This is a genomic window from Pseudomonas sp. 910_21 (genome assembly GCF_052850735.1).
In genome coordinates this window covers 229,083-286,753 of the sequence record NZ_VXCY01000006.1, presented here as the reverse complement: position 1 = coordinate 286,753, position 57,671 = coordinate 229,083, and the positions used below count along the sequence as shown (strand labels likewise).

General features: G+C 63.6%; 43 protein-coding genes (2 of these 43 cut by a window edge). 28 read left to right on the top strand and 15 right to left on the bottom strand.

What is annotated here, in order from left to right:
• From FW796_RS20640 to feaR, 3 genes are all read left to right on the top strand, one after another.
• Positions 1–1,450, top strand: the 3' portion of a protein-coding gene (locus tag FW796_RS20640) for an APC family permease (protein ID WP_346632860.1). It extends 71 nt beyond the left edge of the window; the window shows 1,450 of its 1,521 coding nt (coding positions 72–1,521); its start codon lies off the left edge, out of view; the stop codon is at positions 1,448–1,450.
• The gene (locus FW796_RS20635; protein ID WP_446439921.1) at positions 1,416–2,009 is read left to right on the top strand and encodes a DUF3156 family protein; all 594 of its coding nucleotides are present in this window, start codon (positions 1,416–1,418) and stop codon (positions 2,007–2,009) included. Before FW796_RS20640 ends, FW796_RS20635 begins: the two co-directional genes overlap by 35 nt.
• Positions 2,010–2,158: 149 nt before the next feature.
• On the top strand, positions 2,159–3,097 hold the full coding sequence (gene feaR, locus FW796_RS20630) for a transcriptional regulator FeaR (RefSeq protein ID WP_446439920.1): 939 nt from the start codon (positions 2,159–2,161) through the stop codon (positions 3,095–3,097).
• A gap of 306 nt (positions 3,098–3,403) precedes the next feature.
• On the opposite strand, the gene FW796_RS20625 is transcribed toward feaR, so the two are convergent.
• Positions 3,404–4,180 carry a helix-turn-helix transcriptional regulator gene (locus FW796_RS20625; RefSeq protein ID WP_404939992.1) on the bottom strand — a complete coding sequence of 259 codons (777 nt, stop codon included), beginning with the start codon at positions 4,178–4,180 and terminating at the stop codon, positions 3,404–3,406.
• Between the two features lie 232 nt (positions 4,181–4,412).
• Between FW796_RS20625 and FW796_RS20620 the strand changes: the two genes are divergently transcribed.
• The 12 genes from FW796_RS20620 to FW796_RS20565 all read left to right on the top strand — a co-directional run bounded on the left by FW796_RS20620 (position 4,413) and on the right by FW796_RS20565 (position 24,373).
• Positions 4,413–5,777: an APC family permease gene (locus FW796_RS20620; protein ID WP_346632864.1), complete on the top strand. Its 1,365-nt coding sequence runs from the start codon at positions 4,413–4,415 to the stop codon at positions 5,775–5,777.
• 9 nt (positions 5,778–5,786) lie between these two features.
• Entirely contained in the window at positions 5,787–6,887 is a 1,101-nt protein-coding gene (locus FW796_RS20615) for a DmpA family aminopeptidase (RefSeq protein ID WP_404939798.1), read from the top strand.
• Positions 6,888–7,186: 299 nt separating this feature from the next.
• On the top strand, positions 7,187–8,635 hold the full coding sequence (locus FW796_RS20610; RefSeq protein WP_346632866.1) for a serralysin family metalloprotease: 1,449 nt from the start codon (positions 7,187–7,189) through the stop codon (positions 8,633–8,635).
• 93 nt (positions 8,636–8,728) lie between these two features.
• On the top strand, positions 8,729–9,115 hold the full coding sequence (locus FW796_RS20605; protein WP_446439919.1) for an AprI/Inh family metalloprotease inhibitor: 387 nt from the start codon (positions 8,729–8,731) through the stop codon (positions 9,113–9,115).
• 208 nt (positions 9,116–9,323) lie between these two features.
• Complete coding sequence (locus tag FW796_RS20600) at positions 9,324–11,117, top strand: type I secretion system permease/ATPase (protein WP_446439918.1); 1,794 nt, start codon at positions 9,324–9,326, stop codon at positions 11,115–11,117.
• Positions 11,118–11,131: 14 nt separating this feature from the next.
• Positions 11,132–12,448: an HlyD family type I secretion periplasmic adaptor subunit gene (locus FW796_RS20595; RefSeq protein WP_404939994.1), complete on the top strand. Its 1,317-nt coding sequence runs from the start codon at positions 11,132–11,134 to the stop codon at positions 12,446–12,448.
• A gap of 2 nt (positions 12,449–12,450) precedes the next feature.
• Positions 12,451–13,812, top strand: a complete 1,362-nt coding sequence (locus FW796_RS20590) for a TolC family outer membrane protein (protein WP_346632870.1) — start codon at positions 12,451–12,453, stop codon at positions 13,810–13,812.
• Between the two features lie 48 nt (positions 13,813–13,860).
• On the top strand, positions 13,861–15,546 hold the full coding sequence (locus FW796_RS20585) for a polyurethane esterase (RefSeq protein ID WP_346632871.1): 1,686 nt from the start codon (positions 13,861–13,863) through the stop codon (positions 15,544–15,546).
• A gap of 159 nt (positions 15,547–15,705) precedes the next feature.
• Positions 15,706–18,693, top strand: a complete 2,988-nt coding sequence (locus FW796_RS20580) for an autotransporter domain-containing protein (RefSeq protein ID WP_346632872.1) — start codon at positions 15,706–15,708, stop codon at positions 18,691–18,693.
• A 165-nt stretch (positions 18,694–18,858) separates the two neighbouring features.
• Positions 18,859–21,858 (top strand): autotransporter domain-containing protein, encoded by a 3,000-nt coding sequence (locus FW796_RS20575; RefSeq protein ID WP_446439975.1) that lies wholly within the window; start codon positions 18,859–18,861, stop codon positions 21,856–21,858.
• Between the two features lie 110 nt (positions 21,859–21,968).
• Entirely contained in the window at positions 21,969–23,822 is a 1,854-nt protein-coding gene (locus tag FW796_RS20570; protein ID WP_346632873.1) for a polyurethane esterase, read from the top strand.
• A gap of 170 nt (positions 23,823–23,992) precedes the next feature.
• Positions 23,993–24,373, top strand: coding sequence for a hypothetical protein (locus FW796_RS20565; protein WP_404939802.1), 381 nt, complete (start codon positions 23,993–23,995; stop codon positions 24,371–24,373).
• A gap of 14 nt (positions 24,374–24,387) precedes the next feature.
• On the opposite strand, the gene FW796_RS20560 is transcribed toward FW796_RS20565, so the two are convergent.
• Positions 24,388–24,612 carry a YgdI/YgdR family lipoprotein gene (locus FW796_RS20560; RefSeq protein WP_346632875.1) on the bottom strand — a complete coding sequence of 75 codons (225 nt, stop codon included), beginning with the start codon at positions 24,610–24,612 and terminating at the stop codon, positions 24,388–24,390.
• 205 nt (positions 24,613–24,817) lie between these two features.
• Between FW796_RS20560 and FW796_RS20555 the strand changes: the two genes are divergently transcribed.
• Together FW796_RS20555 and FW796_RS20550 are read left to right on the top strand one after the other, a co-directional pair.
• Entirely contained in the window at positions 24,818–26,470 is a 1,653-nt protein-coding gene (locus tag FW796_RS20555; protein WP_446439917.1) for a VRR-NUC domain-containing protein, read from the top strand.
• A complete protein-coding gene (locus tag FW796_RS20550; RefSeq protein ID WP_446439916.1) occupies positions 26,467–28,761 on the top strand; it encodes an ATP-dependent DNA helicase in 2,295 nt (764 codons plus the stop codon). The genes FW796_RS20555 and FW796_RS20550 overlap by 4 nt, the downstream gene beginning before the upstream one ends.
• Positions 28,762–28,812: 51 nt before the next feature.
• On the opposite strand, the gene FW796_RS20545 is transcribed toward FW796_RS20550, so the two are convergent.
• The 6 genes from FW796_RS20545 to FW796_RS20520 form a co-directional block, all read right to left on the bottom strand.
• Positions 28,813–29,226, bottom strand: coding sequence for a TIGR03067 domain-containing protein (locus tag FW796_RS20545; RefSeq protein WP_446439915.1), 414 nt, complete (start codon positions 29,224–29,226; stop codon positions 28,813–28,815).
• Between the two features lie 26 nt (positions 29,227–29,252).
• Positions 29,253–29,900 (bottom strand): response regulator, encoded by a 648-nt coding sequence (locus FW796_RS20540; RefSeq protein WP_346632879.1) that lies wholly within the window; start codon positions 29,898–29,900, stop codon positions 29,253–29,255.
• A gap of 74 nt (positions 29,901–29,974) precedes the next feature.
• Positions 29,975–33,211 carry a response regulator gene (locus tag FW796_RS20535; RefSeq protein ID WP_446439914.1) on the bottom strand — a complete coding sequence of 1,079 codons (3,237 nt, stop codon included), beginning with the start codon at positions 33,209–33,211 and terminating at the stop codon, positions 29,975–29,977.
• Positions 33,212–33,320: 109 nt separating this feature from the next.
• Positions 33,321–34,511 (bottom strand): EAL domain-containing response regulator, encoded by a 1,191-nt coding sequence (locus tag FW796_RS20530; protein ID WP_346632881.1) that lies wholly within the window; start codon positions 34,509–34,511, stop codon positions 33,321–33,323.
• Positions 34,498–37,332, bottom strand: coding sequence for an ATP-binding protein (locus FW796_RS20525; protein ID WP_346632882.1), 2,835 nt, complete (start codon positions 37,330–37,332; stop codon positions 34,498–34,500). The genes FW796_RS20530 and FW796_RS20525 overlap by 14 nt, the downstream gene beginning before the upstream one ends.
• A 198-nt stretch (positions 37,333–37,530) precedes the next feature.
• Complete coding sequence (locus tag FW796_RS20520; RefSeq protein ID WP_446439913.1) at positions 37,531–38,352, bottom strand: aldo/keto reductase; 822 nt, start codon at positions 38,350–38,352, stop codon at positions 37,531–37,533.
• 243 nt (positions 38,353–38,595) lie between these two features.
• On the opposite strand from FW796_RS20520, the gene FW796_RS20515 reads away from it, so the two are divergent.
• The 5 genes from FW796_RS20515 to FW796_RS20495 are packed head-to-tail and all read left to right on the top strand — an operon-like array spanning position 38,596 to position 42,373.
• Complete coding sequence (locus FW796_RS20515; RefSeq protein ID WP_102865121.1) at positions 38,596–38,811, top strand: TOBE domain-containing protein; 216 nt, start codon at positions 38,596–38,598, stop codon at positions 38,809–38,811.
• A gap of 42 nt (positions 38,812–38,853) precedes the next feature.
• The gene (locus FW796_RS20510) at positions 38,854–39,891 is read left to right on the top strand and encodes an isopenicillin N synthase family dioxygenase (protein WP_346632884.1); all 1,038 of its coding nucleotides are present in this window, start codon (positions 38,854–38,856) and stop codon (positions 39,889–39,891) included.
• Between the two features lie 30 nt (positions 39,892–39,921).
• Complete coding sequence (locus FW796_RS20505; protein ID WP_346632885.1) at positions 39,922–40,731, top strand: MetQ/NlpA family ABC transporter substrate-binding protein; 810 nt, start codon at positions 39,922–39,924, stop codon at positions 40,729–40,731.
• Positions 40,728–41,705, top strand: a complete 978-nt coding sequence (locus tag FW796_RS20500) for a methionine ABC transporter ATP-binding protein (protein ID WP_346632886.1) — start codon at positions 40,728–40,730, stop codon at positions 41,703–41,705. The genes FW796_RS20505 and FW796_RS20500 overlap by 4 nt, the downstream gene beginning before the upstream one ends.
• Positions 41,702–42,373, top strand: coding sequence for a methionine ABC transporter permease (locus FW796_RS20495; protein WP_346632887.1), 672 nt, complete (start codon positions 41,702–41,704; stop codon positions 42,371–42,373). Before FW796_RS20500 ends, FW796_RS20495 begins: the two co-directional genes overlap by 4 nt.
• A 4-nt stretch (positions 42,374–42,377) precedes the next feature.
• On the opposite strand, the gene FW796_RS20490 is transcribed toward FW796_RS20495, so the two are convergent.
• Positions 42,378–43,304, bottom strand: coding sequence for a LysR family transcriptional regulator (locus FW796_RS20490; RefSeq protein WP_346632888.1), 927 nt, complete (start codon positions 43,302–43,304; stop codon positions 42,378–42,380).
• An 87-nt stretch (positions 43,305–43,391) separates the two neighbouring features.
• On the opposite strand from FW796_RS20490, the gene FW796_RS20485 reads away from it, so the two are divergent.
• Entirely contained in the window at positions 43,392–44,918 is a 1,527-nt protein-coding gene (locus tag FW796_RS20485; RefSeq protein ID WP_404939813.1) for an MFS transporter, read from the top strand.
• Between the two features lie 8 nt (positions 44,919–44,926).
• On the opposite strand, the gene FW796_RS20480 is transcribed toward FW796_RS20485, so the two are convergent.
• On the bottom strand, positions 44,927–45,838 hold the full coding sequence (locus FW796_RS20480; protein WP_346632890.1) for an AraC family transcriptional regulator: 912 nt from the start codon (positions 45,836–45,838) through the stop codon (positions 44,927–44,929).
• Between the two features lie 104 nt (positions 45,839–45,942).
• Between FW796_RS20480 and FW796_RS20475 the strand changes: the two genes are divergently transcribed.
• Genes FW796_RS20475 through FW796_RS20455 form a run of 5 tightly spaced genes read left to right on the top strand, consistent with a single transcriptional unit; the run spans position 45,943 to position 50,383 of the window.
• The gene (locus FW796_RS20475) at positions 45,943–46,503 is read left to right on the top strand and encodes a carboxymuconolactone decarboxylase family protein (protein WP_346632891.1); all 561 of its coding nucleotides are present in this window, start codon (positions 45,943–45,945) and stop codon (positions 46,501–46,503) included.
• Between the two features lie 47 nt (positions 46,504–46,550).
• Entirely contained in the window at positions 46,551–47,618 is a 1,068-nt protein-coding gene (locus FW796_RS20470; protein ID WP_404939815.1) for an acyl-CoA dehydrogenase family protein, read from the top strand.
• On the top strand, positions 47,615–48,454 hold the full coding sequence (locus FW796_RS20465) for an ABC transporter ATP-binding protein (protein WP_446439912.1): 840 nt from the start codon (positions 47,615–47,617) through the stop codon (positions 48,452–48,454). The genes FW796_RS20470 and FW796_RS20465 overlap by 4 nt, the downstream gene beginning before the upstream one ends.
• Positions 48,420–49,619, top strand: a complete 1,200-nt coding sequence (locus tag FW796_RS20460) for an ABC transporter substrate-binding protein (RefSeq protein ID WP_346632894.1) — start codon at positions 48,420–48,422, stop codon at positions 49,617–49,619. The genes FW796_RS20465 and FW796_RS20460 overlap by 35 nt, the downstream gene beginning before the upstream one ends.
• Positions 49,619–50,383 (top strand): ABC transporter permease, encoded by a 765-nt coding sequence (locus FW796_RS20455; protein ID WP_446439911.1) that lies wholly within the window; start codon positions 49,619–49,621, stop codon positions 50,381–50,383. Before FW796_RS20460 ends, FW796_RS20455 begins: the two co-directional genes overlap by 1 nt.
• A 150-nt stretch (positions 50,384–50,533) precedes the next feature.
• On the opposite strand, the gene FW796_RS20450 is transcribed toward FW796_RS20455, so the two are convergent.
• The 5 genes from FW796_RS20450 to FW796_RS20430 all read right to left on the bottom strand — a co-directional run.
• The gene (locus FW796_RS20450; RefSeq protein WP_346632896.1) at positions 50,534–51,328 is read right to left on the bottom strand and encodes an ABC transporter ATP-binding protein; all 795 of its coding nucleotides are present in this window, start codon (positions 51,326–51,328) and stop codon (positions 50,534–50,536) included.
• 10 nt (positions 51,329–51,338) lie between these two features.
• On the bottom strand, positions 51,339–52,100 hold the full coding sequence (locus FW796_RS20445; RefSeq protein WP_446439910.1) for an ABC transporter permease: 762 nt from the start codon (positions 52,098–52,100) through the stop codon (positions 51,339–51,341).
• A 10-nt stretch (positions 52,101–52,110) separates the two neighbouring features.
• Positions 52,111–52,878 carry an ABC transporter permease gene (locus FW796_RS20440; protein ID WP_404939819.1) on the bottom strand — a complete coding sequence of 256 codons (768 nt, stop codon included), beginning with the start codon at positions 52,876–52,878 and terminating at the stop codon, positions 52,111–52,113.
• Between the two features lie 426 nt (positions 52,879–53,304).
• Entirely contained in the window at positions 53,305–55,776 is a 2,472-nt protein-coding gene (locus tag FW796_RS20435; protein WP_346632899.1) for a TonB-dependent receptor plug domain-containing protein, read from the bottom strand.
• Positions 55,777–56,118: 342 nt separating this feature from the next.
• Positions 56,119–57,671, bottom strand: partial view of a TonB-dependent receptor gene (locus tag FW796_RS20430; protein ID WP_446439909.1) — the 3' portion only. 718 nt of this gene lie beyond the right edge of the window; the window shows 1,553 of its 2,271 coding nt (coding positions 719–2,271); the start codon falls outside the window, past its right edge — the gene reads right to left on this strand; its stop codon occupies positions 56,119–56,121.

Sequence of the window (57,671 nt, the reverse complement as noted above, 5' to 3'; positions counted from 1 at the left end):
TGCCGTGGGCCTGATCATGGCCAGCCCGGTGATCCTTACTGCCACCACCGGATTCGGTATCGGTGGTGGAGCATTCGCCGCAGCGATGGTGATCGCCCTGCTGATGATGCTGGCGCAATCCACCACGTTCGCCGAAGCGGCTTGCCTGCTGCCCACCAATGGCTCGGTCTATGACTACCTGGCCTGTGGCCTGGGCCGTTTCTTCGCCATCACCGGCACCTTGTCCGCCTACCTGATCGTGCATGTGTTTGCCGGGACGGCGGAAACCATTCTCAGCGGCGTCATGGCCCTGGTGAATTTCGAATCCCTCAATACCCTGCTGGAACAGAGCGGCAGCGCCTGGCTGGTAGGTGTCGGGCTGGTGCTGTTTTTCGGCCTGCTCAACGCGGTGGGCATCACCGCTTTCAGTCGCGCCGAGGTGATCCTGACCTTCGGCATGTGGACCACCCTGATCATCTTTGGCGTGCTCGGGGTCATCAAGGCCCCGGCCGTGGCGCTCGATGGCTGGTTCGGTGCTTCCATGGTGGGGACCGACCTGTCGACCATCCTGTCCTTGGTGGGCATGGCCATGTTCATGTTCGTCGGCTGCGAGTTCGTCACCCCCCTGACCCCGGATGTGCGCAAGGCTGCCAGAACCATTCCCCGCGCCATGGCCCTCGGCCTGGTAGGCGTCGCGGTCTGTATGTTCATCTATGGCGCGGCCATGAAGCGTCAGGTGGAAAACATCGCCCTGAGTGAGGACGGCAGCGTGCATTTGCTGGATACGCCCATGGCCATCCCGCATTTCGCCGAGCAGATCATGGGGCCGTTTGGCCGCATCTGGCTGGGGATTGGCCTGCTGTTCGCCGGTGCCGCGACCATCAATACGCTGATGGCCGGCCTGCCGCGGATTCTCTATGGCATGGCCCTGGACGGTGCATTGCCCAAGGTCTTCACCTACCTGCACCCACGCTTCAAGACTCCGCTGTTGTGCATCGCCGTGGCGGTCCTGATTCCCTGTCTGCACGCCTGGTGGCTGGGTGGCAGCACCGACAGCATCATGCACCTGGTGCTGGCGGCGGTCTGTGCCTGGAGCACCGCTTACCTGCTGGTCACCTTGTCGGTGGTGATGTTGCGCATTCGCCGGCCGGATTTGCCGCGGGCTTATAAATCGCCATGGTTTCCGTTGCCGCAGATCCTGTCTTCGGTGGGGATTCTCCTGGGCATGTGGTTCATCACCCCCCCTGGGATGAATCCACGGGATATCTATGTGCCCTTCGGCAGCATGTTGGGCCTGACCGCTATCTACGCCCTTGTCTGGACCTTGCTGGTACAGAAGGTCAATCCGTTTCGTCCGGTGCCGGTGGAGGAGGTGCTGGAACAGGCGCTGAACCTTGCACCGGAAGATGTCCCAAGCCCTCGGGAGGCCCTGTCTGATGAATCTTTCAAGCTGGCGACAAAACCTCTTTGAATTTTGGCACCGGGCACCCTCGGGCTATCGCCCGGGGGTCACCCTGGGTCAGGTGCGACGGGATCTGGCGGGCCTCGATTTCACCCCTCGCGCTGTTGGGCGTGGTGTTTTCCATTGCCCGAAAAGCGCTCTGGAGTTCGAAGTACGGGAGCGCCCCCAGGCGCAGTTCCTGATGCATCTCGTGGTCTGTGAGTGGCGTCTGCGGGTGCCCAGTGAGCCTCCCGGACAGGCGCGGATCGGCCTGCGCCATACCGGGACAATTCGTCGACAGGGCGTCGCCGCGCGATTGCTTGCGGGAGAGGCAGGGCAATGGGCGCCCCTGCTGCAGAGGTTGTGCAGTGATCAACCACTGCTGGAACGGCTGCTGCCACTGGACTTCAAGCACCTTGAGCTGTGGCGGGATGAACAGGGCTGGCAAGTGCGCCTTGAACACTTTGGCGCCAGCGAGGTGGTCAATCGTTTACCGGGGTTCAGACGCTATATCCGCTTGAGTGCTGAACAGCGGGTGGCGTTATTGGGCAGCTTCACTGAGTTGTACAAGCTTCTACGAGAATTCTGACCGACATAACCGTAAGCACTGGCATACACCCTGCTTAAGCCATAACAGACTATCCATGCTGTCAGGCTCCTTGCCTGACAAATAGATAACATGTTAATGATATCGCCATAACAACAACGGCGGTCTGAACCGGCTTATGGAGGTGCACAGTGCTTGCTTCGCATAGTTTCAGTTCCTGGGTAGGTGCCCTGCAGGGTGTCTGTGGTCGATTCGACGCCCGTCCGGCGCGCAATCCCGCCTTGTTTATCGGAGAAGTGGGTTTACAGGATTATGCCGGGCTGGAGGTGGCGCAGATCCGCACCAATGCCGGGCTGATCTCCCGTCAGAGCACCAAGGTCGACCATGAGGACGATCGCCATTGTTTCCTGATCATCCAGCGCAGTGGCCACGCTCGCCTGAGCCAGGATGGCGAGAGTATTGAGCTGGCCCCCGGCGACATGGCGTTGCTGGATTCGGCCGGCGCTTGTGAAATCGTGCCCCACGGCCTGATCGAGCACGCCTCGTTCCACCTGTGCCGAGAAGAGGTGTACCGGCATCTGCCGGCCCAGCAGCGCAAGTTCGGCAAGTTGTCGCAAAACTGCGCCAGTGGCCGCTTGATGCGTTTGCTGGTGGAGCAGATCTGCGCCGGCGATCTGCAGGGGTGTGCAGCGCAGCAGGAGGGGCAGGCTCTGCAGGAGGCCCTGATCGCCTTGCTTGAGCCAACCCTGCGTCAGACGGCCAGTACCCTGGATGGCTTTGACGATAACCTGCATGGCCAATGCCTGCGTGATCAGGCTCGGCAACTGATCAATCAATCCCTCAATGAGCCGGGCCTGACCCCGGTATCCCTGGCCGGGCAGTTGAACATTTCGGTGCGCCAGTTGTACCGGCTGTTTGAGGAACAGGGAGATAGCGTGTGTCGTTTCATCCAGCGCTCCCGGCTCAAGCGCAGCGCGGCGGACCTGAGCAACCCGCACCTGCGCAACGAATCCATTACCGACATCGCTTTCAAGTGGGGGTTTACCGATTCGGCGCATTTCAGCCGGACCTTCAAGAAGCATTTCGAACAATCGCCCCGTGACTTCCGCGCCCGCTCCCTGAACGCGTAGGCGCTGGAGTATCGCATCGCCCGACACTTCCGCTGGCGTTGTAGGCGCCGGCTCGCCGGCGAAGAGGTTCCTGAATTTTGTATTGCCCTCAAGGATGCCTTCGCTGGCCGTGTAGGAGCCGGCTTGCCGGCGAAGAGGTCCTTGAGTTTTGCATTGCCCTTGAGGACGCCTTCGCTGGCAAGCCAGCTCCTACGGTAGGCAGGCAGGCATGCGGGCAGGTAGGTAGGTAGGTAGGCGGTCAGGTCAGCAGGCAGGTGAGAGCGCAGTAACGCGAGAAGACCGGCAACAGCAGCTTGAGCGGGGGCTTCAGGGATTGTCCAGGTCATGCCCCAGGGATTGGATGAACAACGAAAACAATTCGGGCTGGCTGGAGATATCCAGCTTGGCGTAGAGGTGCCGGCGGTGCACCTTGATGGTGTCCGGCGAGATCTTCAAACGCTCGGCCATGGCTTTGGAAGAAAAACCCCGGAGGATCAGCCGGGCAATCTCCAGCTCTCGGTCCGACAGCACCGCGCTGCCGAAATGGCTCAGGGCATCGCGAATCTGGCTGGCCATTTCCTCTGCAACCGGGGCCTGGGGACGTATCTGGCTGTGCTGCCAATGCTGTTGCATCAGTGGCAGCACCCAGGCCGCAAAGGTCGTGAGCTGGCCTATTTCTTCACGATTGAAGACCCGTTGGTTGCCCAGTGACAGGGACAGGGTGCCGGTATCGGGTAGTTGCAGGATGAATTGCACTTCATCTTCCAGGACGTTGTCGTGGAAGTAGCTGAGAAAGTACTCGCTCTGGCGGAAGTGGTCCGGGGCCACTTCTTCCAGACGGTACAGGCCGCTGGGGTAGCCCTCGCGACAGGCCTGGAAGAACGGGTCCAGCAGGTACAGGCCATTGAGGTAGGTGAGCATCGACGCCGGCTTGCTGCTGGGCTCCGCGTCATATTCTTCAAGGGCTCGGGGCGGGCCATCCACCGGGTAGAAGATCGCCAGGGCATTGTCGAACGGCGTGGCCTGGTGCAACAGCAGGATCAGCTGTTTCCAGAATCGCGGGTTGCCGATCAGCGTAAGGGTGCGACCCAGGCCGGCATGCATGCCGACTTCCCAGAACAGATTACTCAAAGTCCTTGCTCCCCTGATGCGCCGTAAGTGCCGTAGAACGGTGTCGTCGATTTGCCCATTGCCGTCAAGGGGAGTACTCCAATAGGGGAATTGGTCGCAGCCATGTGACTGCCTAGAGTAGCTCCCAGCAAGTGCGTCCCAGAGCGCACCCGCCCGATGGATTTCGTTTCTGCCTCAGACCAACAATAAACACGAGGATAACGATATGAGCTCTCCCTCCGCGCCCGACGGCGCGCTGAAACCAACCCTGAGTGTGTTCGATGTGGTGGCTATCACTGTCTCCGGTGTGACCCCCGCCAGTTCCGTGTTCGTGATCGCGCCCTTTGCCATCCACCAGGCCGGCAGCGGGGTGTTCCTGGCGTTCGTCATGGCCGGGTTGCTGGCATTGATGTTTGCCTTTTGCTACGCCGAGCTGGGTCGGGCCCATAACAGTGCCGGCGGTGAGTACGTCTACGCCAAGCGCGTGTTTGGTGGCATGGCCGGTTATGCCACCTTCCTCACGGTGCTGGTGATGCTGCTGTTCATCCCTCCGGTGCTGGCCACTGGCGCCGCCACCTATTTGAACAACGCCCTGGGTACGCACTTCGACTCTCAGACCGTAGCCTTGGTGATAGTGGTCTGCAGCTATCTGCTGGGCATTCTCAACATCAAGCTCAACGCCTGGATCACCGGTACTTGCCTGTTGCTGGAGGTAGCGGCGTTGCTGGTGATTGTCTGGCTGGGCTTTGGCAATGCCACGCAACCGGTGAGCATTCTCCTGCAGCCGCAGATCGTCGATCACGGTGCGCTGCAGATGGCGCCCTGGGCCCTGGTGATCGGTGCGGTGGGCATCGGCCTGTTTTCCTACAACGGCTACGGGCCGGCGGTGCTGCTGGCCGAAGACATGAAGTGCAAGGGGCGCGGCGTGCACAAGGCGGTGCTCTGGTCCCTGGTGCTGGTGGTGATCATCGAACTGGTGCCGCTCACCGCGCTGCTGATCGGCGCCCCGTCCCTGAGCGCGATGCTGGCCAGCCCAGATCCCATCGGCTACCTACTCACCAGCCATGGCAATGAAACCCTCGCCAGGGTCGTCAGTGGCGGGATCTTCCTGTCGGTGTTCAACGCCATTGTCGCCATCGTCATCCAGATCGGTCGCGTTGTGTTCAGCAGCGGCCGCGACGCCCTGTGGACGCCCACCGTCAACCGCCTGTTCACGCGGATCCATCCACGCTGGGACTCGCCATGGCTGGCTACGTTGTTCCTGGCGATTCCTTCGGCAGTACTCAGTTTTAGCTCGAATCTGGCGGACCTCACGTCCTTCAGCGTGTTGCTGATCATGCTGGTGTATCTGATCGTTGCCCTCAGCGCGCTGATGAGCCGGGTGCTGCTGCGCGACCGCGAGCATCCCTATCGCATGCCCCTGTGGCCTTTGCCGGCACTGCTGGCGGTGGTCGGCGCGGGGTATCTGCTGATCAATCTGTTCCTCGAGGCTTCCCTGCGGGACATCATGGTGATTATCGGGCTGCTGGCGCTGTCGGTGATTCTCTATGGCACCAATGGCCGGTACAGCCCGGCGTTCCAGAAATTGTAAGGAGTGGTTATGCGAGCACGTCAATTGGGCATCAGCCTGGGGCTGGGGTCACCAGGCCCGTTCAATGCGATCACCGACGTACCTGGGGTACGGGTGGGGCACAGCACCCTGAAAACCACCGTGGGCGGCAAGCAGGTGCGCACCGGGGTCACTCTGGTCCAGCCCCGGGCCGGGCATGCACGGCAGCAGCCCTGTTTCGCTGGTTGTCATGTACTCAACGGCAATGGCGATGCCACGGGGCTGGAGTGGATTCGCGAGGCGGGCACCCTGACCACGCCGCTGGCGATTACCAATACCCACAGTGTCGGCGTGGTGCGCGACACCCTGATCGCCCTGGAGCGCGAGGCTCTGGCGGACCCCGCCGTTTACTGGTGCATGCCGGTGGTAATGGAAACCTACGACGGCCTGCTGAACGACATCTGGGGTCAGCATGTGGGAGCGCAACAGGTGCGCGAGGCCATGGCCTGCGCCGAATCCGGGCCGGTAGCCGAAGGCGCGGTGGGAGGCGGCACCGGGATGATCTGCCACGAGTTCAAGGGTGGGATCGGCACCGCATCCCGAAGGCTGGCGGCAGAGCAGGGCGGCTACACCGTCGGCGCCCTGGTCCAGGCCAACCACGGCAAGCGTGAAGAACTGCGGGTGGACGGTTACCCGGTGGGGCGTCGTCTGGGTGGGATTGCCTCACCTTTTGCCGAGCGCGGCACCCCGGGCATGGGCTCGATCGTGGTGATCCTGGCCACCGATGCGCCGTTGCTGCCCCATCAATGCCAGCGCCTGGCCCAGCGTGCCTCCATCGGCATTGCCCGCACGGGCGGCGGCACCGAAGATTCCAGTGGCGATATCTTCCTGGCCTTTGCCACGGGAAACCGGGACTTGCCCGCTGCGGATTATGGGCGCAAGGACCTGGCGTTCACCGCACCTCTGGCGATGCTCAACAACGATCACATCTCGCCACTGTTCAGCGCAGCGGCCGAGGCCGTTGAGGAAGCCATCATCAACGCCCTGTTGGCAGCCGAGCCGATGACCAGTGCCGACGGGGTGCAAGTACCGGCGCTGACCCCGCAAGTATTGAGGGACGCATTGGAACTAACTGGTTGGAACATGAAATAACTAACTAAAAAGTGCGACCCAGTTGGCATAACTGTCTATATGGATATTTAATAATTAAATTGTAGATTGTCGGACAATGCCTGCCGTTAATCGGCTGGAAAAGAATCTTTTGACTGCGCAGTCATTGTTTGCGGGAGTTTGTCGGAACAGTGGAATTTGACGTCAAAAAATGAGTGGACGCCTGATTTCAAATTGTGTCAGCTTTCTTTCGCCTGCTTAGGGCGAGTGATAGGACGATCTCGCCAGGGATTGTCGCTATCTGACAAAAACTGTTCCATTGATTACAAGGAAGTGTGTTTATGTCGAAAGTAACAGAGAGTGCTATTGCATCTGCCGAACAGCAACTCGTGCCACTGGCCGCAGCAAGTTCGGCGTATAACCAGATCAATAGCTTTAGCCACCAATACGACCGTGGCGGCAATCTCACGGTCAATGGCAAACCTTCGTTCTCGGTCGATCAGGCCGCCACGCAATTGCTGCGTGACGGCGCTGCCTATAAGGACCTGAACGGTAACGGCAAGATCGATCTGACCTATACCTTCCTGACCTCGGCCTCCTCGAGCACCCTGTACAAGCATGGTATCTCCGGGTTCAGCCAGTTCAGTGCCCAGCAGAAGGCCCAAGCAGTGCTGGCCATGCAATCCTGGGCCGATGTGGCCAACGTCGTGTTTACCGAGAAAGCCTCGGGTGGCGACGCCCACATGACCTTTGGCAACTACAGCGGTGGCCAGGACGGTGCGGCGGCCTTCGCCTACCTGCCGGGCACCGGTGCCGGTTATGACGGCACCTCCTGGTACCTGACCAACAGCAGCTACACCCAGAACAAGAACCCTGACCTGAACAACTATGGCCGTCAGACCCTGACCCATGAGATCGGTCACACCCTTGGCCTGGCTCACCCTGGCGACTACAACGCCGGCGAAGGCAATCCAACCTACAAGGACGCCACCTACGGGCAGGACACCCGCGGTTACAGCGTCATGAGCTACTGGAGTGAAAGCAATACCGGCCAGAACTTCAGCAAGGGCGGGGTCGAGGCCTATTCGTCCGGTCCGCTGATGGACGATATTGCGGCCATCCAGAAGCTCTACGGGGCCAACTACGGCACCCGTGCCGGTGATACCACCTACGGCTTCAACTCCAATACCGGGCGCGATTTCTACAGCGCCAGTTCGTCTGCGGACAAGCTGGTGTTCTCGGTATGGGACGGTGGCGGCAACGATACCCTGGACTTCTCCGGGTTTACCCAAAACCAGAAGATCAACCTCAATGAAGCCTCATTCTCCGACGTTGGCGGCATGGTGGGTAACGTTTCCATCGCCCAGGGCGTAACCGTGGAGAACGCCATCGGCGGTTCGGGCAACGACCTGCTGATCGGCAACAACGCTGCCAACGAGCTCAAGGGCGGTGCCGGCAACGACATCATCTACGGTGGCGGTGGCGCCGATAAGCTCTGGGGCGGTTCGGGCTCGGACACCTTCGTGTTCGGTGCCAGCTCGGACTCCAAGCCGGGTGCGGCCGACCAGATCATGGATTTTGTCAGCGGCCTGGACAAGATCGATCTGACCGGTATCACCAAGGGGGCGGGCCTGCATTTCGTCAACGCCTTCACCGGTGCGGCGGGTGACGCCATCCTCACCACCTCCGGGGGCGTCAGCACCTTGTCCGTGGACTTCTCCGGGCACGGCGTGGCGGACTTCCTGGTCAGCACCGTTGGCCAGGCAGCCGTCAGCGACATCGTGGCCTGAGTGAAGTAGGCGGAGGGCGGCGCCGATGCGCTGCCTTCCGTTCTTGCATTGGCCTCGGGGCTGAGCGAGTCTACCGGGCGGACGGAGCACCCTATGACCCTACACACCTTGAGTTGCAAGGCGGCCACCTGGCTGCTGGCGACGCTGACGATCTTTTATGGAGCACTCACTATGGCAAGCAGCCTGCGCTTGGCGGACCCCTCGGAACTGGTTGGACACTGGCAACTGCAGCAAGCGGCGGAGCCTGCCAAGGGCTGCACCCTGGACCTTCTGCAGAACGCTGCTCTGGGCGATGGCGCCGAGTGCCTGTCGAAATGGATAGGTGAGGCCGCGGTGGGCTGGTTTCCGGAGCCCGATGGCATTGCCATCACTGGGCGCGAAGGGTCGAAAGTGATCTTTTTCAGCCGCCAGAAAGACGGGCTCTATGAGGCGCGCCTGAAAAGTGACGGCCTGATTGTTTTGCAGCGTGCCGCTAATTAAAGGCTAAGAATGTTCGTCTGATAATGGGCGGCCATTACATTGCCATTCTCTTGATCGGCAGGAACATGTTCGGGCTGCTGTTGAATACAGCTGTCCGAATTGTCCGTGTCCGCAGGCTTTATTAACTAAGAGAGGCATCTGTTAGTTATGCACTATATTGGTTCTTCGCTATCGCGCGTGGATTAACGGCTCGGGGAATTTGTTAAAAATGGTGAAGAACACTCATCCTGCTCCACTGTTCAAGGCACTGGGCGAATATAAGGGCATCCTGATCAGTGTCGGCTGTTTCACCGCGTTGATTAATGTGCTGATGCTGGTGCCCTCCATCTATATGTTGCAAGTCTACGATCGGGTGCTGTCTTCGCAGAATGAGACCACTCTGGTGATGCTGTCCCTGATGGTCGTGGGCTTTTTCCTGTTTATCGGGCTGCTGGAAGTGGTGCGCAGCTTTATCGTCATCCGCATCGGCAGCCAGCTGGAGCGCCGCTTCAACCTGCGGGTCTACCAGGCGGCCTTCGAGCGCAACCTGTCCCGTGGCGAAGGCCATGCCGGCCAGTCACTGGGCGATCTGACCCATATCCGCCAGTTCCTTACCGGGCCGGCGCTGTTCGCCTTCTTCGACGCCCCCTGGTTTCCCATCTACCTGCTGGTGATCTATGCCTTCAACGTCTGGCTCGGAGTGTTCGCCACAGTGGGCGCGGTGTTGCTGATTGCCTTGGCGTATCTGAACGAAGCCATGACCAAGAAGCCCCTGGCCGAAGCCAGCGGTTTTTCGCAGCGGTCCACCCAACTGGCTACCAGTCATTTGCACAATGCCGAGACGATCCAGGCGATGGGCATGCTCGGGGCCTTGCGCAAGCGCTGGTTCGCGGTGCACTCGCGCTTTCTCGGCTTGCAGAATGAGGCCAGCGACACAGGTTCGGTGATCAGTTCCCTGAGCAAGACCCTGCGCCTGTGCCTGCAGTCCCTGGTGCTGGGCCTGGGTGCATTGCTGGTGATCAAGGGCGACATGACCGCGGGGATGATGATCGCCGGGTCGATCCTCATGGGCCGGGTCCTGAGTCCCATCGACCAGTTGATCGCGGTATGGAAGCAATGGAGTTCGGCCAAGCTGGCCTATGGTCGGCTGGACGCGCTACTGCGGGAGTTCCCGCCCAGTGACAGCGCCATGTCGTTGCCGGCGCCCAAGGGCCAGGTGAGTTTCGAGCAGGTCAGCGCCGGTCCTCCTGGGCGCCGGGCGGCGACCCTGCAGCAGGTGACCTTCAGCATCAATGCCGGTGAAGTGCTCGGGGTACTGGGGGCCTCCGGTTCCGGCAAGTCGACCCTGGCTCGGGTTCTGGTGGGCGTCTGGCCGACCCTGGCCGGTACAGTGCGCCTGGACGGCGCCGACATTCATCGCTGGAATCGCGACGAGCTCGGCCCTTATATCGGCTACTTGCCCCAGGACATCGAGCTCTTCACCGGCAGCATCGCCGAGAACATTGCGCGCTTTCGCCAGGCCGACCCGGAGCAGGTGGTTCAGGCCGCGCAGCTGGCCGGGGTGCACGAGTTAATCCTGCGCCTGCCCCAGGGCTACGACACCGTGCTTGGCGATGACGGCAGCGGCCTGTCCGGTGGCCAGAAACAACGGGTGGCCCTGGCCCGGGCCTTGTATGGCAATCCCAGCCTGGTGGTGCTCGACGAACCCAACTCCAACCTCGACACCGTGGGCGAGAGTGCCTTGGCGGCAGCCATTGCCCAGCTCAAGGCCCGGGGCACCAGCGTGGTCCTGGTGACCCATCGCTCGTCGGTGCTGGCCCTGGCCGACAAGCTGCTGGTGCTCAATGAAGGTCGCCTGCAGGCCTTTGGCCCCAGCCAGGAAGTGCTCAAGGCGTTGGCCGGTACCCAGCAGCCCCAGCAACCCCAACCCCAGGAACCGGCCAGACCCGCCGCTGCGGCCGCTCCCGGTGGTTTGAGCATGAGTCGCCAGTATCAGGCTCCGACACGGAATAAAGGCGCATGAGCAAGGACAGCAACATGATGATCGAAGAGGGTTACGCGCCGGAACGGGTCGAGCGTGATGCGGGCTTTTTTGCCCGCATGGGCTGGATTCTGGCCCTGGTGGGCGCCGGCAGTTTTTTCGTCTGGGCAGCCCTGGCTCCCCTGGATCAGGGAATTCCCGTGCAAGGCACGGTGGTGGTGTCCGGCAAGCGCAAGGCGGTGCAGTCCATGAGTAGCGGGGTGGTCAGCCGGATTCTGGTGCGTGAAGGTGAAAGTGTGAAGCAGGGCCAGCCGCTGTTCCGCCTGGATCAGACCCAGGTGGCGGCGGACGTGCAGTCGCTGCAGGCCCAGTACCGCATGGCCATGGCCAGCCTGGCGCGCTGGCGCAGTGAACGCGACAACCTCAAACAGGTGGACTTCCCGCCGCAGCTGAGCAGCAGCGACGATCCACGTCTGGCCCTGGTGCTGGAGGGCCAGCGCCAACTGTTCAGCAGCCGCCGTGAGGCGTTCTTCCGTGAGCAGGCGGGCATCCGCGCCAATATCGAAGGCGCCACCGCGCAACTGGCCGGCATGCGTCGGGCCCGCACCGACCTGGGCAACCAGGCCGAGTCCCTGCGTCAGCAGTTGAGCAACCTGCAACCTCTGGCGGACAACGGCTACATCCCGCGCAACCGCTTGTTGGAATACCAGCGCCAGTTGTCCCAGGTGCAACAGGAACTGGCGCAGAACACCGGTGAAAGCGGGCGGGTCGAGCAGGGCATTCTCGAGTCCCGGCTCAAGCTGCAACAGCACAGCGAGGAGTACCAGAAAGAGGTCCGCAGCCAATTGGCCGAAGCCCAGCTCAAGACCCAGACCCTGGAGCAGCAACTGACCTCCGCCGGTTTCGACTTGCAGCACAGCGAAATCATCGCCACTGCCGACGGCATCGCGGTCAACCTTGGGGTGCACACCGAAGGCGCCGTGGTGCGCCAGGGTGAAACCCTGCTGGAGATCGTGCCCCAGGGCACGCACCTGGAAGTGGAAGGGCGGTTGCCGGTAAACCTGGTGGACAAGGTCGGCACCCATCTGCCGGTGGACATTCTGTTCACCGCCTTCAACCAGAGTCGTACCCCACGGGTGCCTGGGGAAGTCAGTCTGATTTCCGCCGACCAGATGGTCGACGAGAAGACCGGTATGCCGTACTACGTGCTGCGCAGCAGCGTCAGCGACCAGGCCATGGAAAAGCTCAACGGCCTGGTGATCAAGCCCGGGATGCCGGCGGAAATGTTCGTGCGCACAGGTGAACGTTCACTGCTCAATTACCTGTTCAAGCCTCTGCTCGACCGGGCCGGCTCTGCATTGACCGAAGAATAAGGATGTCGCGTTGTATGAGTAAGCTTTCCATTCTCGCGGCGGCCCTGGCGCTGTTCGCCTGCCAGACGGCCCAGGCCATGGGTCCGTTCCAGATCTACGAGCAGGCCCTGCGCAACGATCCGGTGTTTCTCGGCGCCATCAAGGAGCGCGACGCCGGCCTGGAAAATCGGGCAATAGGCCGTGCCGGGCTGTTGCCCAAGGTGGGCTACAGCTACAACAAGGGCCATAACAACTCCAAGGTCAGCTACCTGGACACCGTGCGCGGCACCGTCACCGAAAAACGCAACTACGACAGCTACGGCTCGTCCCTGACCCTGCAGCAGCCGCTGATCGACTACGAGGCCTATGCCAACTATCGCAAGGGTGTGGCCCAGGCGCTGTTCGCCGACGAGAACTTTCGCGGCAAGAGCCAGGAGTTGCTGGTGCGGGTGCTGAGCTATTACACCAAGGCGCTGTTCGCCCAGGACCAGATCGACATTGCCCAGGCGAAGAAAAAGGCCTTCGAGCAACAGTTCCAGCAAAACCAGCACATGTTCCAGCAGGGCGAGGGCACCCGCACCGATATCCTCGAAGCCGAATCGCGCTACGAGCTGGCCACCGCCGAGGAGATCGAAGCCCGGGACGAACAGGACGCCGCCCTGCGTGAACTGGGGGCACTGATCGGCGAACCCGCTATCGATGTCCGTGACCTGGACCCCTTGCAGGAGAACTTCCAGTCGTTCTCCCTGACGCCTGCCAACTACGACACCTGGCACGAGATGGCCCTGAGCAACAACCCGGTGCTGGCCTCCCAGCGCCAGCGGGTCGAAGTGGCTCGCTACGAGGTCGAGCGCAACCGCGCCGGGCACCTGCCCAAGCTCAGCGCCTACGCCACCCTGCGCCAGAACGAGTCGGAAAGCGGCAATACCTATAACCAGCGCTATGACACCAACACCATCGGCATCGAAGTCAGCGTGCCGCTGTACGCCGGTGGCGGTGTCTCGGCGTCGACCCGCCAGGCCAGTCGCTCCATGGAGCAGGCCGAGTACGAGCTGGACGGCAAGACCCGCGAGACCCTGATTGAACTCCGCCGGCAATTCAGTGCCTGTCTATCGGGGGTGAACAAGTTGCGGGCCTACCAGAAAGCCCTGACCTCGGCCGAGGCCCTGGTGATTTCGACCAAGCAGAGCATTCTTGGCGGCGAGCGCGTCAACCTCGATGCCCTCAATGCCGAGCAACAGCTCTACACTACCCGGCGTGACCTGGCCCAGGCCCGCTACGACTACCTGATGGCGTGGACCAAGTTGCATTACTACGCAGGAACCTTGCGAGAAGAAGATCTGGCCAGAGTCGATGAAGCCTTTGGCCAGCGCACAGTGCGTTAGGCTGCCCGAGACCGGACCTGACGACACTGAAATAACAAGGAGAAAGGAATGAGCATCTTCGACTACAAAAACGCCCTTGGCAGTGCCGGCAAAGCCCAGTACAGCGATGCCATCACGCTGGCCCTGTATGCCTCGTCGCCCACCGGTGAAGCCCTGCCGGGCACCTCATGGCGGCCGATCAACGCCTCCCAACTGGGCTACCAGGGCAATATCAGCGCCCAGGGCACCATTTCCGGCGAACAGTCTTCGGTCAGCGACGCTCAGGTGGAGATCCTGGGCAAGTACGACGCCGCCGGTCAATTGCTGTCCATCGGCATCAGCTTCCGCGGCACCGAGAGCCTGGCAGATGTCGTGAATGACTTGCAGGCGGCCTTTGTCCCGGGCTTTGCCGACAACTACAGCCGCTTGGCCTTCGACAATCTACTGGGCAAGGTTGCCGCCTTCGCGGCTGCCCAGGGCTTGAGCGGCAGTGATGTGCTGGTCACCGGGCACAGTCTCGGCGGTTTAGCGGTCAACAGCCTGGCGGCCATGAGCGCAGAGCATTGGGGCGGCTTCTTCAAGGACGCCAGCTATTTGGCCTTTGCCTCGCCGACCCAGAGCGCCGACAACCAGCAGGTGTTGAATATCGGTTATGAAAACGACCCGGTGTTCCGCGCGCTGGACGGCACCCATTTCAACGCCTCGTCCCTGGGCACCCATGACCGGCCACAGGAGTCGGCCACCAACAACATCGTCAGCTTTACCGATCACTATTCGTCGTTGTTCGGCAAGCTGGTGCCCCAGAGCATCCTCAACCCCTGGTCCTGGTCGGCCCATAGCGCGGTGGACTACGCCGGTGGGCTCAACCGCCTGATCAATTCGGATTTCTATGACCTGACCAGCCGCGATTCGACGGTGGTGATTTCCAACCTGTCCGAGGGCAAGCGCGACAAGGTCTGGGTCAAGGACCTCAATCTTTACGCCGACAAGCACAGCGGCAGCACCTTTATCATCGGTACCCAGAGCAACGACCTGCTGCACGGCGGCAAGGGCAACGATTACCTCGATGGCGGTGCCGGTGATGATCGTTTCCGCGACGACGGCGGCTACAACATCATCCATGGCGGTTCGGGTCACAACGTTCTGGAGTTGCAGCAGCCGCTGAAGAACTTCTCCATTGCCAATGACGGCGACGGCACCTTGTACATCCGCGATGCCTACGGCGGCATCAGCATGACCCGGGACGTTGGCGCCCTGGTCAGCCACGAGGCCGGGAGCTGGTGGCAACTGTTCGGCAAGGACGTCAGCTACAACGTCACCGCCGACGGCCTGCAAAACGGCAACCAGTGGACCGCCTACAACCACTCCCTCAATGGCGATGCCTATGGCAATGCCCTGGTGGCCAGCGTCAATGGCGATTGGCTGTTCGGCCATGGCGGCGACGACCTGCTGAGCAGCGACAAGGCCAACGTGACCTTCGTCGGCGGTGCCGGCAACGACGTCATGCACTCCAGCGGAGGCGGCAGCAACACGTTCCTGTTCAGCGGCAACTTCGGCCTCGACCTGATCCACGGCTACCAGAGCAGCGACAAGCTGGTGTTCATGGGCGTGCCCGGCATCGATGCCCATTACGACTACAGCCAGCACCTGTCCCAGAGCGGCAATGACACCTTGCTCAAGGTGGGCGACTACTCGGTGACCCTGGTAGGAATCGGCATGGAGGGGGTCAACGGTTCAGGCATCGTGTTTGCCTGATTCACCCTCGGCCGGGGGCGCGCAGGATTCGCTCCCCCGGGCTTTGCGGACGTTGAACTCAAGGAGGCAGTCGGGGTGGCTCCCCTGAAGTAGCCGGCAACAAGCTGATCCGTCCCGGATGGACGATCGAACAACAACAAAAAACGAGAAGTCATCAACATGGATGTGAGATGTCATCAGCTCAAGAGGCTGGCGGGCACTGTGTGCCTGGCGTTTGCCGCAAGCCTGCCGTTGGCGGCCCTGGGCGCCTACCGGGAAGCCGGCCGTTCGGGCGACGCTGCCAGTTGGCATTCCGCCGAATACCTGCAGGACTGGGGCCTGGCGCGCATGCAGGCGAGCCAGGCCTACGCCGCCGGTATCAGCGGCGCCGGGGTGCGGATCGGTGCCCTGGATTCGGGGTTCGATGCCAGCCATCCCGAGGCCAGCCCCGATCGCTACCACCCGGTCACTGCCGACGGCCATTACCTGGATGGCAGCCTGTTCAGCGTTTCCGGGGTGCTCAACAGCGCTAACGACAGCCATGGCACCCATGTCACTGGCACCCTGGGCGCCGCGCGTGATGGCAGCGGTATGCACGGCGTGGCGTTCAATGCCCAGGTGTACGTAGGCAACACCGACCATAACGACAGCTTCCTCTTTGGCCCGGGCCCCGATCCCCGCTACTTCAAGGCGGTGTACGGCGCGCTGGCGGACGCTGGTGTGCGGGCCATCAACAACAGTTGGGGCAGCCAGCCCAAGGATGTCAGCTACCAGACCCTGGGCGATCTGCATGCCGCCTATGCCCAGCATTTCCAGCAGGACACCTGGCTCGATGCGGCTGCCGAGGTCTCCCGGCATGGCGTGATCAATGTGTTCAGCGCCGGCAACAGTGGCTATGCCAATGCCAGCGTACGGGCCGCGTTGCCGTACTTTCAGCCGGATCTGGAAGGTCACTGGCTGGCGGTGTCGGGGTTGGACAAGAACAACCAGCAGAAATACAACCAGTGCGGGATCGCCAAGTACTGGTGCCTGGCGACGCCGGGGGCTGCCATCACCAGCACTGTGCCCGGCGGCTATGCCACCTACAACGGCACCTCGATGGCCGCCCCCCATGCCACCGGCGCCCTGGCCCTGGTCATGGAGCGCTACCCCTACCTGGACAACCAGCAGGCCCTGCAGGTGCTGTTGACCACCGCGCGCCAGCTCGACGGCGCCTTGACCCAGGGCCCCAACAATCAGGTGGGCTGGGGCGTGCCAGACCTGGGCCGGGCCATGCACGGGCCGGGGCAACTGCTCGGAGAATTCAACGTCAACCTCGGTGCCGGACAGGGTGATCGCTGGCGCAACGGCATCTCCGATCAGGCCCTGGCCCAGCGGCAGGTGGAGGACCGCGCCGAGCACTTGGCGTGGCAGCAAACCTTGAAGGATCGGGGCTGGGAACAAGGCTTGGGGACGGGGGCCAGCCAGCAGGATCGGACCGACTACGCCCTGGACCAGGCCCGTGATGCGGCGGCCGGGCAGCGGGTGTACCAGGGCAGCCTGATCAAGTCCGGGGCCGGCTGGCTGGTGCTCGATGGCGACAGCAGCTATCGCGGTCCGACCCGGGTTGACGGTGGCTTGCTGGCGGTCAACGGCCACTTGCAGTCGACGGTCACGGTCAATGCCGGAGGCACCCTGGGTGGTTCCGGGCAAGTGGCCGGGCTGACCGCCAACGCCGGCGCGATTGTGGCCCCGGGCAACTCCATTGGCACTTTGCACGTGGCCGGCAATCTGGACTTTCAGCCCGGCTCCCGCTACGTGGTGGAGCTGTCGCCCGAGGCCAGTGACCGGATTGTCGCCACGGGCCAGGCCAGCCTCAGTGGCGCCCAGCTGAGCCTGGTGCCACAGCGCCCAGGCAACCTGTTCGGCGCCGGGCCGGTGCCGAGCCTGATCGGCCGTCAGTTCGACATCCTGCAAGCGGCGGGCGGGGTGCTTGGGCACTTTGCCGAGGGCGCGGCCGTTTCGCCGTTCCTGGGCAGTGTTCTCGATTACTCGGCCAGTGCCGTGCAACTGGCCGTGGTGCGCAGTACGACGACCTTCGCCAGTGTCGGCGCCACACCCAACCAGCGCGCCAGCGGTGCTGCGCTGGAGCGTCTGGGGCCAGGCCATCCGCTCTATGAAAGCCTGCTGCTGTTGCCTTCGGCAGCCCAGGCTCGGGGCGCACTGGAGCAACTGTCCGGGGAGGTCTATCCGGCCCTGGGCGCGATGCTGATCAACCAGGGCTCGGTGCTGCGCGAGGCCTTCGGGGAACGCATGCAACGCGCCGGGCAGGATGTCGCGGCAGCTGAAGATCAATCGGCCAGTCTGTGGCTCAAGGGCCTGGGAGCCTGGGGGCGCAACGCCGGCGGCCAGGACCACTCGGCCTACACCAGCTCCCTGGGCGGCGTGCTGCTGGGGATCGAGCGCGATCTCGGCTCGCCGCAGACCCGGGTGGGCCTGGCGGGAGGCTACAGCGACAGTTCATTGCACATGGGCACCGGCAGCCGCGACAAGGCCCAGGTCGACAGCTATCACCTGGGCGCCTATGTCCGGCATGACCTGGACGCCCTGCGCCTGAGCCTGGGCGTCAGCCAGAGCTGGCATCGCGCCCAGGTGCGGCGCGAGTTGGCCTATGGCGAGGTGTCCGCCCGGGACAAAGCCCGGGTGGCGGCCCGCAGCCAGCAGCTGTTGGCCGAGGCGGCTTACACCGTGCCCCTGCAACCGCTGGTGCTGGAGCCTTTCGTCAACCTGGCCTACCAGCACCTGGACCGCGATGCCTTCCATGAGCAAGGCGACGCGGCGGCTTTGCACGCAGATGCTGACCAGCGCGATGCCTGGCTTGGCACCCTCGGGCTGCGAGGGCGCCGGCAGTTGCAACTGAGCGCCCGCCAGACCCTGGAGCTGTCGGCGAGCCTGGGCTGGCAGCGGCGCCTGAGTGGCAGGCAGTCCCGCGAACACCTGGCCTTTGCCGGCACTGACAGCGAGTTTCGGGTGAGCAGCACGCCGGCGTTGCGCGATGCCGCCCTGGTGGGGGCTGGAGTGCGCCTGGCGCTGGCCCGGGACCTGGACCTGAGCCTGGAATACCAGGGCCAGTGGGCCAGTCGCGAGCAACACAATGGCGTCGGACTCAACCTCGAATGGCGTTTCTGAGGCGTCATTCGGGCGGGCGGCGGGCATGGAGCCCGCCAAGGCAATTTCGCAACACAACTAAGGAAGGTCGTAGTGAAGCAAGTCAAACGCAAGGATGGCGCTGTGCTTGGGCAGGACCGGGGCTGGTTGCCCCTCGCTCCGGCATTGTTGGGCTGGGTGGCGCTGATGGGCACGGCCCAGGCGGCGCCTTATGTGGAGAACGGCCGTCGGGGCGATGCCGCCAGCTGGCGCAGCACCGAGTTCAAGGCCGATTGGGGCCTGGGGGCGATTCATGCCGACAGCGCCTATGCCGCCGGCTACAGCGGCAAGGGCGTCAAGCTGGGGATCTTCGACCAGCCGGTGTATGCCCAACATCCGGAGTTCGCCAGCCCGGGCAAGGTGGTGACCCTGGTCACCAGCGGTACTCGTCAATACACCGATCCCTATATCCCGGTGAAGGCCGGCGATACCTTCGTCTATGACGGCCGCCCTTCGGTGGGCTCGGACGGCAAGCTGGGGTCCCATGGCACCCACGTCGGCGGGATAGCCGCCGGCAACCGCGATGGCGGAGCGATGCACGGGGTGGCCTTCGATGCCCAGATCATCAGCGCCGACAACGGCGATCCCGGCCCGGAGGACGGCATCATCCTCGGTAACGATGGTGCGGTGTACAAGGCCGGCTGGGACGGCCTGGTGGCCAGTGGTGCGCGGATCATCAACAACAGCTGGGGCATCGGCATCACCGATCGCTTCAGCAAGGGCGGGCGCGATCCGGCGTTCCCGCACTTCACCCTGGACGATGCCCGGGCGCAGTTCGCGCAGATCCAGCCATTGCTGGGCAGCTTGCCGGGCGGTGCCTACGACGGGGCGATCGCCGCGGCCCGCAGCGGGGTGCTGACGATTTTCGCCGCCGGCAACGATTACAACCTGAACAACCCCGACGCTATTGCCGGGCTGGCCTACTTCGTTCCGCAGATTGCCCCCAACTGGCTGACCGTGGCGGCGTTGCAGCAGAACCCCGACACCGGCAGCGCCGATCCCTATGTCATCAGTACCTTTTCTTCCCGCTGCGGTTACACCGCGAGCTTTTGCGTGTCGGCCCCCGGCACCCGGATCTACAGCTCGGTGATCGGCGGCACCAGCCTGGAGAACATGACCCTGGGCTACGCCAACAAGAACGGCACGTCCATGGCTGCGCCCCATGCGGCTGGCGCCGCGGCGGTACTGATGGAGCGTTTCCCCTACATGAGCGCGGCACAGGTCGCCAGCGTCCTGCGCACCACGGCCACCGACCTGGGCGCTCCGGGCATCGATGCCTTGTACGGCTGGGGGATGATCGATCTGGGCAAAGGGATTCGCGGGCCCGGGATGCTGGTGACCGAAGCGGATATCCCTGAGGAGTTCCGCATCCAGGGCGGCTACGGTTCGACCCAGTTCGTCGCCGACCTGCCGGGTTATGGCGCGCTGCTGGATGCCGGCAAGCCGACCCAGCGGCGCTGCAATGACATCAGCTGTGTGCTGGATATCTGGAGCAATGACATCAGTGGCCACGGTGGCCTGACCAAGCAGGGCGTCGGCACCCTGGTGCTCAGCGGCGCCAACACCTACGCCGGGCCGACCCTGGTCAATCAGGGGCGGCTGGCGGTCAACGGCTCGCTGCTGTCGGCGGTGACGGTGAACGCCGGCGGCATCCTTGGCGGCACAGGCCGCGTGGGCGCACTGACCGCCAACGCGGGCGCGATTGTGGCCCCGGGCAACTCCATCGGCACCTTGCATGTCAGCTCCGATGTGAACTTCCTCCCGGGTTCGACCTACGCGGTGGAGGTGTCCCCCAGCGGCAGTGACCGGATTGTCAGCGATGGCCAGGCAACCCTCGGTGGGGCCAGCCTGGCCCTGGAACTGGAAAACCCCGGGCTGTCCCTCAATGCACAACGGGTCCCGAGCCTGGTGGGGCGGCAGCTGGATATCCTGCAGGCCGCCAATGGCGTGCAGGGCAGCTTCGGCCCGGTGCTGTCCAACTCGCTGTTTCTGGGGGGCAACCTCGGTTACAGCGCCGGCGGTGTACAGCTGGCGGTGGCGCGCAATGCCACGTCGTTCAGCAGCATCGGCCTGACCGCCAACCAGCGCTCGGTGGCCGGCGCCGCAGAGCAACTGGGGGTGGGCAACCCGGTGTATGAAAGCCTGCTGCTGGCCGCCAGCGCGGTCAGTGCTCAAGAGGCCTTCGAGCAACTGTCCGGGGAGATTCATCCGGCCGTGGGCAGCCAGTTGCTCAACGACAACCGCTACCTGCGTGAAGCGATGGGGGAGCGGGTACGCCAGCAGGGCGGGGTCGCAATCCCGAGCGTCGAGGGCGGCGAGCAGGGGGTGTGGCTCAAGACCCTGGGCGCCTGGGGCAAGGCCGACGCCGGCCAGGATCGAGCGGGCTATACCAGCTCCATCGGCGGCCTGCTGGCCGGTGTCGACGGGCAAGTGGACCCCAGTACTCGTCTGGGCGTGTTCACCGGCTACAGCGACAGCTCGCTGAGCATGGGCGATGGCCGGCATTCTTCGGCCAGCATCGACAGCTACCACCTGGGTGCCTACGCCGGACGGGAGCTTGCACAACTGCGCCTGAGCCTGGGCGGTTCCTACAGCTGGCACCGGATCGCGACCCGGCGCGAGCTGCAATATGACGAGGTTGCCGATCGCCAGAAGAGCAAGCGTGACGCCCGCAGCATGCAGCTGTTCGGCGAGGCGGCGTGGCACCTGGATCTGCAGCCCATGGCCCTGGAACCCTTTGCCAGCCTGGCTTATGTGCATGTGGACAGCGACCGTTTCAAGGAACATGGCGGCGCCACGGCACTCAAGGGCGATAGCGACAATCGCGAGGCCTGGCTCTCGACCCTGGGCATGCGTGCCGGCAAGCAGTTGCAACTGTCTTCCGGGCAGACTGTGGACCTGTCCGCTACCCTCGGCTGGCAGCACAATCTGAGCGCCACCGGGGCCGATCAGCATCTGGCGTTTGCCGAGGGTGGACAAAGCTACAAGGTGCAGAGCCTGTCACTGGACCGCGATGCGGCGGTCGTCGGTGCGCGGGCGGGCATTGCCCTGGGTCGACAGGCCCGGGTCAATCTGGATTACAACGGGTTGCTGGGCAGTCGGGACCGGAACCATGGGGTCGGCTTGACCCTGGACTGGACTTTCTAAGACCCAGGCAACGGATGTGCAAGGTGTTGTACAGGTCCTCCGGTCCCGGAAACGGGGCCTGCGAGGGCCTGAGCTTTCTCTGACAATTCCAACAATAGAGAGGCAATACCATGGGTGTCTTTGACTACAAGAACTTCACCGCAGCCGACTCCAAAGCGCTGTTTTCCGATGCGCTGGCGATCACGCTGTATTCCTATCACAACCTCGACAACGGCTTTGCCGTGGGGTACCAGCACAACGGCTTCGGCCTTGGCCTGCCGGCGACACTGATCACCGCGCTGATCGGCAGCAGCGATTCCCAGGGGGTCATCCCCGGCATTCCCTGGAACCCGGATTCGGAACAGGCCGCCAAGGACGCGTTGCACCAGGCCGGGTGGTCCACCCTCAGTGCCCAGCAACTGGGCTACAGCGGCAAGGTGGATGCCCGGGGCACATTCTTCGGCGAGAAGGACGGCTACGGCACGGCCCAGGTGGAGATCCTCGGCAAGTACGATGCCCAGGGCCATTTGAGTTCCATCGGTATCGCCTTTCGCGGCACCAGCGGTCCCCGGGAGTCGGTGATCGGCGACACCATCGGCGATGTCATCAGTGACCTGCTGGCCGCCCTGGGACCCAAGGACTATGCGAAGAACTATGCCGCTGAAGCCTTCGGCAAGCTGTTCGGGGATGTGGCGGCCTTTGCCCAGGCCAACGGTCTGTCGGGCAAGGACATCCTGGTCAGTGGTCACAGCCTGGGCGGGCTGGGGGTCAACAGCCTGGCGGACCTGAGTGCCGATCGCTGGTCCGGGTTCTACAAGGATGCCAACTACATCGCCTATGCCTCGCCGACCCAGAGCACCAGCGACAAGGTGTTGAACATCGGTTATGAAAACGACCCGGTGTTCCGTGCCCTGGACGGTTACAGCTTCAACCTGTCGTCCCTGGGGGTGCACGACGCCCATCAGGACTCGGCCACCAACAACATCGTCAACTTCAACGACCATTACGCCTCGAGCCTGTGGAACGTGCTGCCGTTCTCGATCCTCAACATCCCCACCTGGATCTCTCACCTGCCCACCGGCTACGGCGATGGGCTGACCCGGGTGCTGCAATCGCAGTTCTATGACTTCACCAGCAAGGACTCGACCATTGTCGTCGCCAACCTGTCGGACCCGGCCCGGGGCAGCACCTGGGTCCAGGATCTGAACCGCAACGCCGAAACCCACAAGGGCAGCACCTTCATCATCGGCAGCGACGGTAACGACCTGATCCAGGGCGGTGGAGGCAACGATTATCTGGAAGGCCGCGACGGCAACGACACCTTCCGTGATGACGGCGGCTACAACATCATCCTCGGCGGCAAGGGCAGCAATACCCTGGACCTGCAGCACTCGGTGAAGGACTACAGCTTCGTCAGCGACGGCGCTGGGACCCTGTACGTGCGCGACGCCAGCGGCGGGATCAGCATGACCCGCGACATCGGCGCCATTCAAAGCAAGGAGCCGGGGTTTCTCTGGGGTCTGTTCAAGGATGACGTGTTCCATCAGGTCACTGACCAGGGGCTGAAGGTGGGCGGCCAGCTGACCCAGTACGCGTCTGCGGTCAAGGGCGACGGCGGTGACAATCTGCTCAAGGCCCATGCCGCCGGCGATTGGCTGTTCGGCCTGGACGGCAACGATCACCTGATCGGCGGCAAGGGCAACGACGTCTTCGTCGGCGGCGCCGGCAATGATCTGCTGGAGTCGGGTGGGGGCAATGACACCTTCCTGTTCACCGGCCATTTCGGCCAGGACCGCATCCTCGGTTACCAGAGCGGCGACAAGCTGGTGTTCATGGGGGTGAGCGGCGTGCTGCCGGGCCAGGACTATCGGGCCCACGCCAGCAGCAGCGGCAATGACACCGTCCTGACCTTCGGCCACGACTCGGTGACCCTGGTGGGCGTCAGCCTCGCGCACCTCAACGGCTCGGGCATCACCATCGCCTGATGGACCTGCAGCGCGGGGCTTGCAACGGGCTCCGCGCTGACTTGGCAAGAAAAATCGTGACCTGTCGGTCGGTTGGCGACTCAAATACCTGTAAAACCCAAGCCTGGTCATGCGTTACCCAAGGTATTGAGCAGTAATCGATTCAAGGAAAAGGCAGGAGAGTTTTGACAGTGAGTAATAGCAAGAGGTGTGCGAGCGGTCTGGTGCTGGCCCTGTGGGCGTTCATGGCATCGGCCGAGGAGCTGCCTCACAGCTCGATTTTGAAACGTTACGGGGTGACCCCGGATCAATTGCCGGCAGGCCTGCCGGCGCCACCCGAAAAGCAGGAACCGGCCCCCAGCCGCTTCAATCTGCAGCCGGAGCAGCCCTTTGCCAATCTGCGTCTGGGGGATGGCAAGGCGCCGGAGAGTACGGGCAACATCAGTATCGATAACGCCGAAGCTCGGGAGCGGCAGCGCTGCCAGCAAGTGCGTGACGAGCTGTCAAAGCGCGGCAAGGCGCTGGGGATTTTCTGCGAGCCGGGGCAGGGCCCCTTTCCCTGGTCGCACTGAGTCACACGGCTGAGTCATTTTTCCTGGCGGACGGTGGCCACATCGTCCGCCTTGACCCGGATGGTCTTGCCGGAAATATCCTGGAATTCGTAGAAGCCATCAGCGGTCTTGGTCTTGGGCTGGTCCCGGGTCAGGTACTGAGTACCGTTCTGCAAGGTCACCACGGTGGGTGAGGCGCAGCCGGCCAGGGCCAGGGCGGCGACACCGGCCAGGAGCAATCCCAGGTTCTTCACGTTCATACAGACCTCTCATCGGTAGGGGGCATCCGTGTTGCGTCGGACACTATAAGCATGGCCCCTTGGTGTAGCGAAGACGACGAAAGTTCGCCAGGGCAGCGGAAAAATCTTCTTCCCGCCATTTATCCAATAGTGTTTGCCAGACCGGGGCGTCGGCTGTTATCTGTACGCATAACCAGTGTCAGTCCAGCCGTGGCGTCTTCGTTCAGTGACTTCCAATCCCCTCGAAAATCCCCTTTATTACCTGCATAACTTCCAGCAAGTCCTGAACTGGCTGGAGCAGCGCTACGCCGATGTGCTGTGTGACGAGGAGCAGCGTTTCATCGCGGATTTTGCCCAGTTGCCCCAGCCATCCCAGGCTTTGCTGGTGCGCATGGTGATGCGCAAGGGACGACATTTTCGCCTGGGCAAATTGAATTACCCGGAGATCGGCGACTGCACCCGGGCCCTGGCGCCGTTGCTGGAATTGGGCTGGGTCGACGAGCAGGCGCCATTGGCCCTGGACGAGTTGTTCGGCCTGTTGCAAAAGGCCGAGATCCTGCAGTGCTTTCGCGACCAGGGGCTGGCGGCCAAGGCCAAGAAGAACCAGTGGCTGGAGACCTTGCAAGCGCTGTATCCGCATCCCCAGGCCTTCGGCCAATGGTGCCCGGCACTGGCAGACCGGCTGCTGAGCCTGACGGTCATGCCGTTGTGCGATCGCCTGCGCCTGATGTTCTTCGGCAACCTCTATCAGGACTGGTCGGAATTCGTGCTGGCGGACCTGGGGATCTACAGCTACGAAAAGGTCGAGATCAGTGCCGACGCCCGGGGCTTGCGCAGTCGTGACGATGTGAACGGCTTCATCTATCTGCACCAGTGCCAGGAAGCCTTCGAGGCCGGGGAGGAGGTGGGCGCCGTACTCGCGCAGATTGGCGCGTTGAGCACCGCCAACCCCTGGCTGGAGAAACGCCGCGGCAAGCTGTTGTTCCAGCTGGGGCAGCATTGCGAGCGGTTGACGGACTGGTGTCAGGCCCGGGAGATCTACCAGCAATGTGCCTACCCGGGTGCTCGCCTGCGGTTGATCCGGGTGCTGGAGCTCAGTGCCGAGTACCCGGCGGCCCTGGCGTTGGCCGAGCAGGCTGCGGCGGCGCCCCAGAGCGCGGCCGAGGCCCAGCAGTTGCTGCGGGTCATGCCCCGGCTGCGGCGCAAACTGGGTGGCCCGCCGGCGCCTCGGGCGGTCAGCCGCGAAGTGGCGCGACTGGATCTGTGCCTGCCCCGTGACGCCGACGGACTGGCGGTGGAGCTGCATGTCCAGGCTCATCTGCAGCAACCCCAGGCACCCGTGCACTACGTGGAAAACACACTGATCAATTCGCTGTTCGGGCTGCTGTGCTGGCCGGCGATCTTCGCCCCTTTGCCGGGGGCCTTCTTCCACCCGTTCCAGCGCGGGCCGGTGGATCTGCTGAGCGAAGACTTCCATGAGCGGCGCAGCGATCTGTTCCAGGCCTGCCTGGAGGAGCTGAACGATGGTCGCTACCGGGACAGCATCCGCCAGCGGTTTGTCGACAAGTGGGGCCTGCAGTCGCCCTTCGTGTTCTGGGGGGCCTTGACCGAGGAATTGCTGGAGCAGGCCCTCGACTGCCTGCCGGCCGAGCACCTGAAACACTGGTTTGAGCGCCTGCTGCTGGATATCAAGGCCAACCGGGCCGGGATGCCGGACCTGATCCAGTTCTGGCCCGAAGCAAGGACCTACCGGATGATCGAGGTCAAGGGCCCGGGGGACCGGCTGCAGGACAACCAGCTGCGCTGGCTGGATTTCTGCCAGGAGCACCGGATGCCGGTGGCGGTGTGCTATGTGCAATGGCAGGACCTGTCAACGTGAGCTACCGCATTGCGGTGCGCGCCTTGTGCGAGTTCAGCGCCAAGAGTGGTGACCTGGATCTGCGTTTCACCCCATCGCCTACCGCCCTGGAGGGGATAGTCGGGCACCGCACCGTGGCTTCCCGGCGCAATCCCGGCTACCAGAGCGAAGTTGCTCTGGAGGGCCAATACGGCGAGCTGCTGGTCAAGGGCCGGGCGGACGGTTATGACCCGGCGCAGAATCTCCTGGAGGAGATCAAGACCTACCGGGGCGACCTGACCCGCATGCCCGACAATCACCGGCAATTGCACTGGGCCCAGGCCAAGGTCTATGGCTGGCTGTTGTGCCAGAGCCTGCAGCTGCCGAGTGTCCGTGTCTCGCTGGTGTATTTCGACATCCTCAGCGAGCAGGAAACCGCCCTGGTGGAGGAGCACAGTGCTGAGGCACTGCAGGGCTTCTTCAATCGCCAGTGCGCGGTGTTCCTGGAGTGGGCGCAGCAGGAAATGCGTCACCGAACGGCCCGCGACCAGGCCACCGGGGGCCTGGTTTTTCCCCATGGCGAGTTTCGCCTTGGCCAGCGACATCTGGCGGAATCGGTGTACAAGGCGGTCAGTACCGGCCGTTGCCTGCTGGCCCAGGCGCCCACCGGTATCGGCAAGACCCTGGGCACGATCTTTCCCATGCTCAAGGCCATGGCCCCGCAGCAATTGGACAAGCTGTTGTTTCTCACTGCCAAGACCCCGGGGCGGCAGTTGGCGCTGGATGCAGCCCGGGTGCTGTTCGCCAGCCAGTCCCAGCTGCCGTTGCGGGTCCTGGAACTGGTGGCCCGGGACAAGGCTTGCGAGCACCTGGACAAGGCCTGCCACGGCGAGTCCTGCCCGCTGGCCAAGGGTTTCTACCAGCGCCTGCCCGCAGCGCGCCAGGCGGCCAGCCAGGTGCCGATGCTGGATCGCCAGGCGCTGCGCGAGGTAGCCCTGGAGCATCAGGTCTGTCCTTACTACCTGAGTCAGGAGATGGCCCGCTGGAGCGATCTGGTGGTGGCCGACTACAACTATTACTTCGATTTCAGCGCCTTGCTGTTCGGCCTGGCCCAGGCCAATCAATGGCAAGTGGCGGTGCTGGTGGACGAGGCCCATAACCTGGTGGAGCGCGGGCGTGGCATGTACAGCGCCAGCCTGGATCAACAACAGCTGGCCAGCGTGCGCAGCACTGCGCCTCAGGCGCTGAAAAGCGCATTGCAACGGCTCAACCGCGAGTGGAACGCCTTGCACAAGGAACAGCTTGCGCCTTACCAGGCCTATGAGCAGTTGCCGACGGCCCTGCTCAGGGCGCTGGCCTTGTGCGTCGCCGCCCTGGGGGACTACTTCAACGAGCAGCCCCTGGGCCTGGACAGTGGTTTGCAGGGGCTGTATTTCGAGCTGTTGCAATTTGCCCGGGTGGCGGAGCTGTTTGACCAACAGCAGTTCATCTTCGATATCAATAAGCGCTCCCTGAGTGCCAAGCGCAGCCTGTCGCGGCTGAGCCTGCGCAATGTGGTGCCGGCGCCGCTGCTCGGGCCTCGACTGGCGGCGGCCCGCAGCACGGTGCTGTTTTCCGCGACTCTCAACCCGCAGCATTACTACCGCGACCTGCTGGGATTGCCGCAGACCACGGTGTGGCTGGATGTGGAGTCGCCGTTTGCCGCCGCGCAACTGGACGTGCATATCGTCAGCCGCATCTCCACCCGCTATGTGCATCGACAGGCGTCCCTGGCGCCCATCGTCGAGCTGCTGGCCCGCCAGTTCGCTACGCGGCCGGGCAACTACCTGGCGTTCTTTAGCAGCTTCGATTATCTGCAGCAGGTGGCCGAGCTTTTGGCCCGCGAGCAGCCGCAGATTCCCCTGTGGCTGCAGTCCAGGGGCATGGATGAAGCGTCGCGCCTGAGCTTTCTCCAGCAGTTTCGTGCAGAGGGGCAGGGCATCGGGTTCGCTGTGCTCGGCGGGGCTTTCGGCGAAGGCATCGACTTGCCCGGCTCAAAACTCATCGGCGCCTTTGTCGCCACCCTCGGACTGCCTCAGCTCAACCCGTTGAACGAGCAGATGAAGCAGCGCATGGCCAGGCTGTTCGGCTCCGGATACGACTACACCTACCTCTATCCCGGACTGCAGAAAGTGGTGCAGGCGGCAGGGCGGGTGATTCGCAGCCAGGCCGATCGAGGGGTGTTGATGTTGATCGACGATCGCTTTGCCGAGCCCAGGGTGCGGCAGTTGTTGCCGAGCTGGTGGGCGGTGGATGCCCAAGGGAAGGTGCCGGCAGGGGAGATTTCGAGGTGATGGCAGGGACTGTGCGGCTTGCCCCCGGCGTCTGTTCGCCGGGGGCGAGGGTCACTGGCCTTGGCGGACCCGGACGAAGCGCCGCAGGGTCTGGCCCGGCCCGGTGCTGAAGCGGGTCGGCCGGGGTTGGCCTTCATCGGCGGCGATGAACACGAAGTCGTCCTCAGTCAACTCATAGCTGGCGGGCAGGGGCTTGCCCGCATCCGCGCCGATGGAGTCGATCCAGGTGATCGACTTGGGGGTGGTGCTGCTGTCGAGGGTGAAGCTGCCGGCCAGCAGCACTTCACCCGTCACCGTCAGCACGCGAAACCTATCACCTTCGATCAGGGTCAGGGCCCCGGGCGCACTGTGTTCGTCAGGCGGATTCAGTACGCCGCTGTCCTCCATCCCGGTTTGCTCCCAGGCTCCCTGCAGGCGTTGAAGTTCCAGCGAGTCGTTGCTCCTGGTGGATGACAAAGTATCCATTGTCGATCAATTCCTTGTGGGGGCGTTCAGTTGAAGATGTTGCGGCCAATGCAGTAGGTCAGCAGGTCCTGGTCGCTCTGTACTTCCAGCTTGCGCATGGCGGAGATCTTCTGGGCGCTGATGGTTTTGGAGCTGCGGTTCTGGCTGCGGGCGATGTCGCTGACACTTTTGCCGGAAACGAACAAACGGAGGATTTCGAACTCCTTGGGCGACAGGGTGGAGATGCGCTCATCGATCGCCACATTGGACTCCATCACCGAGTTGGAAGCAGGTTCCAGGCTGCGGTAGATGCCTTTTTGCGCGATGGCCTTGAGGGCGGTCTGGATCTCTTCGTGCAGCTGGCTTTTCTGGATCACCCCGACCACACCCAACTCATGCAAACGGGTGAGGATCAGTTGGTTGGAAATCATGGTGAGGATCAGAATCTGCAGGTGCGGAAAGTTGCGCTTGAGGTATTCCACCAGCTTCAGGCCATCACCGTAGGGCGAGTCTCCGGGCATGTTGTAGTCGGTGATGACGATGTCCACCGGCTGGGATTCCAATTGCTGGATCAGACCTTTGGAACACACCGCTTCACCGACGATTTCGAAACGTTCGTCGCGCTCCATCAACTCGCGTACGCCCAGCAAGACAATAGGGTGATCGTCAGCAATGACTACTTTCAGTTTTTCCATGGCAAACACACCCGTGTAATACGCAAATTAGTAAAGAAACATGAGACTGACGGTACATTAAACCCTGCCACCCATTATTCAAGGGGCAACAGGAGTTCCGACAAGCGCTGCATCAGTTGCCTGACTTGAGCTACCAGTGCCGGGTTCAGGGTGTTTTCCAGTAATTGGCACTCAAGTTCGGCGCAGGCCCTGGCCAGCGCCCCGGCCTGCACCGCGCCCATGGCCCCGGCAATACTGTGCAGACGCTCTGCCGCAGCCTTGCTGGAGCCGGTCTCCAGGGCCTTGGCCAGTCGTTGCAGGTCATCGTGCATGGTGCTGAGAAATAGCGGCCGCATCCGCTCCGAGACCTGAATACTGTCTGCTACGGGGCGGGGCGGCGCTGGCCGGTTTTCGGTCTGCAACGCAGGTCCGGCGGCAGGCGAGGCGCTTTTGCCGGGCACCTGGCAGAGTTTCGACAATTGCCCCCGCAGGGTCTGCAGGCTCATGGGCTTGACGATCCAGGTGTTCATGCCGGCAGCCAGGCAGCGGCGGCCTTCTTCGCGCAGGGCATTGGCGGTGACGCCGATGATCGGCAGTTCCGGCTCGCGCAGACGCAGCTCCCTGGCCAGGTCGTAGCCGTTCATGACCGGCATGTTGACGTCGGTCAAGGCGATGTCGAACCGCTGCGGCTGCCACTGCTCCAGGGCCTGTTCACCATTGGCCGCCAAGGTTACCTGGCAACCCAGGGCCTCCAGTTGCTCCTTGATGATGGCCTGGTTGATGGGGTTGTCTTCGGCCACCAGGATGTTCAGGTTCAAGTGTTGCAAGGGACCGGGCTCGCGGCGTGCCAGGTGCAGTGGCTGTCCCTGGCGGGCCAGCGCCGCGGCCTGGGCGATGGCACGGATGTCGTGGGCGTCGACCTCCCATTGCGCCGGCTGCAGGTTGCTGTTCCAACGACCGCTGGAACTGGCGCTGACACAGGGGCCGGGCCAGGGTGCCTGGGTGTCCCGGGGCAGCATGTCGATCAGCACGTTGCTCTGGGGCTTGTCATCCCGGTTGAGGGGCAGCGGATAGGCCTGGACCCCAAGGCGGTTGAGCCAGTCGCACGTGCTTTTCATCAGTTCCGGCACCGGTGCGCGCACATAGACTGGCGGCCCTTCGGGCAGTGGCTCGGCTCCCGACAAGGTCCCTGGCAGGCGTTGCAGGGTCAGGCGCAGGGAAAAGCTGCTGCCCAGCCCCGGTTCGCTGATGACCTGCATCTGCCCGTCCATCATCTCGCTCAGGCGTTGGCAGATCGCCAGACCCAGCCCGGCGCCGGCTTCACTGGAGGCGTCGCGGACCTGATAGAAGGGGTCGAACAACTGGGGTTGCTGCAATGACGAGATGCCAATGCCGGTATCGGTGACTTGCCACTCTATGCTTGCCTGGCGCGCATCCTGTTCCAGCACCCGCACGCGCAGCACCACCCGGCCGCAGTCGGTGAACTTGATCGCGTTGCTCAGCAGGTTGTTGAGAATCTGCCGGATGCGGGTGGCGTCCCCGAGCATCAGGTCCGGCAGGCTCGGGTCGATGCAGGCATAGAGCAGCAGCCCGCGGCGTTCGGCAAAGGCTGCGTAGGTGTGCAAGGCATCCTCCACCATGTCCAGGGGGCAGAACTCCACCGGGTCGATGCTCATTTGCCCGGATTCGATCTTGGAGACGTCGAGAACGTCGCTGATCAGCTGGAACAAGGTGCTGGAGGAGCGCTGGATGGTCTGCAGGTAATCGCTCTGGCGCGGGTCCAGTTGGGTCAGGCCCAGCAGTTCCAGGGTGCCGAGCACGCCATAGAGCGGGGTGCGGATCTCGTGGCTCATGGTGGCCAGGAACAGGGTCTTGGCTTCGTTGGCCGCGTCCGCTGAGCGTCTGGCCTGTTCCAGCACCTGGGCGTCCTCGACATGCTGGGTGACGTCATTGAAGGTGCAGAGCAGCACGTCCTGGCCCTGGTAGCGGGTCGAGACCAGGCCGACCTGCAAATGGCGCCCATCGACATCGAGGTAGGTTTCGCCGTTGTCGCTCAAGCCCTGGTCCCGCTGCAGCAGGGCCAGCAGTTTTGTCGTGCCTTGCCATTGTTCGGCCTGGCGATTTTCCAGCAGCACCTTGAAGTCTTCACGACGCACCACGCACAGGCCGGTGGGCGCGGTGTCGAGCACCACCCGGCTGAAGGCTTCACTCTCGGCAATACTCTGGTGCGCCAGTTGCGCCGGCGTTACGACCTTGTCGCGATACCAGCGACTGGCGGCCCAGCCGCTGAAGAGGGCGCCCAGGGCCAGGGTCAGCAGGCCGATCAGGGTCCACAGGGCGTAGCCGAAATAGCTCTTGTAGCTGATGGTGTAGATCCCGGTCCAGAGTGCCGGGGTGTGGCTCGTCACCTTGAAGATCATCCCCTGCCAGCCGAAGTTGAGACCCTCGTGCAGGGCGTCGGCAGAGGCATGGGAGCCGGTCAGGATGCTGCCGGAGGGCTCGATCAGGGTGAAGTCGTCATAGATCGACCAGTCCATGAGGCGCTCGATGTTATTGACTTCGTCCAGGTTCAGCAGCGAGGCCACCACCATCCAGTTGTTCGCGCCCTGGATGTGCAACTGTTGCGGACCAAGGTGCAGGTTGATGTAGGCCAGCAGCTTGGGGGAAACCTGCATCGAGGCCGGGAGGTGGTATTTCTCCCAGTAGACCTGATTGTCCGGGAAGCCGTTGTTCTTTACTGCCAGGTGCCGCAGGACCCTTTCCACCACACTGTTGTAGGGCCTGTTGCTGCTCCAGGGGTTGCCCCGTGCATGCCGCGCTGCGGGTACGCTGATGTCGAAGTTGCCGAAGGTATTGAACAGGAAGGTACGTGGCGCGTGATAGTGCGAAGTGGACCAGAAGGCGCTGTAGAACGTCGACAGGTGCAGGCCCAGGGCGAACACCTTGGGCAGCTCGCTGGCGGCCAGTTGCTGGTGATTGAAGTTCAGGCTGAAGGGAATCGAATAGGGGGCTTGCTGCCCTTCGTAGGCGGTTTTGCCTACACTGGGCAAGGGCTGCTGCAGGTACAGGGCGGATGGTTCGTCAGCCAGCAGCGCTTCGATGGACTGGCGGCTGGCCAGGCGTCGGAGGAACAGCTCCTGCTCCTGAATGTTTTCCATAAGCCGGGCGAAATGAAACCTCACTGTGCTGTTCTGCTCATCGATCAGGCGTTGGGCGGCCCAGTAGAGGGTAGCGAACAGCAGCAGCGCCAGACCCGCGAGAATCAACAGACCCTTGTTCAACCGGATCGAGCTTCGAGTGAGATTCTCCAGGAAGGTGTCGCTGTATTTCATCACTGAATTCCCAAATGCATATAAGGGCCTTGATTCCGAGATTCCTCTCTCTGAAGCAAGGCCGTCAGCGATGAGTGAAGGTTGCGTGGGTGAGCAATGGGCTCATCGGCTAGTACAGGGTCGCTGGACCATCTTGGGCCAGCAGTTGTTGAAACTGTTGCGAGGACACGGCGTGGGAAATCAGAAAGCCCTGCACCTGGGTGCAGTCGATTTTTCGCAACAGGGCCAGTTCCTGTGCGCTTTCCACGCCCTCGGCGACCACCGTCAGGCCCAGTTGACGACCCAGCGCAATGATACTGGTCAGGGCCTGGGCGATTTCCTCATTGTTGTGGCAGCCCTGGACCAGGGCTCGATCGATCTTCAGCTCGGTGAAGGGCGTCGACACCAGATTCATGTAGGAGCTGTAGCCCTTGCCGAAATCGTCCTGGGACAAGCCGAAACCCTTGATGCGCAGGCGGCAGGCACCGGCGTAGAAGTTGCTGATGTGTTCTGGAGTGGAGCACTCCATCAGCTCGAAACAGATCTTGCCGGGTATGCCTTGGCGCTGGATCACGAACTCATGCAGACGATCCGCCAGGTCAGCGCTGTTGAGCAGGTGGGTTGGCAGATTGATCGATACCGGGATGTCATAGCCGTCTTCGCGCCAGTGCACCTGGGCTTCCAGGGCCTGCTCCAGGATCAGCCACAACAGTTCCTCTTCGAGTCCTGCGGCGGTGAGCTCCGGTAGAAAGTCGCAGGGCAACAGCATGCCGTGTTGCGGGTGCATCCAGCGCACCAGGGCTTCGGCGGCGACGATCCGGCCGTTGTTGAGGGATTTTTTGGGCTGGAACCAGGCTTGAATCTGCGAATTGCGCAGGGCGTGTTGCAGGGTCTCGCTGCTGCGCTCGACCCAGATCGCCGGTGGCGGCTCGCTGCTGGCCAGCCCCGGCAACTGCGCAGTGAGGCTACGCAACGCCGCCAGGTTCACCGGTTTGGATATCAGTCCTATGACCCGCAGGCCCAGGTTGCGGGCCACCAGGCTGGCGCCCATCAGCATGCGCCGGGAAGAGGCACTCATGATTGCCAGGGCCGGGCGCACGCGGTGCGTGGCCAGGCCCTGGATGAATTGCACACCGTCCATGCCAGGCATCAGCAGATCCGTCAGTACCAGGTCGAAATGACGTTGCTTGAGGCGCTCGAGAGCCTCGGAACCGTTGCTCGCGACCTCCAGCTGGTAAGGCCCCAGCTCGTTGAACAAGTGTTGCAGGTACATGTACTGAAACGGCTGATCTTCGACGATCAAAATGCTACAGGACTTCATGAGGGGCTCTTTCATAGGGCGCCAGATAGTTGAACAACGCTCTTAATGCAAAGGGCTTGACCAGGCAGTGGTTCATCCCGGCTGCAAGACAGAGCTCTTCTTCTCCGCGCATTGCATTGGCCGTCGCCCCGATGATCGGGATCGAACAGCCTTGACGTCGAAGCTCCTTGGCCAATTCATAGCCGTTGAGCTTCGGCATGTTCACATCGGTCAACACCACGTCGAAGTGTCCGGTTCTCCAGATGGACAGGGCCTCTTCTCCGTTCGAGGCCAGTTCCACGCTGCAGCCCAGCTCCTCCAACTGGTCCTTGAGGATCAACTGGTTGATCACGTTGTCTTCGGCCACCAGCACATGCAGGCTGAGTTTTTTCAGTTCGCGGCTGTCGGAGTGTTCCTCGCTCTGTGCCACCCAGACGCCCTGGGCCTGGCTCACCGCCTGGTGGATCGCCCGCAGGTTGTTGGTGTTGACCTGCCAACTGCCGCCACGGATCCGTGGTTCGTTGTGGCCGTCGCCACTGGTGAGCACCAGGGGGCCTTGCCAGTCGGGCTCCAGGCGATGCTCCACGATCCCTGGATGCAGCTCGATCAGCACGTTGCCCCGGCTGCGATCGGACTGAGTGGGCAGGCTGAACTGGGCCCGGGCGCCCCAGCGCCGCAACCAGCCGGCCACGGATTCCGCCAGTTCGCGTACCGGGGACACCACATAGATCATTTCTGGCAGCAACGGGCTGATCAGGGGTGCGCTGGACAGCATGGAACAGGCTTCCAGGGGCAGGGTCAGGGTAAAGCTGCTGCCCAGTCCGAGTTCGCTGACCATGCGGATGTTGCCGTTCATCAATTGTGTCAGGCGCTGGCAGATCGGCAGGCCCAGGCCCGTGCCGGCGATGACATTGGTGTTGCCCTCGGTCTGGTAGAAGGGCTCGAAGATCAGCGTCTGGTCGTCCTGGGCGATGCCGCGTCCGGTGTCGGATACCTGCCAGAGGATGTTGCTGCGTTCGCCGTCACGACTGTCCACCCGGACTCGCAGGACGATGCGGCCCGAGTCGGTGAACTTGACCGCGTTGTTCAGCAGGTTGCTGAGGATCTGGCGGATCCGCGTGACATCGCCAAGGAGCACTTCCGGCAACTGCGGGTCCACGCAGGCATAGAACTGCAGACCCTTGGCGTGGGCGGCAGCGGCGTAGCCCTGGATGATCTCGTGCACCAGGTCCAGGGAAGAGAATTCGCTGAGTTCCAGGGCCAGCTGCCCGGCCTCGATCTTGGACACATCCAGCACGTCGCATATCAGTTGCAGCAGAGTGCCGGAGGAGCCTTCGATGGCCCGCAGGTAGTCCTTCTGCTGGTTGTCCAGATGGGTCCGGGAGAGCAGCTCGAGGGTGCCGAGCACGCCGTACAGCGGTGTGCGGATTTCGTGGCTCATGGTGGCCAGAAACAGGGTCTTGGCTTCGTTGGCGGTATCGGCCAGGCGCTTGGCTTCTTCCAGTGCCGCTTCGATCTGCTTGCGTGCGCTGATATCGCTGAAGGCGCAGAACAGCACGTCTTCGCCGTTGTAGCGGGTCGGTGCCGAGCTGAGGTAGAGATGGCGACCATCGGCGGTTTCAAAGTAATCCGAACTATTGGGCCGGTTGGGATCGAAGGCCTGCTCGATCCACCCGGCACACAGTTGATCGCGCTCGGTGCCGTTGCCCAGCCATTGCTGGGACAGGGTGTTCTCCAGCACCACCCGGCCATCGCTGCGGCGCAGTACGCACAGGGCTACCGGGGCGATCTGGATCACGTCGCGGCTGAAGGCTTCGCTTTCGATCAGGGCCTGGATCCGGTCCAGCGCCGGAGCGATCAGGCGGACTTCGACCCAGTGGGTCAAGAAGCTGATCAGGGCCATGCCGAACAGGCTGATGAGCAAGGCCACAAGCAATTGCGGCCAAAGACTCTTGAGCAGATTGTGCAAGTCGAAGGAATACACCAGTTGCCAATCCGATGACCCCAGTTGCTTGCGGATCACCAGGTGGTCAGGCCACCAGCGGCCACCGAGAAAACCGAAGAAACTGTCGCCCTTGACCTGCTGCACGTCCTCGCTCAGTTGTGCGCTGGGGGTGCTGCTGAAAATCAGCCCGCCCTGGGAATTGAACATCATGAAATCCCCGGCGCTCTGGTCGCTGAGGGCGGCGGAGACACTCTTGCCATCCATCTCCAGGCCCAGCCAGCCAGAGTTGGCGAAGCGTTCGTCAAGGCGAGTGAAAATGTACAACTGGGCAGCACTTGAGGAGTGGTCCATCAGCCACAATTCTTCACCCGGCGGCACTTCGGAAAACTTCAGAGTGGCCAGTTTGGCCAGCAGCGGTCCGGGCAGATAGGCGCCTTCAGGCTGAGTGCTGAACAGGCGTTGCACCTGAGGTTGCTCGCCGCCGTGGACATAGAGCAGGTTCAGCTGTTTGTTTCTCAGGTAGTCGCGCATGCGCTGGGTGAGCCAGACCCCCCATTGGTTTTCTCCCGGGGTCCCCAGTTGCAAGTGGATTTCCTCAGCCGAGTCTGCACTGGGCGCATAGATTTCGTTCTGCCGGGATTTGTGTACGGCGGACAGGCTCAGACTTTCCAGCAGGGCTTCGCGGCTGGTGAAGAATGTCTGGGCTTCGGCAATGGCACTGCTCATGTAGCTGCGCCGTTGTGACAGTTCGTTGCTGATGCTTGAGCGCAAGAAGTTGTAAACGGCGCCCAGCAGGCCGATCAAAAAAATCAGCGCCACGACACGAAGCAGCCGACGGGCTGCTTCAGGACTGGAAAAAAGGGGATTGATCTGATGCAGGTAGCTTTTTAATCTCATGCGCCAACTGTAATTGGGGGGCATGCCAAGCAGGGATCAGACAATTCTTAAATAACTGGGTACAAAGTAGTTTTATGGTGTTTATCGGGAACTTAGTTGTTTGTCTGAAATAGCAACTTTTCTCTGAACCATTTTCCTACGATTAGTTTTTTGCAACTTTTCCTGAGGTTGAAAATTTCTTATTCCGTTATAGCGGTATCAAACCATCTCCAGGCGCTGTTTACGCCGAGGCGGAGTAAACACTTGATCCAGGGCTTGCAGGTCCTGGGGTTCCAGTTGCAGTTCGCCGGCCTGGGCGTTGAGACGCAGGTGCGCCGGGCGCACTGCCTTGGGAATCACCAGCACCTGGTCCTGTCGCAGCAACCAGGTCAGGGCCACCTGGGCTGACGTGACACCGTGGTTCCGGGCAATTTGCTGCAATACCGGTTCGGCCAGCAAGGCGCCGCCCTGACCGATCGGGCAATAGGCCATAAGCGGCATCCGTCGCTGCTGGCAGGCGGGTAACAAATCGAACTCGATACCCCGCGATTCCAGGTTGTACAGCACCTGATTGGTGGCGCAGACCGGCGAATCAAGCTCCTCCAGGTCGGCCACGTCGAAGTTGGAGACCCCCCAGCGGCGAATCTTGCCGGCTTCCCGCAGCCGCTCGAAGGCCTCGATGGTTTCCGCCAGCGGATATTGGCCGCGCCAGTGCAACAGGTACAGGTCGATGACCTCGGTACCCAGGCGTTGCAGACTGCGTTCGCAGGCCAGTGGCAGGCCTTTGCGACTGGCATTGTGGGGATACACCTTGCTCACCAGGAACACCTGATCACGGCGGCCGGCAATGGCCTGGCCGACCACTTCCTCGGCGCCGCCTTCGCCATACATTTCCGCGGTGTCGATCAGGCTCATGCCCAGGTCGATACCGGTACGCAGTGCCGCGATTTCCTGGTCCCGCTGCCGGCGATCCTCGCCCATCCGCCACGTGCCCTGGCCAATGACCGGAACCTGTGTGTCCGCGAGTTTCAGCGTGCGCATGGCTGCCTCCTGGTGTCTGTCACGCGTTGACTGTGCAGGCACAGGGAAACAAAGCCGCCGGCAACGGTCAAGGGCACGCCGATGTACTCGAACGCTGAAAATCAGCGAAGAGGGCAGAGATCTCATATTCTCAAAAGGAATAAAATACTAATTATTTATTCCTTTGAAGGCTTTGGCCAAAGGTGCATGTTTGTCACCAGCCGCTCAATTTCAGAGTCCGGTGCCAGCAGAGGATTTTTCAGCATGACCATTCAAGCGATCAACGTACGCAACCAGTTCAAAGGCGTGATCAAGGAGATCCACGAAGGCCAGGTGGTTTCGGAAATCGACGTGCAGACCGCTTCGGGCATCGTCACCTCGGTGATCACCACGCGCTCGGTGCGCGACCTGGAACTGAAGATCGGCAGTGAGGTGATCGCCTTCGTGAAATCCACCGAAGTGTCCATCGCCAAGCTCTGAGCCACGCACCTCGGACGTCGTCAACTCACAGGGGAGTGAAACATGCCGCACTCGCTGGATATCACCGCGTTACCTGTGCTCGACCTGAGCCAGCTGGAGGGTCACCCGGAGCAGCGCCAGGCCTTTCTCCAGAGCCTGCGCCAGGCGGCGCGGGATGTCGGGTTCTTCTACCTCACCGGGCACGGCATCGACAGTGGCCTGCTGCGTCGGGTGCAGGATCAGGCCCGGGCCTTCTTTGCCTTGCCCGACGCCGACAAGGCGGCGGTGGGCATGATCCATTCAGCGCATTTTCGCGGCTATAACCGAGCGGCCTCGGAGATCACCCGGGGCCAGCCGGACCTGCGCGAGCAGTTCGACCTGGGGGCCGAGCGCCAGGCCTTGCCCCTGGACCCGCAAAGCCCGCCCTGGGCCCGTTTGCAAGGGCCCAACCAGTGGCCGGCACAGTTGCCGCAGCTCAAGCCCCTGTTGCTGGAATGGCAGCAGGCAATGACCCGCATGTCCCTGCGCCTGCTGCGAGGTTTTGCCCAGGCCCTGTCATTGCCGGAGCACGCCTTCGATCCCTTGTACGGCGAACGGCCCAACGAACACATCAAGCTGATCCGCTATCCCGGCCACGCCCCGGGGCAAAGCAACCAGGGCGTGGGCGCCCACAAGGACTCCGGATTCCTCAGCTTTCTGCTGCAGGACCAGCAGGCCGGTCTGCAGGTGGAAGTGCAAGAGGGCCGCTGGATCGACGCGCTCCCCAGGGACAACACCCTGGTGGTGAACATCGGCGAGCTGCTGGAGCTGGCCACCCATGGCTACCTGCGGGCCACGGTGCATCGGGTACTTTCGCCACCGGCGGATCGCGATCGCTTGTCCATTGCCTTTTTCCTCGGCGCCCAACTCGACGCCCGAGTGCCGCTGTACCCCTTGCCCGCAGCGCTGTTGCAGGAAGCCCGGGGCCCGGCCAGCGATCCGGACAATCCATTGTTTCGTGAGGTGGGCTGGAACTACCTCAAGGGGCGCCTGCGCTCCCACCCCGACGTCGCCCAGCGCTTCTACCCCGATGCCCTGGTACCCAAGGCCCTGAGTGCCTGACCCCCGATTCGCCGACCCAAGGACATCACCATGTTGAAGAAGAACCTGTTTGCCCTGGCGCTGCTGACCGGCCTGGGTCAGCTCTTGCCGGCCGTTGCCGCGCAGCCGTTGCGGGTCGCGGCAGACCCGGTGCCCCACGCGCAGATCCTCGCGTATGTGCAGAAACTCGACCCGCAGCTGGCGTTGCAGATCATCGAGATTCCCAACGGCGTGAACTCCAATGAGTTGCTGGCCCACGGCGACGTGGACGCCAACTACTTCCAGCACCTGCCTTATCTCAAGTCTCAGGAACAGGCCCTGGGCCAGCCGTTCGCGGTGGCCGCCAGCGTGCACATCGAACCCCTGGGCATCTACTCCCGGCGGCACAAGAGCTTCGATCAGGTGCCTCAGGGCGGCACAGTGGCGGTGCCCAACAATGTCACCAACCTCAGCCGCGCCCTGTACCTGTTGCAGAGCTACCAACTGATCCGCCTCAAGCCCGGCTTCAGCGATCCGGCTCGTGACCAGGCCACCCCCAAGGACATCGCCGACAACCCCAGGCAACTGAAGATCCTGGAAATCGAATCGCCGCAGATTCCCCGGGCCCTGGAAGATGTCGACCTGGCGGTCATCAACGGCAATTACGCCCTGGAAGCCGGCCTGGTGCCGGCCAAGGATGCCCTGGGGCTGGAGAAGGCCGAGCACAATCCCTACGCCAATATCCTGGTGACCACCCCCCAGCTGCAGGACGACCCGCGCATCCGTCAGTTGGCCAAAGACCTGCGTTCTCCTGAAGTGGCCCAATACATAACCGAGACCTACTCGGGCTCGGTGCTCCCGGTTGCGGATCGCCAGCCATGATCCAGGTGGAGCAGGTCAGCAAGGTCTATGGCGAGGGCCAGCCACCGGCCCTGGATCGGGTGTCACTGACGGTTCCCGATGGCGCGGTCTACGGCATTCTCGGCCGCAGCGGCGCCGGCAAGTCGACCCTGCTGCGCTGCCTGAACCTGCTGGAACGCCCCAGCAGTGGGCGCATCCTGATCGATGGCCAGGACCTCGGCACGCTGTCCGAAGGCCAGTTGCGCAGGCAGCGCCAGGGCATCGGCATGATCTTCCAGGGTTTCAACCTGCTGCATTCACGCACGGTGCAGGACAACGTCGCAGTACCCCTGGAAATCGCCGGCCTGGGCAGGCCGCAACGTCAGGCCCGGGTCCGGGAACTGCTGGATCTGGTGGGGTTGAGCGACAAGGCCCAGGCCTTTCCCTCCCAACTGTCCGGCGGCCAGAAGCAGCGGGTAGGGATTGCCCGAGCCCTGGCCGCCGGCCCCCGTTATCTGCTGTCGGATGAAGCCACCAGCGCCCTGGACCCGGAAACCACCGCCTCGATCCTGCAACTGCTGGCGCGAATCAACCGCGAACTGGGGCTGACCATCGTGCTGATCACCCACGAGCTGGAAGTGGTCAAATCCATCTGCAGCCATGCCGCTTCCCTGGCCCAGGGACGCTTGCTGGAGTGCGGTCCGATTGCCCAGTTGCTCGCGGACCCGCAATCGGCCCTGGGCCGCGCCTTGCTGCCGGGCTACAACCTGCCGTTCAACGGCAACCAGCCCGAGGCCGAGCTGACGTTCTTCGACAACCAGCGGGCCGCGCCGCTGCTTGCGCAACTGAGTCGCCAGCAGGCGTTGGAACTCAAGGTGCTGGCCGGCGGTGTCGAGTCGGTGGGCGGCCGGCGGGTAGGGCGCCTGCGCATCGCAGCCGCCGGTGCCGACGTCGGCAAATTCCAGCAACTGCTGACGGCCCTGGCCCAGCGAGGCATCCGGAGTGAACGCCTGTGAACCGCAGTATTGATTGGCAGGAACTGGCGCAACTGCTGATAAACGCCACTGGCGAAACCCTGTACATGGTGCTCCTGGCCTCTTTGTTCACGGTGTTGATCGGCCTGCCTCTGGGCGTGCTGCTATTCGTCAGCCGCAAGGGCGGCCTGTCCCCCATGCCACGGATCAATCGCCTGCTGGGGGCCCTGGTCAACCTGGGGCGCTCCTTGCCCTTTGTGGTGCTGCTGATTGCCTTGATTCCCCTGACCCGGCTGGTGGTAGGCACCACCCTGGGCAGCACCGCAGCGGTGGTGCCCATCACCATCGGCGCCTTTCCATTTTTCGCGCGGATCGTCGAGAACGCGCTGGATGAAGTGGACAAGGGCCGGATCGAAGCGATCCTGGCCATGGGCGGGCATATCGGTCATGTGATCTTCAAGGCGCTGCTGCCGGAAGCCTTGCCGGCCCTGCTGGCGGGGCTGACCCTGACCCTGGTGATGCTGATCGGCTTCTCCTCCATGGCCGGGGTCATCGGCGGCGGAGGCCTGGGCGACCTGGCGATCCGCTACGGCTATCAGCGTTTCAACAACCAGATCATGGTGGCCACGGTGCTGGTCCTGGTGTTGCTGGTGCAGGGAGTACAGAGCTGCGGCGACAGGCTGGTACGCTCCCTGGCGCACCGCCGCTGAGTCCTCAAGTCACGGGCGGCCTGGGGCCGGGCAGTTGCTGCCAGCACTCGGCCAGCCAGTCGCTCAGGGCGCTGACCCGCTCCGGGACGAAGCGACTGTGCAGACGCAGCAGGTTCACCGGTAGCGCGGGCAATTGCCATTGCGGCAGCAACCGGCGCAATTCGCCCCGTTGCAACGCTTCGTCGAGCAACCAGTCCGGCCCGGCATGCAGGCCGGCCCCAGCCAGCAATGCGGCCCGTATGGCGCCGACGTTATTCAGATAGAAACTGCCATTGAGCTCGACGTTCTCCACCTGGCCCTGGCGGGTCAGTGTCAGTTGGCTCGGGCTGTGTTCGGTCATCCAGGAATAGATCAGCGCCCGATGGGCCGGCAGGTCCCCGGGATGTTGCGGCGTGCCGTGGGTCTGCAGGTAGCCGGGGCTGGCGTACAGTCCATGGGACAACGCTCCCAGGGGACGGGCCACCAGGGACGAAGCGGGCAGGTGGCCGACGCGCAATGCCAGGTCGATGCCCTCGGCCATCAGATCCAGGGCCCGGTCGCACAGCAGCAGATCGAGGACGATGTGCGGGTGGCGCTGCTGAAAGGCCGCCAGCCAGGTGGCTACATGGCGCTCCCCGAGGGCCACCGGGGCACTGACCCGCAGCCGCCCGGACAATGTCGTCTGCTGTTGATCGAGGCCGGCCAGCAGGGCATCCATTTCCTCGATCAGCGGCCGCATCTGCTCATAAGCCCGGGTGCCGACCGTGGTCAGGCTGATCTTGCGGGTACTGCGATTGAGCAATTGGCTGTTGAGACGCCGCTCCAGGGCGGTGAGCTGACGGCTGACGGAGGAGGGTTCCAGGTGCAGGTCCTCGGCGGCCAGCGTCAGGCTGCCACGCTCCACCACCCGGAAGAATATTCGCCAAGCGGCGTTGTCTTGATTTTTGCGCATGGCGCAATTTGCTTTTGATGTTGCGGACATGTCAATGCGTAAAGTGCAGCAATAGCATCGCAGTCCCTGTTATCCGGAATCCCTGCCATGTCCTCGATCCCCCCCTGCATATCTTCTGCCGATCGTTACTGGGTGCTGTTCGCCGTGTGTGCGGCGGGTTTGATCCTGCCCCTGGAGTACACCGGTCCGGCCATGGCACTGCCGGCCATCGAGCGTGCCCTGGGGGGCAGCCCTCTGGCCCTGGCCTGGGTCATCAACGCCTTCGCCCTGAGCTTTGGCAGCGTGGTGATGGTGGCCGGAACCCTGGCCGACCGTTATGGGCGCAAACGCATCTTTACCCTGGGCATGGCCAGCTTCACCCTGTTCTCGCTGGTGATCGGCTTCTCGCCCAATGTGCTGGTGCTGGACCTGTTGCGCGGCCTGCAGGGCATCGCCGCCGCCCTGGCCATGTCCGCCGGCGCGGCGTCCCTGGCCCAAGTGTTTGAAGGGCGGGCGCGGACCCAGGCCTTCAGTCTGCTGGGCAGCGCCTTTGGCCTGGGGCTGGCTTCGGGGCCAGTGATCGCCGGGGCCCTGGTACAAGGTCTGGGCTGGTGGGCGATCTTTCTCCTCGGGGCGCTGATCGGCATCGCGGTACTGACCCTTGGTGTACCGCGCATGCAGGAAAGCCGCGACCCACAGGCCGGCAGCCTGGACAAGCTCGGCAGCCTGACATTCAGCGCCTTCCTGGTGTTTCTCACCTTTGCCATCATGCAGATTCCCCAACACGGCCTGGGCAGCTTCGAGGTCGGGGGCCTGCTGGCCGGCGCGGTTCTCTGGTTAGGGGCCTTCATCCGGGTGGAGCAACGGCAGCGGCGACCGATGCTGGATCTGCGGCTGTTCGGCTATCGGCGCTTTGTCGGCATTCAGCTCCTGCCGGTGGCCACGGCCGCCTGCTTTATCGTGCTGTTGATCATCCTGCCGCTACGCCTGATCGGTGCCGAGGGCCTGAGTGAATGGCAGGCCGGGGTGCTGATGATTGCCCTGTCGGCACCGATGGCCATAGTGCCCTTCAGTGCGGCACTGCTGACGCGCTGGGTCAGCGCCGGCGCCCTTGCATGCCTGGGCCTGCTCATTGCCGCTGGCGGTCTGCTCTGGCTCAGTCAGGTGCCGGTGGGGCAGGCCGGGATGTCGATGGTCTGGCCGCTGCTGGTGATCGGCATCGGCACGGGCCTGCCCTGGGGGCTTATGGACGATCTGGCCATCAGTCAGGTGCCGGTGGAGCGGGCCGGCATGGCCACCGGCATCTTCACCACCATGCGCGCCTGTGGCGAAGCCATCTGCGTGGCGGGGGGGCTGGCCTTGCTCAAGGCATTCCTGTGGCGCGAAATGGCCGATGGCGCCACGCTGGAAGCCATTGACGGCGTCCGCCTTGAGAGCGCCGCCAACGCCATGGTCATGGGCGATATGTCCGGCGTCCAGTCCCTCGCCCAGGGGCTGCCGAGGATGGAGCAACTCTACGGCAATGCCTTCGCCAGCCTGTTGCAGGTCCTGGCGGGCATCACCTTGCTTGCCGCGGTGTTCAGTGCCCTGGTACTGCGCCGGCCCCGGGCGGCGGACTGCCCGGTAGTGCCCTGAAGCCTGAATCAGCGCCCTTCATGCTGCTTGCGATAGGCCCCAGGTTGTAGGCCCACGGCCTTGGTGAAGGCCCGGGTGAACGCGGCGATGGACTGATAACCCACGCTCGCCGCCGCCTGCTCCACGGTCTGGTTGGCCTTGAGCAACTGGCAGGCGTGGCGCATGCGCAGGGCCAGCAGCACCTGCCCAGGGGACTGACCGGCCAGTTCATTGAAACGCTTGAAAAACGCCGAACGCGACAACCCGGTCAGGGCCGCCATGCTTTCCAGAGGCCAAGGCTGGCCGGGTTGCTGGATCAACTGCTCCAGCAGCGGGGCAAACCCCGGGTGGCGGGCCAGGGCCACCAGGCCGCCGAGGTCCTGGTTGGCGCTGACCTGCTGACGCAGCACATAGAGGAACAGCAGATGGCTGAGGCGCTCCAGCAAGGCCGAGGACGGTGCCGGGGTGCGTTGGCACTCGTCGAGAATCAGCTGGAACAGCGCACGGGCGGCGCTGAGGGACGGATCGCCGGCCCGCAGGATCAGCCAGCCCGGCAAGCCGTCGATGATCAGCGAAGACAATCCCGACTTGAAGTGGAAGAAGCCGCAGACCAGGCCCACGCCATCCTGGGCAGTGGCATCCAGGGCGCTCATGGTCATGCGCGGCAGTTGCTGCGCCGCTTCGCACTGTTGGGCGCTGGACAGTCGATAGCCCAGGTCCTGTAGTAGAAACACCGCATCCCCGGCGTCCAGGCGCAGCGCCTCGGGCACGCCATCGAGGTGCAGCCAGCAATGACCCTGGACGATCAGGTGGAAACTGGCCCGGGCCAGCCCCTGAGTGCTGGCGTGCCAGCCACCGCAGTAGCGCCCGACATGAAACAGGCTGGCGTCCAGTTCCAGGCTTTCTAATAACCAATCAACCAAGGGGCTTGATGAAATCATCTAAGGGAAACACTCAGGAGCAAGTAATCGCTACTTTAGAATATGGATCGGAATTCTTATAACCAACAGACTTGACGCACACCTACACAGCAGGAGTCCACTCCATGTCCCGCGTCACTCTACACACCTTGCACAGCGCCCCAGAAGCCGCCCGGCCATTTCTTGAAAATGCCCTGAAGAATTCCGGCTACATCCCCAACCTGCTGGGCATCCTGGCCAACGCCCCGGCGGCCCTGGAAACCTACGTCACGGTCTCGGGCCTCAATGCCAAGGCCGAGCTGAGCCTGGCGGAGCGGGAAGTGGTGCAGTTGATCGCCGCCACCACCCATGGCTGCGATTTCTGTGTCGCAGGTCATACCGCGGTCGCCCTGAACAAGGCCAGACTCCCGGACCCGGTGGTCAGCGCCCTGCGTGAACAGAGCACCTTGCCCGAGGCCCGCCTGGAAGCCCTGGCGGATTTCGCCCGGGAAGTGATCGCCACCCGGGGCAAGGTCAGCGACCCGGTTTATGCCCGGTTCAAGGCCGCAGGGTACAGCGAAGGCAACGCCCTGGAAGTGATCCTGGGCATCAGCCTGGCGACCCTGTGCAATTTTGCCAACGTGTTCGCCGGGACCGAACTGAACCCCGAGCTGGCCAAGTATCGCTGGTCCGCCCAAGGTCAATGATTCAAGGCGCCGGTTATCCAACGGCGCCCCTTCAAGGAGAAAACCACATGCTCAGTGCACACTTGAGTGAATGGCTGGATGCCCAGGCCCAGGCGCTGGACCAGGGTCACTGCGATCCCCAGCAGGTACTCGCCCGACTGGCCGGGGCCGATGTGCTGCGGGTCGGCATCGGCCAGGAGCAGGGGGGCAGCGGCGGTGAATTGACCGATGCCCTGGAAGTCATGGCCGCGGTGGCCAGTCACTCCCTGGCGGCCGCCTTTGTGTTCTGGGGCCAGCGGGCCTTTATCGAATACCTGCTGCACAGTCCCAACCAGGCGCTGCGTGAGCGCTTGCTGCCATCGCTGCTCAGTGGCGAGCTGGCCGGAGCCACCGGGCTGTCCAACGCCATGAAGTTCCTGTCCGGGATCGAGGCGCTGCAAGTCAAGGCCCGGGACCAGGGCCAGGGCTGGAGCCTCAACGGCCGCCTGCACTGGGTCACCAACCTGCGCAAGAGCGGTTTCGTGGTGGCGGCGGCCATCGAGCACGAGGAGGGCGGTGCGCCCTTTATTCTGGCGATTCCCGACGCCTTGCCAGGGCTGCAGCGCTCCGACGATCTGCAACTGATGGGCCTGCAGTCGAGCAACACTGCAGCCCTGGACTTGAGCCAGGTGCAGGTCCCGCGAGATTGGCTGCTGCACGAGGACGCCCGGGTATTCCTGCCGGCCGTGCGCCCGGCCTTTCTCGGTCTGCAATGTGCCCTGGCCATCGGCCTGGCGCGCCGGGCTCTTAGCGAAGTGCAAAACCATGTCCAGGGCGCCCGCTCGATCCTCATGGAGCCGTTGCACGAGCAGCGCCAGCACCTGGAACAGACCGTTGCCGAGCTCAAGAGCGGTCTGCTCGACGGGCGCTTCCTGACCCAGCCCGGAGCGCTGTTCCGGGTGCGCATCGCCTTGGCCGAGGCCACTGCCAACGCCGTGCAACTGGAGTTGCAGGCCAGTGGCGGCAAGGCCTACCTCAACGAATTCGGCAGCGGCTTTGCCCGGCGCTGGCGCGAGTCGGCCTTTGTGCCCATCGTCACGCCAAGCCTGGTGCAATTGCGTGCCGAACTGCAGCGCCAGGCGCGCAACGCAGCATGAGCCCGTTGTTGAACGCACAGAGCATCAGCCTGGGCTATCCCGGGGCCGAGGGCTGGCACACGGTGCTGGAAGACTTCGAGCTGCAACTGCAAGCCGGCGAAGTGGTGTCGATCCTCGGCCCCAGCGGGGTCGGCAAGTCCAGCCTGTTGCGGGTCCTGGCCGGCCTGCAGCAGCCCCACAAGGGGCAGGTCAGCCTGTTGGGAGAAGTGCTCAGCGGACCTCACCCTCGGGTCGCGGTGGCCTTCCAGGACCCCAGTCTGTTGCCCTGGTTGACCCTGGAGCACAACGTCGCCTTCGGCCTGGATTTTGCTCGCCAGCCGCACCTGAGCCAGGGGCAGCGCCAGGCCCGTATCGACCACGCCATCAGCGCCGTTGGCCTGGACCACGCTCGTCGGCAGTATCCGGCCCAGCTCTCCGGCGGCATGGCCCAGCGCACCGCACTGGCCCGCTGCCTGGCCCGGCAGCCGCAAGTCTTGCTGTTGGACGAACCCTTCGGCGCCCTGGACGAGGTGACCCGGGCCGACATGCAGCAACTGCTGCTCAAGGTGATCGGCGAACAGCGCACGGCCGCGTTGCTGATCACCCACGACATCGACGAAGCCCTGCTGTTGTCCGATCGGGTGCTGCTACTGGGTAACAGCCCGGCGCGCACCCTCGGCCAGTGGCACATCGACCTGCCGGCGCCCCGTGCCGAGCGGATCGAGGAACTGGGCGCCCTGCGTATCGAGATTCTCAAAACCCTTCGGCGGGCGAGCCGCAATCCCCTTAATTCCCCATTGCCTGCACCGTCGGAGATTGACCATGTGCCTGGACGACTTCACTCACACGCGTCGTGACTTCCTCAAACTCAGCGCGCTGCTGACCGCCGGCGGCGCCTTGCCGCTGCTCAACAGCCTGCACGCCCGCGCCGCCCAGGAGCCGGATGCGCCGGTACGCATCGGCTACCTGCCGATCACCGACGCCACGCCCTTGCTGGTGGCCCATAACAACGGCCTGTTCGAGGCCGAGGGCATCCAGGCCGAACGCCCGGTGCTGCTGCGCAGCTGGGCCCAGGTGATCGAGGCGTTCATTTCCGGGCAGGTCAACGTGATCCACCTGCTGTCGCCGATGACCGTCTGGGCCCGCTACGGCAGTCGGGTGCCGGCCAAGGTGGTGGCCTGGAACCACGTCGGCGGTTCCGGCCTGACCGTGGCCCCGGGCATTACCGAGGTCAAGCAACTGGCGGGGCAGTCGGTGGCGATTCCGTTCTGGTACTCGATCCACAACGTGGTGGTGCAGCAACTGTTTCGCGACAACGGCCTGGTGCCGGTGAGCAAGGCCGCCGGCAGCACCCTGGGCGCCAACGAGGTCAACCTGCTGGTGCTGCCGCCCTCGGACATGCCTCCGGCCCTGGCCAGCAAACGCATTGCCGGCTACATCGTCGCCGAGCCCTTCAATGCCCTGGCCGAGGAACTCAAGGTCGGCCGGGTGCAGCGCTTCACCGGGGATGTCTGGCGCAACCACGCCTGCTGCGTGGTATTCATGCACGAGCATGACCTGAACAACCGCCCCGAGTGGTCGCAGAAAGTGGTCAACGCCATCGTCAAGGCCCAGCTCTGGACCCGGGATCACCGCGCCGAGGCGGCGCAGCTGCTGTCCAAGGACGGCAGCAACCGCTACACACCCCATGCGCCGCAAGTGCTCAAACGGGTGCTGGCGCCGGCGGCCAGCGACCGCGAGGCCTACCTGGCCAGCGGCGCGATTCAGCACAGCCACTGGGACGAGTCGCGCATCGACTTCCAGCCGTATCCGTTCCCCAGCTATACCCAAGAGCTGGTCAAGCGCCTCAAGGACACCCTGATCGAGGGCGACAAGGGCTTTCTCGCCGGCCTCGACCCGGCGCACACCGCCCAGGATCTGGTGGACGAGCGCTTCGTGCGCAACGCCATTGCTTCGGTGGGCGGGCTCAAGGCCTTCGGCCTGGCGGAGAGTTTTGAGCGCAGCGAGGAGTTTGGTCTCTGATGGACAAGCAACCTTCGGCACTGAGTCACTGGGGCCTGGGCCTGGCGGGGCTGTCGAGCCTGTTGCTGGGCTGGTGGCTGGGGGTGCATCTGCTGGGCGGCGGCGACGGGCTCGCCGCACGCTTCTCACCCGAAGCGACCTTCGCCAGCCTGCTGGAGCTGCTGGGTCGCGCCGAGCTGTATGAACACATTGCAGTGAGCCTCAAGCGCATCCTCGTGGGCCTGCTCCTGGCCTTGCTGATCGGCGTGCCCCTGGGTCTGCTGGTGGGCAGCTACCGGCACCTGGAGGCGGCCACCACCCCGGCGTTCCAGTTCTTGCGGATGATTTCACCGCTGTCCTGGATGCCCGTGGTGGTGATGCTGATGGGGGTAGGGGACCAACCGATCTACTTCCTCCTGGCGTTCGCCGCCCTGTGGCCGATCCTGCTCAATACCGCGGCCGGTGTGCGCCAACTGGACCCGCGCTGGCTGCAACTGAGCCGCAGCCTCAGCGCCACCCGTTGGGAAACCCTGCGCAAGGTGATCTTGCCGGGCGTGGTGGGGCATGTGCTGACCGGGGTGCGACTGTCCATCGGCATCCTCTGGATCGTCCTGGTGCCCTGCGAAATGCTCGGTGTCAGCGCTGGCCTGGGCTATTTCATCCTCGACACCCGGGATCGCCTGGCCTACTCGGAACTGATGGCCATGGTGCTGCTGATCGGCGTCCTCGGATTTGCCCTCGACGCCTGCGCCCGCGCCCTGCACCGACGCTGGTCCCACGCCTGACCCCCCGTATTGCCGGCGCAACCCCGGCTCCCCTTGTAGGAGCCGGCTTGCCGGCGAAGAGGCCCGCAAGCCTTGCACCAAAACGGCCGACGCCTTCGCTGGCAAGCCAGCGCCTACGGCGCCCACGTAATCGCGGCGCCAGCCCGACAATCAATGCCCGACCAATTCCTCCAGCAATTGCTCCTTGTAGCCTTGCAGCACCGCTGAGCTGCGGTCCCGCGGATGGGGCAGGTCGACCCGAATCTCATGCTTGATCCGCCCCGGGTGCGCGTCCATCACGATCACCCGATCCCCCAGGTACAGCGCTTCTTCAATGTCATGGGTGACCATGATCACCGTGCAGCGCTGCTGCACCCAGATCCGTTGCAGCTCATGCTGCAAACGCACCCGGGTCAAGGCATCCAGGGCTCCCAGGGGCTCATCCAGCAACAGCACCTTGGGCTGGTTGATCAAGGCACGGGCGATGGCGCCCCGTTGCGCCATGCCGCCGGACAGTTGATGGGGATAGGCCTGCTCGAAGCCTTGCAGGTTGACCAGGGCGATATGCTCGGCCACCCGCTGCTGTTTCTCGGCCTCGGACAGGGGGTGATTCTTCAGCGCCAGGGCAATGTTCTGGGTCAGGGTCATCCAGGGAAACAGTCGGTGATCCTGGAACACGATGCCGCGCTCCAGGCTGGTGCCGGTCACCGGCTTGCCGTCCAGGAGCATCTGGCCCTGGTAGTCGCCTTCCAGGCCGACGATCAGCCGCAGCAAGGTGGATTTGCCGCAGCCGCTGGCGCCGACAATGCTGATGAACTCACCGGGGCGCACGGCAAGGTCGATCCCTTGCAGCACCGGCAGGGACTGGCCCTGGATCTGGTAGCGCTTGCTCAAGCCGCGGATTTCAAGGGCGCCGGACTGTTGCTGGCGGCTTTGCAGTGGGGCGTGTTGGGCGATTGCATTCATGGGAGAGGCCTTAACGGGTTGGCCGCCAGCGCAGCAGGCGGCGGCTCAGAAGGGTCAGCAGCAGGGTCATCAGGTAGCCGCACAGGCCGATGCACAGCACGCAGAGCACGATCACTTCCATGCGCGAGCCAGCCTCGGCATTCATCATCAGGTTGCCCAGGCCGGCGCCGGAGGACAGGAACAGTTCGCTGCCCACCGCCGTGACCCAGGCGAAGGCCAGGGCCTGCAGCAGGCCGGTGGCAATACTGGGCAGGGCCGCCGGCAGCAGGATATGCCGCAGCCGTTGCCAGGGTCCCAGCACCAGCACCTGGCCCACTTCGCGGTAGCGGATCTCCACCTGGCTGAAACCCTGGTAGGTGTTGAGCACCATCGGGTAGAAGGCCGCCAGGCTGACGATCAGCATCTTGGAGAACTCGCCGTTGCCGAACCACATGGCGATCAGTGGAATCCAGCCCAGCATCGGTACCTGGCGCAGGGCGTGAAACAGCGGCCCGACCAGGCGGTTGACCAGGGTCGACTGAGCCATCAGGGCGCCCAGCAGCACGCCCCACAGCGTGCCCAGCATCAGGCCGCCACTGGCCCGTCCCAGACTGGCCAGCAGATTGACCAGCAACTCACCGTTGCCCAGCAGTTCCAGCAAGGCACTGCCGATGGTGGCGAGCGGCACAAAGGCATAGGCCCCGGCAGCGTCTTGGCGGGACAGGTACTCCCAGCCGCCGATCAGCAACAGGGGCAGCAACAGGCCGCGAAACTTGGCTATTAAAGAGGTCATGCGGGGGCTCCTAACGGGTCTGCCAGCGCAGCACACGCTGCTCCAGGCGGCGGAAGGAAAAGTCCAGGGCAAAGCCGATCACGCCGGTGACCAGAATCCCCACCATCACCACGTCGATGCGCAGCATCTGCCGGGCCATTTCGATCATCTGTCCCAGGCCGCTGTCGGCGGCCAGCAACTCGGTGGCCACCAGCACCACCCAGGCCCGGGTCAGGCTGATGCGCAGCCCGGTGATGATCGGCGGCGCCGCGGCGGGCAGGGCGATTTCACGCACCAGGGTCGGCCAGCGCAGGCGGTAGACCTCGGCCACCTCGAAGTAACTGCGGGGAATGGCCTTGACCCCCTCACTGGCGGCCAGGGCCACCGGGAAGAACGCGGTCTTGGCGACGATGACGATCTTGAAGGTTTCATCGATGCCCAGCAGCAGCACGAACATCGGGATCAGGGCGATGCTGGGGATCTGCCGCAGGGTATGGAACAGCGGCGCGCAATAGGCCTCGACGCTCTTGGACAGCGCCATCAACACCCCGAACACCAGGCCCCCGAGGGCCCCCAGGGCAAAGCCCAGGCCCAGGCGGGACAGGCTGTTGTGCAAGTGTTCCCACAGTTCGCCACTGGCTAGCAGCGCCTCGAAGGTCTGCAGCACCTGGGCCGGTGGCACCAGCAGATTGCGCGGAAAGATCCCGGCGTCGGCTACCAGGGTCCAGAGCAGCAACAGGGCCAGGGGCGAGATCAGCCAGGACAGGGAAGTGAACGTGTAGCGCAAGGAATGAGCCATGGCAGGTCTTATATCGGCGAAGTACCCGATGCCTGTCGCAAGACCTGTGCCATCCCGCCTTTGTAGGAGCTGGCTTGCCAGCGAAGGCGTCGCCCCAGGCGCTGTATGGCTTGAGGGCCTCTTCGCCGGCAAGCCGGCTCCTACGGGGGAACTGCAGGGTCTATCTGACGGCTGTAGGAGCTGGCTTGCCAGCGAAGGCGTTGCCCCAGGCGCTGCATGGCTTGCGGGCCTCTTCGCCGGCAAGCCGGCTCCTACGGGGGAACTGCAGGGTCTATCTGACGGCTGTAGGAGCTGGCTTGCCAGCGAAGGCGTCCGTAAGGGCGATGCAGGTCTTGATTGTCTCTTCCCCGGCAAGCCGGTTCCTACATTGTGATGCCTGGGCAGCAGCCACTGCTGCCTGGGCAGCACCCCAGCAGCAGTCAGGTCTCAGAAGTCGTAACTGATGCTGGTGTAGTAGAACGCGCCCTGAGCCCCCTCGGGGCTGGTGATGGAGTATTTCGGCACGCCATACAACTGCGCCCCGGAGGCTTTGTCCGGGTGGGTATCGAACAGGTTGATGGCCCCCACGGACAGCTTCAGCGACTTGTCGAAGCTATAGGAAATGTCCAGGTCAGTGACCCATTGCGCACTGTAGGTCTGGTCCAGGGTCGGGTTGCTGGCATTGAGGCTTTTCCATTGCCCGTAGCGGCGCTGGGCCAGGGTCAGGCCCCAGCTGTCATACAGCCAGTTGGCGCTCAGGGTCAGCTTGTTCTTCGGTGTGCCGTCCTCGATCAGGCCCTGGGTGGTGCGACCGACAATCTGCGAGCCGGCGATGTTGCCCACGTCCCGCAGGGCGGTGATCCTGGTGTTGTTCTGGCTGTAACCGCTGGACAGGTTCAGACGCCCCCATTGCTGCAGGTCCAGTTGGTAGTTGCCGGTCAGCTCGACACCATCGGTGCGGGTGTCGGCGACGTTGGTGTAGAAGGCAGCGCTCTGGATGTTGGCGTAAGGGGTGCCGGCAAAGATCGGCGTAACCACCGAGGCCGGCAACTGGTCGGACAGGGTGATGCGGTTGTCGATGTTGATCCGGTACGCATCCAGGGTCACCGAAGCGTTGGCCAGGGGCCGCCAGACCAGGCCCAGGGAGTAGTTGGTGGACTCTTCGGGCTTGAGTGCCTTGCCCCCCAGCAGCTTGGCTTGCGGGCTGTCGGCGCGCAGGGTGCGTTGTTGCACTTCGACGTAGTTGCCGCTGCCCGGCGGTTGCTCCACCACCTGCACGCTGAACGAGGACAGCCCACTCTGCACCAGGGACGGCGCTCGGTAGCCGGTACTGGCAGTGGCCCGAGCCGCGAGCTGCGGGGTGAAGTCGTAGCGCAGCGACAGCTTGCCGTTGGTGGTGTCGCCAAAATCCGAGTAGTGCTCGGTGCGCACCGCGACCCCGGCCTGGAACTTCTCGGTGATCTGGCCTTCGACGTCGATATAGGCGCCCCAGACCTTGCGCTCCAGAGAGGCGGCGTCGACCTGGGTGATGCCCGAGTAGTAGCCGGGAATGCGTCGGCCGGTGATCGGGTCGACGGTATTGAACAGCGGCCCGTTCTGCCAGCCTGCGGCCTCGCCGGCGCTGAGCTCATAGTTCTCCTGGCGCCAGGCCAGGCCCGCCGACAGGGTCAGGGGCTTGAACAGCAGGTCGGTGGGGAAGTCCCGCACCCAGTCCAGGGTCAGGTTGGTCTGGTCGGCCTCGCGCTTGCCGGTGTAGATCTTCGCCGGGCTGGCGTCGCCCCAGCTGGGGTTGATGGCGTTGCGGTCGGCGGACTTGAGGCTGTTGTCACCGTGGTTCAGCGCCAGATCGAACTTGCCCAGGCGTTCGTCCTCGTAGCGCAGGCCGCCGGTCAGGGCATAGTCCTCCAGCGCGTAGCGGGTAATCGGCAGGCGGCCGTCGGGGTAGCGTTGCAGGGCCGTGCTGCCGTAGTTGTTGCGCAAGGTGGTAGGCGGGTCGAAGAAGCCTTCGGCGTCGGTGTTCTTGTGGGAATAGGTGGCAAAACCGTAGGCGGTCAGGCCCTCGCTCAGGCCGAACTCGCTGTTGGCGGCAAAGTTGTACTGGTCCGAGACATTGCCCGCCCCCCAGCGCCAAGTGCGGTAGCGGTTGTTCTGCTCCCGGGGGGTGTTGGTGCTGGTGGAACCGGGATAGAAGATCCGGTTGTCGGGGTTGGTGTCACTGGCCGGGTCCTGGCTGCCGGCGTCGAAACTCAAAGTCAGGAAACCATCGTTGGGCAGGCTGAAGCCTTTCCAGCCGCTGAGCTTGCGTTGCAGGCCGTCGCCCTTGTCGTAGCCGCCGAAGCGATAGCCGATGCTGCCGCCGTCGTCCTTTTCCTTGAGCACGATATTGATCACCCCGGCGATGGCGTCGGAGCCGTATTGCGCCGCCGCGCCGTCGCGCAGGATCTCCACCCGCTCGATGGCACTCAGGGGGATCAGGCTCAAGTCCACCGCGGCGGCGCCCCGGCCGTTGACCAGGCTCTGGCGGGTGACGTTGGCGCTGGTGTGGCGGCGTTTGCCGTTGACCAGCACCAGCACCTGGTCCGACGCCAGGCCGCGCAGGGAAGCGCCCTGGGCGATGGAGCCGGCGAAGGCGCCCTGGGGCGACTGCGGGTAACTGAACGAAGGCGACAGGGCGGTGAGGGCACCGGACAGGTCACTGGCGCCGGTCTGCTGCAACTGCTGGGCGGACAGCACGTCCACCGGCGCGGCGCTTTGCAGCGCAGTAACGTCACTGCGGCGGGTGCCCAGGACCACTACGGTATCCAGGTGATCGGCGCTGGCGCCGGGGGCATTGCTTGAGGTCTGGGCAGCGAACGCGGGCACGGCAAGGCTGCCGACGACCAGCGCCACGGCGCCGGCCAACGGATTGCGATGGAACATCTGCGGATTCCTTCTGAAATGGATGACCCCAACCGGCCCGTGGGAGCTGGCTTGCCAGCGAAGGCGTCGTCATGGACGGCACAAGGCTTGCGGGCCTCTTCGCCGGCAAGCCGGCTCCTGCACGGTGGGGGTGGGCGGTGGTTAGCGATACCGGCAGCCCGGAAATCAGGGTTCGGGTTGTCCGCCCCGGTAGGCGCTGGCTTGCCAGCGAAGGCGTCGTCATGGACGGCGCAAGGCTTGCGGGCCTTTTCGCCGGCAAGCCGGCTCCTGCACGGTGGGGGTGGGCGGTGGTTAGCGATACCGGCAGCCCGGAAATCAGGGTTCGGGGGCTCGCCGCGGGGCTCAGAAGCGGCTGGTGACACTCAGGCCCACGGTGCGCGGGTCGCCGTAGGTGATGACGTATTGCCCCAGGGTGCCGTTGGGCCGGCCATGGACCTGGTAGCGGCGGTCGGTGAGGTTGTTGACGAAGCCGGTGACGCTGAGCTTTTCATCCGGGCTGAACCAGGTCAGGCGGGTGTTGGCCAGGGTGTAGTGGGGCTGGCTCAGGGTCTTGTCGGCGCTGCTCTGGCGGTCGGCGAGGAAGTATTCCTTGTCACGGAAACTCAGGTCGCCGCCGGCCACCAGCTTGCCGCCGATTTCCAGGGGAATGGTGTAGTCGGCCCCCAGGGACACCACGTTGCGCGGCGAGCGCACGAAGCTGTTGCCGCTGTAGTCGCCGGTGACCGCGCCGGTGTTGGGGTTGGTGTTCTTGAAGTCGGTGTATTCGGTATCCAGGAACGAGATCGCCGCCCGCAAGTGCAGGTAGTCGGTGGGCTGGCCTTCGAGCTCCAGCTCGGCGCCCTTGACCTTGCCCTTGGCGCCGTTGGTCAGGGCGGTAGTGAGCACGCCGTTGTTGACCGTCAACAGGTTCACCTGGATGTCCGAGTAGTCGTAGTAGAAGACGTTGGCGTTGGCCGTCAGGCGGTGGTTGAACCATTCCGACTTGAGGCCGATTTCGTAGGCGTCGAGTTTCTCCGGGTCCACCGTGGTCAATTGCGCCAGGCTGGTGGAGAGCCCGGTATTGAAGCCCCCGGAACGGAAGCCGTGGGCGTAGCGGAAGAACACCCGGACGTTGTCGTTGATCCGGTATTCCGGGGTCAGATCGTAGGTCCAGGCTTCCCAGGTCTTGCTCTCGTCGCGGCTGCCGTTGCTGCCGGCGGCGCCCAGGGGAATCAGCGGGCCGTTGGCCGTGGCCCGGGTGAGTTGGGTCAGGTCCAGGTCGATGTCTTTCTTTTCCTGGGTCCAGCGCAGGCCGCCGGTCACGGTGAAATCGTCGGTGAAGTCGTAGGTCAGGTTGCCGAACAGCGCGTAGCTGTCGGTGCTGTGCTGGTAGTTGAGGTCGCGAAAGTCGGTGGCGCCGCCGGTCTGGTTGGAACCGGTGCCGTTGGGCGTGGGCCCCGGGGTGATGAGGCGCTTGGCCGAGCTGTCCAGGTCTTCATGGAAGTAGTGCACCCCTGCCAGCCAGCGCAGGGTTTCCTGCTGTGGCGAGGCCAGGCGCAGTTCCTGAGAGTACTGGTTGTAGCGGTTGTCGCTGATGGCCGCACCGTTGACCTCGTAGGGGGTGTAGTCGGCATCGCTGGTGGACTGCCCGCGAATGTAATCGTAGGCGCTGATGGAGGTCAGGGTGTAGTCCCCCAGGCGCCAGTTCAGGGTCAGGGAGGTACCGTCGTGATCAAGCTTGGCGTCCTCGTTGACGTTGAGGGCGATATTGCGCCCGTTGGGCCGTTGATAGCCGACGTTGTAGTAGCGGCCCACCGGCAGCGAGCCGTTGCTGCCGTCGCCCTTGTATTCCCGGGCGTGGATCTTCAGCAGGGCGTCCAGGTCCGGGTTGAGCTTGGCCAGGAACTGCAGGCGCA

Bases quoted from the DNA above. Each gene is read 5' to 3' on its own strand.
- FW796_RS20635 (WP_446439921.1), top strand. From the start codon at position 1,416: ATGAATCTTTCAAGCTGGCGACAAAACCTCTTTGAATTTTGGCACCGG.
- FW796_RS20625 (WP_404939992.1), bottom strand. From the start codon at position 4,180: ATGCATGCCGGCCTGGGTCGCACCCTTACGCTGATCGGCAACCCGCGA.
- FW796_RS20620 (WP_346632864.1), top strand. From the start codon at position 4,413: ATGAGCTCTCCCTCCGCGCCCGACGGCGCGCTGAAACCAACCCTGAGT.
- FW796_RS20615 (WP_404939798.1), top strand. From the start codon at position 5,787: ATGCGAGCACGTCAATTGGGCATCAGCCTGGGGCTGGGGTCACCAGGC.
- FW796_RS20610 (WP_346632866.1), top strand. From the start codon at position 7,187: ATGTCGAAAGTAACAGAGAGTGCTATTGCATCTGCCGAACAGCAACTC.
- FW796_RS20605 (WP_446439919.1), top strand. From the start codon at position 8,729: ATGACCCTACACACCTTGAGTTGCAAGGCGGCCACCTGGCTGCTGGCG.
- FW796_RS20600 (WP_446439918.1), top strand. From the start codon at position 9,324: ATGGTGAAGAACACTCATCCTGCTCCACTGTTCAAGGCACTGGGCGAA.
- FW796_RS20595 (WP_404939994.1), top strand. From the start codon at position 11,132: ATGATGATCGAAGAGGGTTACGCGCCGGAACGGGTCGAGCGTGATGCG.
- FW796_RS20590 (WP_346632870.1), top strand. From the start codon at position 12,451: ATGTCGCGTTGTATGAGTAAGCTTTCCATTCTCGCGGCGGCCCTGGCG.
- FW796_RS20585 (WP_346632871.1), top strand. From the start codon at position 13,861: ATGAGCATCTTCGACTACAAAAACGCCCTTGGCAGTGCCGGCAAAGCC.
- FW796_RS20580 (WP_346632872.1), top strand. From the start codon at position 15,706: ATGGATGTGAGATGTCATCAGCTCAAGAGGCTGGCGGGCACTGTGTGC.
- FW796_RS20575 (WP_446439975.1), top strand. From the start codon at position 18,859: ATGGGCACGGCCCAGGCGGCGCCTTATGTGGAGAACGGCCGTCGGGGC.
- FW796_RS20570 (WP_346632873.1), top strand. From the start codon at position 21,969: ATGGGTGTCTTTGACTACAAGAACTTCACCGCAGCCGACTCCAAAGCG.
- FW796_RS20560 (WP_346632875.1), bottom strand. From the start codon at position 24,612: ATGAACGTGAAGAACCTGGGATTGCTCCTGGCCGGTGTCGCCGCCCTG.
- FW796_RS20545 (WP_446439915.1), bottom strand. From the start codon at position 29,226: ATGGATACTTTGTCATCCACCAGGAGCAACGACTCGCTGGAACTTCAA.
- FW796_RS20540 (WP_346632879.1), bottom strand. From the start codon at position 29,900: ATGGAAAAACTGAAAGTAGTCATTGCTGACGATCACCCTATTGTCTTG.
- FW796_RS20535 (WP_446439914.1), bottom strand. From the start codon at position 33,211: ATGAAATACAGCGACACCTTCCTGGAGAATCTCACTCGAAGCTCGATC.
- FW796_RS20530 (WP_346632881.1), bottom strand. From the start codon at position 34,511: ATGAAGTCCTGTAGCATTTTGATCGTCGAAGATCAGCCGTTTCAGTAC.
- FW796_RS20525 (WP_346632882.1), bottom strand. From the start codon at position 37,332: ATGAGATTAAAAAGCTACCTGCATCAGATCAATCCCCTTTTTTCCAGT.
- FW796_RS20520 (WP_446439913.1), bottom strand. From the start codon at position 38,352: ATGCGCACGCTGAAACTCGCGGACACACAGGTTCCGGTCATTGGCCAG.
- FW796_RS20515 (WP_102865121.1), top strand. From the start codon at position 38,596: ATGACCATTCAAGCGATCAACGTACGCAACCAGTTCAAAGGCGTGATC.
- FW796_RS20510 (WP_346632884.1), top strand. From the start codon at position 38,854: ATGCCGCACTCGCTGGATATCACCGCGTTACCTGTGCTCGACCTGAGC.
- FW796_RS20505 (WP_346632885.1), top strand. From the start codon at position 39,922: ATGTTGAAGAAGAACCTGTTTGCCCTGGCGCTGCTGACCGGCCTGGGT.
- FW796_RS20500 (WP_346632886.1), top strand. From the start codon at position 40,728: ATGATCCAGGTGGAGCAGGTCAGCAAGGTCTATGGCGAGGGCCAGCCA.
- FW796_RS20490 (WP_346632888.1), bottom strand. From the start codon at position 43,304: ATGCGCAAAAATCAAGACAACGCCGCTTGGCGAATATTCTTCCGGGTG.
- FW796_RS20485 (WP_404939813.1), top strand. From the start codon at position 43,392: ATGTCCTCGATCCCCCCCTGCATATCTTCTGCCGATCGTTACTGGGTG.
- FW796_RS20480 (WP_346632890.1), bottom strand. From the start codon at position 45,838: ATGATTTCATCAAGCCCCTTGGTTGATTGGTTATTAGAAAGCCTGGAA.
- FW796_RS20475 (WP_346632891.1), top strand. From the start codon at position 45,943: ATGTCCCGCGTCACTCTACACACCTTGCACAGCGCCCCAGAAGCCGCC.
- FW796_RS20470 (WP_404939815.1), top strand. From the start codon at position 46,551: ATGCTCAGTGCACACTTGAGTGAATGGCTGGATGCCCAGGCCCAGGCG.
- FW796_RS20465 (WP_446439912.1), top strand. From the start codon at position 47,615: ATGAGCCCGTTGTTGAACGCACAGAGCATCAGCCTGGGCTATCCCGGG.
- FW796_RS20460 (WP_346632894.1), top strand. From the start codon at position 48,420: ATGTGCCTGGACGACTTCACTCACACGCGTCGTGACTTCCTCAAACTC.
- FW796_RS20455 (WP_446439911.1), top strand. From the start codon at position 49,619: ATGGACAAGCAACCTTCGGCACTGAGTCACTGGGGCCTGGGCCTGGCG.
- FW796_RS20450 (WP_346632896.1), bottom strand. From the start codon at position 51,328: ATGAATGCAATCGCCCAACACGCCCCACTGCAAAGCCGCCAGCAACAG.
- FW796_RS20445 (WP_446439910.1), bottom strand. From the start codon at position 52,100: ATGACCTCTTTAATAGCCAAGTTTCGCGGCCTGTTGCTGCCCCTGTTG.
- FW796_RS20440 (WP_404939819.1), bottom strand. From the start codon at position 52,878: ATGGCTCATTCCTTGCGCTACACGTTCACTTCCCTGTCCTGGCTGATC.
- FW796_RS20435 (WP_346632899.1), bottom strand. From the start codon at position 55,776: ATGTTCCATCGCAATCCGTTGGCCGGCGCCGTGGCGCTGGTCGTCGGC.